Annotated in this window: 38 protein-coding genes (2 of these 38 cut by a window edge); 6 read left to right on the top strand and 32 right to left on the bottom strand. The window is 64.2% G+C overall.

The window, feature by feature from the left end; all coding sequences use genetic code 11:
* The 12 genes from KHZ24_02760 to KHZ24_02705 form a co-directional block, all read right to left on the bottom strand.
* Positions 1–871: the 5' portion of a branched-chain amino acid aminotransferase gene (locus tag KHZ24_02760; GenBank protein MBS5450125.1), read on the bottom strand. Its footprint begins 161 nt before the window's first position; 871 of the gene's 1,032 nt are visible here — the first part of the coding sequence; it begins with the start codon at positions 869–871; its stop codon lies beyond the left edge, outside the window.
* Positions 872–1,015: 144 nt separating this feature from the next.
* Positions 1,016–2,530, bottom strand: coding sequence for a peptidase S10 (locus tag KHZ24_02755; protein ID MBS5450124.1), 1,515 nt, complete (start codon positions 2,528–2,530; stop codon positions 1,016–1,018).
* Positions 2,531–2,820: 290 nt separating this feature from the next.
* Positions 2,821–5,841: a hypothetical protein gene (locus KHZ24_02750; GenBank protein MBS5450123.1), complete on the bottom strand. Its 3,021-nt coding sequence runs from the start codon at positions 5,839–5,841 to the stop codon at positions 2,821–2,823.
* 913 nt (positions 5,842–6,754) lie between these two features.
* Entirely contained in the window at positions 6,755–7,411 is a 657-nt protein-coding gene (locus KHZ24_02745) for an orotate phosphoribosyltransferase (GenBank protein ID MBS5450122.1), read from the bottom strand.
* A gap of 190 nt (positions 7,412–7,601) precedes the next feature.
* A complete protein-coding gene (locus tag KHZ24_02740; GenBank protein ID MBS5450121.1) occupies positions 7,602–9,950 on the bottom strand; it encodes a hypothetical protein in 2,349 nt (782 codons plus the stop codon).
* 149 nt (positions 9,951–10,099) lie between these two features.
* Complete coding sequence (locus KHZ24_02735) at positions 10,100–10,270, bottom strand: hypothetical protein (protein MBS5450120.1); 171 nt, start codon at positions 10,268–10,270, stop codon at positions 10,100–10,102.
* Between the two features lie 74 nt (positions 10,271–10,344).
* On the bottom strand, positions 10,345–13,242 hold the full coding sequence (locus tag KHZ24_02730) for a PglZ domain-containing protein (GenBank protein MBS5450119.1): 2,898 nt from the start codon (positions 13,240–13,242) through the stop codon (positions 10,345–10,347).
* Positions 13,243–13,256: 14 nt separating this feature from the next.
* Positions 13,257–14,231: a hypothetical protein gene (locus KHZ24_02725; protein MBS5450118.1), complete on the bottom strand. Its 975-nt coding sequence runs from the start codon at positions 14,229–14,231 to the stop codon at positions 13,257–13,259.
* Between the two features lie 29 nt (positions 14,232–14,260).
* Positions 14,261–17,251: a BREX-1 system adenine-specific DNA-methyltransferase PglX gene (gene pglX / locus KHZ24_02720; protein MBS5450117.1), complete on the bottom strand. Its 2,991-nt coding sequence runs from the start codon at positions 17,249–17,251 to the stop codon at positions 14,261–14,263.
* A gap of 32 nt (positions 17,252–17,283) precedes the next feature.
* Positions 17,284–21,069, bottom strand: a complete 3,786-nt coding sequence (brxC, locus tag KHZ24_02715) for a BREX system P-loop protein BrxC (GenBank protein MBS5450116.1) — start codon at positions 21,067–21,069, stop codon at positions 17,284–17,286.
* A gap of 32 nt (positions 21,070–21,101) precedes the next feature.
* Entirely contained in the window at positions 21,102–21,704 is a 603-nt protein-coding gene (locus tag KHZ24_02710; protein ID MBS5450115.1) for a DUF1788 domain-containing protein, read from the bottom strand.
* Between the two features lie 26 nt (positions 21,705–21,730).
* Complete coding sequence (locus KHZ24_02705) at positions 21,731–22,393, bottom strand: DUF1819 family protein (GenBank protein ID MBS5450114.1); 663 nt, start codon at positions 22,391–22,393, stop codon at positions 21,731–21,733.
* Positions 22,394–22,698: 305 nt separating this feature from the next.
* Here KHZ24_02705 and KHZ24_02700 point away from each other — a divergent pair, with 305 nt between their 5' ends.
* Genes KHZ24_02700 through KHZ24_02690 form a run of 3 tightly spaced genes read left to right on the top strand, consistent with a single transcriptional unit; the run spans position 22,699 to position 27,677 of the window.
* Positions 22,699–23,673, top strand: coding sequence for a MoxR family ATPase (locus KHZ24_02700; GenBank protein ID MBS5450113.1), 975 nt, complete (start codon positions 22,699–22,701; stop codon positions 23,671–23,673).
* Between the two features lie 6 nt (positions 23,674–23,679).
* Positions 23,680–24,942: a DUF58 domain-containing protein gene (locus KHZ24_02695; protein ID MBS5450112.1), complete on the top strand. Its 1,263-nt coding sequence runs from the start codon at positions 23,680–23,682 to the stop codon at positions 24,940–24,942.
* Positions 24,939–27,677 carry a hypothetical protein gene (locus KHZ24_02690; GenBank protein ID MBS5450111.1) on the top strand — a complete coding sequence of 913 codons (2,739 nt, stop codon included), beginning with the start codon at positions 24,939–24,941 and terminating at the stop codon, positions 27,675–27,677. Before KHZ24_02695 ends, KHZ24_02690 begins: the two co-directional genes overlap by 4 nt.
* An 86-nt stretch (positions 27,678–27,763) precedes the next feature.
* On the opposite strand, the gene KHZ24_02685 is transcribed toward KHZ24_02690, so the two are convergent.
* From KHZ24_02685 to queA, 13 genes are all read right to left on the bottom strand, one after another.
* Positions 27,764–28,924 carry a hypothetical protein gene (locus KHZ24_02685; GenBank protein MBS5450110.1) on the bottom strand — a complete coding sequence of 387 codons (1,161 nt, stop codon included), beginning with the start codon at positions 28,922–28,924 and terminating at the stop codon, positions 27,764–27,766.
* 650 nt (positions 28,925–29,574) lie between these two features.
* On the bottom strand, positions 29,575–32,607 hold the full coding sequence (locus tag KHZ24_02680) for a mechanosensitive ion channel (protein MBS5450109.1): 3,033 nt from the start codon (positions 32,605–32,607) through the stop codon (positions 29,575–29,577).
* Positions 32,608–32,814: 207 nt separating this feature from the next.
* Complete coding sequence (locus KHZ24_02675) at positions 32,815–34,161, bottom strand: dicarboxylate/amino acid:cation symporter (protein ID MBS5450108.1); 1,347 nt, start codon at positions 34,159–34,161, stop codon at positions 32,815–32,817.
* A 167-nt stretch (positions 34,162–34,328) separates the two neighbouring features.
* Positions 34,329–35,171, bottom strand: coding sequence for a sugar nucleotide-binding protein (locus KHZ24_02670; protein MBS5450107.1), 843 nt, complete (start codon positions 35,169–35,171; stop codon positions 34,329–34,331).
* A 111-nt stretch (positions 35,172–35,282) separates the two neighbouring features.
* Complete coding sequence (locus tag KHZ24_02665) at positions 35,283–35,720, bottom strand: 3-dehydroquinate dehydratase (protein ID MBS5450106.1); 438 nt, start codon at positions 35,718–35,720, stop codon at positions 35,283–35,285.
* A 65-nt stretch (positions 35,721–35,785) separates the two neighbouring features.
* Positions 35,786–37,105 carry a shikimate kinase gene (locus KHZ24_02660; GenBank protein ID MBS5450105.1) on the bottom strand — a complete coding sequence of 440 codons (1,320 nt, stop codon included), beginning with the start codon at positions 37,103–37,105 and terminating at the stop codon, positions 35,786–35,788.
* A gap of 37 nt (positions 37,106–37,142) precedes the next feature.
* On the bottom strand, positions 37,143–38,327 hold the full coding sequence (locus tag KHZ24_02655) for a chorismate mutase (protein ID MBS5450104.1): 1,185 nt from the start codon (positions 38,325–38,327) through the stop codon (positions 37,143–37,145).
* Between the two features lie 328 nt (positions 38,328–38,655).
* Positions 38,656–39,753, bottom strand: coding sequence for a chorismate synthase (gene aroC / locus KHZ24_02650; protein ID MBS5450103.1), 1,098 nt, complete (start codon positions 39,751–39,753; stop codon positions 38,656–38,658).
* 37 nt (positions 39,754–39,790) lie between these two features.
* Positions 39,791–41,197 carry a 3-phosphoshikimate 1-carboxyvinyltransferase gene (aroA, locus tag KHZ24_02645; GenBank protein MBS5450102.1) on the bottom strand — a complete coding sequence of 469 codons (1,407 nt, stop codon included), beginning with the start codon at positions 41,195–41,197 and terminating at the stop codon, positions 39,791–39,793.
* A gap of 88 nt (positions 41,198–41,285) precedes the next feature.
* Positions 41,286–42,488 carry a 3-dehydroquinate synthase gene (gene aroB / locus KHZ24_02640; GenBank protein MBS5450101.1) on the bottom strand — a complete coding sequence of 401 codons (1,203 nt, stop codon included), beginning with the start codon at positions 42,486–42,488 and terminating at the stop codon, positions 41,286–41,288.
* The gene (locus KHZ24_02635; GenBank protein ID MBS5450100.1) at positions 42,488–43,387 is read right to left on the bottom strand and encodes a prephenate dehydrogenase/arogenate dehydrogenase family protein; all 900 of its coding nucleotides are present in this window, start codon (positions 43,385–43,387) and stop codon (positions 42,488–42,490) included. The genes aroB and KHZ24_02635 overlap by 1 nt, the downstream gene beginning before the upstream one ends.
* Complete coding sequence (gene aroF, locus KHZ24_02630) at positions 43,387–44,391, bottom strand: 3-deoxy-7-phosphoheptulonate synthase (protein MBS5450099.1); 1,005 nt, start codon at positions 44,389–44,391, stop codon at positions 43,387–43,389. Before aroF ends, KHZ24_02635 begins: the two co-directional genes overlap by 1 nt.
* A 203-nt stretch (positions 44,392–44,594) precedes the next feature.
* Positions 44,595–45,776, bottom strand: a complete 1,182-nt coding sequence (gene queA / locus KHZ24_02625) for a tRNA preQ1(34) S-adenosylmethionine ribosyltransferase-isomerase QueA (GenBank protein MBS5450098.1) — start codon at positions 45,774–45,776, stop codon at positions 44,595–44,597.
* A 292-nt stretch (positions 45,777–46,068) separates the two neighbouring features.
* On the opposite strand from queA, the gene KHZ24_02620 reads away from it, so the two are divergent.
* On the top strand, positions 46,069–47,274 hold the full coding sequence (locus KHZ24_02620) for a DUF2974 domain-containing protein (GenBank protein ID MBS5450097.1): 1,206 nt from the start codon (positions 46,069–46,071) through the stop codon (positions 47,272–47,274).
* A gap of 244 nt (positions 47,275–47,518) precedes the next feature.
* Here KHZ24_02620 and KHZ24_02615 read toward each other — a convergent pair whose 3' ends face one another.
* The 3 genes from KHZ24_02615 to KHZ24_02605 form a co-directional block, all read right to left on the bottom strand.
* The gene (locus tag KHZ24_02615; GenBank protein MBS5450096.1) at positions 47,519–48,136 is read right to left on the bottom strand and encodes an epoxyqueuosine reductase QueH; all 618 of its coding nucleotides are present in this window, start codon (positions 48,134–48,136) and stop codon (positions 47,519–47,521) included.
* A 3-nt stretch (positions 48,137–48,139) separates the two neighbouring features.
* Positions 48,140–49,711 carry a Na+/H+ antiporter NhaA gene (nhaA, locus tag KHZ24_02610; protein ID MBS5450095.1) on the bottom strand — a complete coding sequence of 524 codons (1,572 nt, stop codon included), beginning with the start codon at positions 49,709–49,711 and terminating at the stop codon, positions 48,140–48,142.
* Positions 49,712–49,912: 201 nt separating this feature from the next.
* Entirely contained in the window at positions 49,913–50,845 is a 933-nt protein-coding gene (locus KHZ24_02605; protein MBS5450094.1) for a manganese-dependent inorganic pyrophosphatase, read from the bottom strand.
* Positions 50,846–51,159: 314 nt separating this feature from the next.
* On the opposite strand from KHZ24_02605, the gene KHZ24_02600 reads away from it, so the two are divergent.
* On the top strand, positions 51,160–52,185 hold the full coding sequence (locus KHZ24_02600) for a C-terminal binding protein (protein MBS5450093.1): 1,026 nt from the start codon (positions 51,160–51,162) through the stop codon (positions 52,183–52,185).
* A 130-nt stretch (positions 52,186–52,315) separates the two neighbouring features.
* Here KHZ24_02600 and KHZ24_02595 read toward each other — a convergent pair whose 3' ends face one another.
* On the bottom strand, positions 52,316–54,832 hold the full coding sequence (locus tag KHZ24_02595) for a UvrD-helicase domain-containing protein (GenBank protein ID MBS5450092.1): 2,517 nt from the start codon (positions 54,830–54,832) through the stop codon (positions 52,316–52,318).
* 562 nt (positions 54,833–55,394) lie between these two features.
* Between KHZ24_02595 and KHZ24_02590 the strand changes: the two genes are divergently transcribed.
* Positions 55,395–55,715, top strand: a complete 321-nt coding sequence (locus tag KHZ24_02590; protein ID MBS5450091.1) for a toxin-antitoxin system HicB family antitoxin — start codon at positions 55,395–55,397, stop codon at positions 55,713–55,715.
* A gap of 11 nt (positions 55,716–55,726) precedes the next feature.
* On the opposite strand, the gene KHZ24_02585 is transcribed toward KHZ24_02590, so the two are convergent.
* The 3 genes from KHZ24_02585 to KHZ24_02575 form a co-directional block, all read right to left on the bottom strand.
* Complete coding sequence (locus KHZ24_02585; GenBank protein MBS5450090.1) at positions 55,727–56,440, bottom strand: ABC-2 transporter permease; 714 nt, start codon at positions 56,438–56,440, stop codon at positions 55,727–55,729.
* Positions 56,437–57,423, bottom strand: a complete 987-nt coding sequence (locus KHZ24_02580) for an ABC transporter ATP-binding protein (protein ID MBS5450089.1) — start codon at positions 57,421–57,423, stop codon at positions 56,437–56,439. Before KHZ24_02580 ends, KHZ24_02585 begins: the two co-directional genes overlap by 4 nt.
* A gap of 74 nt (positions 57,424–57,497) precedes the next feature.
* Positions 57,498–57,671, bottom strand: partial view of a GntR family transcriptional regulator gene (locus tag KHZ24_02575; GenBank protein ID MBS5450088.1) — the end only. The gene runs 198 nt beyond the window's last position; only the last 174 of its 372 coding nucleotides appear in the window; its start codon lies off the right edge, out of view; it ends in the stop codon at positions 57,498–57,500.

Raw genomic sequence — 57,671 nt, 5'->3', positions numbered from 1 at the left:
TGACAGCAGCCGTGCCGCACAGGCCGCACTCGACGAACTCGGGCACCTCCTCGAACTTCACCGGGCGGTTCTCAACCTTCATGCCGAGCATGTTCTCGGCGACGTAGATGAGCGAGCGACGGGTGATGGAGGGCAGGATGGAGTCCGTGTGGCTCTGGGGAACGACGAGCGTGCCATCCTCCTTGGCGAACAGGATGTTGGCGCCGCCCGTCTCCTCGACGTACGTGCGCGACTGCGAGTCGAGGTACATGTTCTCGTCGTAGCCGTTCTGGTGGGCCAGCATGTAGGGATACAAGCTCATGGCGTAGTTCAGGCCGGCCTTGATGTTGCCCGTGCCGTGAGGCGCCGCACGGTCGTAGTCGGAGACGCAGATCTTAGCGGTGCCGCCACCGAAGTAGGGGCCGACGGGCGTAACGAGGATGCGGAACTGGTACTCGGAGGCCGGCTTGACGCCGATGACCTCACCGGTCGCGAACATCATGGGGCGGACGTAGAGCGTGGCGCCCGAGCCGAACGGCGGCACCCACGCGGCGTTGGCCTTGACGACCTGCTTGACGGCCTCGACGAACTTGTCCTGGGGGAACGGCGGCATGACGAGGCGCTCGGCCGAGTGGTACATGCGCTCGGCGTTCATGTCGGGACGGAAGCAGACGATGTCGCCGTCCTTCGTCGTGTAGGCCTTGAGGCCCTCAAAAACCTCCTGGCAGTAGTGCAGGATGCCGGCGCACTCGGACAGCGTGACCGTGTGGTCGGTCGTGAGGCCGCCCTCCTCCCACGCGCCGTTCTTGTAGTTGCAGACGTAGCTGTAGTCCGTCGGCTGATAGTCAAACGTCAGGTGGGCCCAGTCCAGGTCCTTCTTCTCGGTCGCCATGAGCGCTCCTTCGTCGCGTCCCCGCCCCATTGCGGATTAGATACGAAAGGATAGTAAGTCGCCGGCAACGCCCGCGGCTTACTATCCCGGTTTCACCATAACCTTGCAAAGAGTAGCAGCATAAAGCCCACTACAGCCACCGCGCTACGCCTGGTAGAACTCCTTGATGTCGGCCGCCAGCTTCTTGAAGGCGTCCGTGTTGACGTAGATCATGTGGCCGGCGTCGTACAGCTTGAACGACAGGTTCTTCTTGACGTCCTCGGAGAGGTACATGCGCGCGAGATCCTCGATGGGCCCGAGGAACGGGGTCGCCAGGTCGTAGCGTCCGCCGAGCACGATGACCTTCATAAGCGGGTTGTGGCGCATCGTGTACGCCAGGTCATACGTGACGTTGGCCGTGTTGGCGCTCCACTGCGCGCCGGCCGACGTGTGCTTGTGGTTCCACTTCGGGCCGATGTTCTCGTAGTTGCTCGAGAGGTACGGCTTGTCGTAGTGGTAGCCGATCTCGCTGCCCACGATGTAGTGCCAGCCTGCATCCCACGCCGCGCTCATGGCCGAGCTCGCCGGATCGTCCTCGTCGACGCCCTCGCGGCTCGTCTGCAGGAAGTTGCCGGCATCGTTGGAAAAGCGACCGTCGAGGCGGCCGACGACCTTGCCCTCGTCGGAGAGCAGCTCGTAGCGGAAGTCGGTAAGCTCGACGCGCAGGTGCTTGCGGCGCAGGTACCTCTTCGACAGGCCGAGGAAGTCGCTCATCTGCTCGGCCAGCTCGGCCTCGACGTCCTGGTCGAGGCGGTCGCCCTTGAGCAGCGCCGGGGCGAGCTTGTCCTCGGCAAAGGCGCAGGCGGCCTCGAACAGCTCGTCGTCGGTCTTGCCCTTGGCGGCGTCGCACTTGCCGTGGTAGTTGGCGATGGCCGCAAACGTCGGGAACAGCTGCACGTAGTTGCTGTCGTTGCCCGGGATCGTCGGCGTCCAGTCGAAGATGGACGACAGCATGACAACGCCGTTGCACGCGATGCCCTTGTCCTCGAGCACCTTGCACAGCACGGCGTTGCGCGTCGTGCCGTAGCTCTCGCCATAGAGGTAGATGGGCGAGTTCCAGCGGCCCGTACGCTCGAGCCACGCGTAGATGAAGCGGGCGAAGCACTCGGCGTCCTTGTCGACGCCCCAGGCGCGCTCGGGCTTAACGCCCTTCGCCAGGTCGGACCAGCCGGTGCCCAGCGCGTCGACAAACACGACGTCGGACTCGGGCAGCAGCGTGTAGGGGTTGTCCTCGATCTGGAACGGCGCGGGGCCGATGCGACGGTCGCCGTTGGGGACGACGCGGCGCGGGCCGATGCCGCCGACGTTGATCGGCACGCTGGCCGAGCCAGGGCCACCGTTGTACGCGAACGTGACGGGACGGGCCTGCGCGCCACCCTGCGGGTCATCGGCGACGTAGGACAGGCAGAAGAACGAGCCGATGGGCTCGCCGCAATCCTCGCGGATGTCGACGTGGCCGGCAGTGGCGGTGTAGGCGATGGCCTGCTCGCCGGACTGCCACGTGAACTGCGCACTCACGGGCGCGGGGTGCTCGCGGAACTCCTTCTTCGGCTTGTCGGCGCAGCAGCCAGCCTTCTGCTCGGGGCAGCCCTCGCAGCAGGCGGTGGACTCTTCGGACATGCATGCCTCCTCACTAGAGCGGATAGACAGGCCTGATTATGCACGCATGGCGATATGACGGGGTGGGAAGTTGGCCCATAGGCAGCAAAACGGCATCCAGGGGCGGCTCGGTGGCCAGAAAGCGAGGATGTGCATCGCGCCCTGGCAGCCCCGGCGTGGCGGCGTCTTGCCGACCTGCGGGTTTGCACCAAACGGGAGAGGCCCCTTCGGCATACACACGCCAAAGGGGCCGCCCTGGGAATACACGCCGCGCGATTCTGGCCAGAAAGCGCCTTCGCGGCGACGGGAGGCTACGAACGACCCGAGCGACGACGTGCACCACGGGCCACGAGAGCCACGCCAGCAGCCGCGCACGTCGCTCCGCCGAGCGCGAGGCCCAGCCACGCGGCGGCAGGAACGCTCGCGTCGCCCGTCTTGGGGATCTGCGACGCCGGCTTCCTGTCAACTGTCGGCTTCTTGCCGTCATCAGGCCGTGCGGGCTCGTCGGGATCCGGATCTACGGGCGCCCCCGCGTAGGCGTTCTTGAAAACGATGCCGCCCACAGGGTAGTCGATGGACGGGACCAGCGTCCCGTCGCCGTTGTCGACGAAAGATATCGTGAAGTCAACGGCATCAACCTCGGCCGTCACGCCCTCGGGCACTTCGGCCGCCTGGTACGCCGTAAATCCGACGCGCCATCCGCGCAGGCCCTCCGCCGTCGTGAACTCATTGACCGGGCCGCCGATCGCTGCCATGAAGGAGAGCCACGCGGAGTCGAGCGCGGGATCGAGCGGCGTGAACGTCACGGTGCCGTCAGCCGCGTTCGTCGCACTCGCCCACGGCTCCACAGAACCGGGCGTCTCGTCAGACGTCGTGATGCCGTAGCTGAACTCCCCCGTAGCCTGGTCGCGCCCCGTCAGCACGTTTTTCGCCACGACGATCGGGGCCGTCACGTCGGTGAACGCAGCGACATAACGGTTCTCGAACGTGAGGACGGGCTCCTCCGGTGCGCCGTCTGCCGTCGAGAACGACCGCTCCTCACGGGCGACGCCCCACGTACCGTCGGCGTCGGGAGCGTAGCCGTACGTCGTAACGAGAACGGAGAGCTGCGTGGGATCGTCCTCGCCCACGTTGACGACCACGGAGCTCCTGCGCGTGTCGTAGGTGACGCCATTCGCGCGCCACCCGTCCATGGCGAGCGCGTTTGTGGCGTCCATGCGCTCCTGGACGTCGCCGCCAGAGGCAATAATCTCGCTTAGCTCGCCGTAGGTCAGCCCGGAGAACTGCGGGAAGCGCTGAGACATGGCGGGGTTCGTCGCGTCCCCGGGAACGTCCTGAACCAGCGTGTACACATACGACCCGCCGACGTCTTGCGGACCTGCTGCGAAGCCCGCAAGTAGCGGCATCGTCGCAAGGCCGTCGGAGACGCCGCTCACGGGGTGTGCGTCGGCCTCCGTCAGCTTGGCCGCGGCGTCTGCGCCCTCATCGCCGGGCAGGGACTCGCGTGGCACGAGCGTGAAGCCGAACTGGCCCTGCTGGATTGCGGAGCCCTTAAGGGACACGCCGACCGTCAGGGGCAGAACGTCGCCCAGTACCGTATCGGCAGCAGGAGCCTCGCCCACGTATGCATTGCGGAACACCAGAGCATTCTCTGGCGCGTGGGAACCCTCCCTGCTCGAGAACAACAGCATGGAAACGTCCTCGACAACCTCGCCGCTCTGTGCGTCGATGCGGTTCACGAAGCCCAGAGCCATGTAGTCGACCTCGACCGCACCGTTGGCGCCCTGGAGTACAAACGCGTAGAGCTCGTAGCGCGTCGCGTCGTAGGAGATGCCGTCCAACTGCCAGCCCGCGTGGAGCTTCGCACGGTCGGCATGCGAAAACTCGCCGTCGAGATCGCCCCACATAGGATCGGCCTGCCAACTGAACGCCCCGAGCTCGCCATACGTCTTGCCGGCCACGTCGGCGAAGTCCGGGTCCTCGGCAAGCAGGGGGTTCGTCGCCTCGGCAGGAATGTCCTGCATCAGGAAGAACCGGTAGATGAGGTTGACCTCTTCGGGCTCGAACGAGGCGTTGGCGAGTAGGGCCTGGTAGTCAATCGCGCCTGCCTCCTGCGCAGCACCGCTCGTGAAATGCGTAGTCAAGCCGGAGAGCTTGGCGGCGGCCTGCTCATACGACGCGCCAGATGTGTCCTCGTTGCCAAGATCGCCCACCGGAACGAGCGTGAACGAGAACTCGCCCGCGGCCATCGGACGCCCGTCAAGGGCGATGCCCATGCGCGCGGCACCTTCCTCGCCGTAGTCGAGCGCGGGATCGGGATCCGGCTCGGTGGAGGGGTCAACGTAGACGCTCGGGAACTTCACGTCGGCGTTGCCGCCATCGAGGACGGGCGACGGGCGCGCGGAGACGCTCGGGACGGCCCCATCGTCCGGGCTCACCGAGACGCGCGTGATCCACGTCTGGGTAGCGAGCGCTCCGTCATCGCCCGCCAGGACATCTATCGCGTAGGAGACTGCAAAGGAAGGATATGACACGCCGTCGAGCTGCCAGCCGTCCATGAGCAGGGCAAGCTCCGCGTCGGAAGGCTGGCCTGCGATGACGCTCTCCAGGGAGCCTACGCTGCCCACCTGGGCGGCGATCTGGCCGTACGTCATACCCGCGAACTGGGGAAGCGCCGCGTCCACGGAGGGATTCGTCGCGTCGGCGGGGATGTCCTGGCGCAGGTCGAACACGAACGTCTTGCCGGCGTCAGCGGAGGTGAACGAGAGGTCTTCGAGCAGGCCGAAGAGGCGTTCTCCGCCCGCGCTCGTGTTGGCGAAGTGGGCGTCGGACGCGGAGAGCTTCGACGTCGCGTCGCCCGATGCGGGGTCGCCCGTGGAGGGGCGGCCCGTCATCGTGAACGAGAGCTCGCCGGGTTCCATGTCGCGACCGCTGAGCGTGGCAAGAAGGTAGAGCGAGACGTGATCGGCGTAGGCGTAGGGGGCGACGGGAGCGGGAGCCTCGGGGACCTCCTGGGTGGGGCCGGGCGACGCGGCAACGGAGGCGTTGGTGGAACCGAATGACGCCGAGGTGTCGGGGGCGTCGGGAGCTTCCTGGGTGGGGCCGGGCACTGCGGCGACAGGGGCGTCGGCGGAACCGGACGATGCTGAGACATCGAAGCCGTCGGGATCCTCCTGGGTTGAGCCGGCCGAGGTGCCAGGGAGAGCTGCGGCATCGAGAGCATCGGAAGCTTCGTCGAAGGCGGCGGAGGCGAGAGCGTCCTGAGAGGAGCCAGCAAGAACGCCCGGGGCTGCTACGGCATCGAGAGAATCCTGGGCAGCGTCGGTGGCCACGACATCAAGATCATCAGGGACCTCGGGGGCTACGAGAGGCGCAGTAACGGGGAGCTCAACAGCGACGTCCTCGTGGTTGGGCTGGGCAAAATCAACCGCAGAAGTCAGGTCTGGAGAATTCGAAACAGTGGGGCCAACGGGAGGCGTCCCACCGGCCGTCGTCCCTCCCCCGGGCTCATACTCCGCCGCCCAGGCAGGGCTAAGCGCACATGCCAGGCCGAAAATCACCGCGAGAAGTGCCGGGGCGAGCCACGGAACGACGTCCCGCCTGCCCCGGCGCATCGAAGGCGTATTCGTCGTCTCGGGCACACGGAAGCTGCGTAGGACCATGGCAACCGCCTTTCGTCCGTTCTGCAGCGTGCAGGCAATCCGCCGCACGCGGTATCGCAGTGGAAGAACCGCTATATGTGGGATTATACGGACAGAAGGCGCCCCACAGATTGAGTTTACCTTTGTGGAAGGCTTTTTTACTGGCGAGCGGAACGAATGGATCCGCACGCGCATCGAACGCGGCCCGGGAATACCATTCCGGCGAGCGGTCGAAGGAGCCCGTGGCGTCGGGGGCAGAAAGCTCACGGTTTGCTGCCGACGGGGATGCATCTTGCCGTTGGCCCGCCGATTCATGGACAAGAACGCAAGCCGTGTATGGCGCATCTGGCGAAAGCCGATCCGCCTGAAAGCTCTTCTCAAGAAAACCGCAGGTCAGCGGCCTGTGCCCACCGAACGCCCATCCCAGCCGGCAACCGAGCCATGCACACCTCGGCTTTCTGCCCGCGAGGCACCGCCCGCGCGACAAAGAGGCGGCGCCCAGCATCGCGAGACCCCTCAAAAAGCGAAGGGCGCCCATCCCAAAGGACGGGCGCCCTTCTAGCAGCGGTCTACGCGTCAGCCGCCGCAATACATGTGCGATCCGCTATGCCTCGCTGTGCGAGATCCAGGACTCGTCGGAGGGGTTGTCGCGGAACTTGCGCAGGCGTGCGACATCGGCCGGCTGCACATAGCCCTCAGCAGCCGCGACCTCAACGAGCGTGTCGAAGTCGCACAGGCTGTCGTGCGCAAAGCCCGCCGCCTCGAAGTTCGCCGCGGCTTTGGCCATGCCGTACGTGAAGATACTCACGACAGAGAGTACCTCGGCACCGGCATCGCGCAGCACCTGGGCGCATTCGATGGAGGAGCCACCCGTCGAGATAAGGTCTTCGATGACGACGACCTTGGCGCCAGGCTCGAGCCGGCCCTCGATTTGGTTCTTGCGGCCGTGGTCCTTGGCCGAGCCGCGCACATATCCCATCGGCTTGCCGAGCTTGTAGCCAACGATGGCCGCGTGAGCAATACCGGCCGTCGACGTGCCCATGATGCTGTCGGCCTGCGGGAAGCGCTCGGCAATGAGCTCGGCCAGGCCGGACTCAACCGTCTCGCGCACCTCGGGGTAGGACAGGATGAGACGGTTGTCGCAGTAGATGGGGCTCTTGATACCCGAGGCCCACGTGAACGGCTCGTCGGGGCGCAGGAACACCGCCTTGATGGAGAGCAGGCCCTTCGCGACGTCTTCCTTGGTGACCTTCGATGCCATGAGCGGGACTCCTTCAATCGAGATGTATTACATCGAGACAATGCCAGCGTTCCTCTGATGGAAAGATGTCAGGTCCTAACAGGATAAGCTTATCTTCGATACCGTCACCATAGCATCCCCTTGCACTTTAGAGTCCCCGATGCTTCAGAAAAATCTAGAGTCCCGCATTCGACGCCGTATCATTTTAACTTTAACGATCGGAATTCCATCCGTTCTTCACGCATGTTTCATACGCATAATTCCGAAGCAGAGGGGGAATTTCATCAAGCTTAAGATGGACACTTTCAAGAGCAGATGTTTTGAAAGAATCCCAGTCCGTACCGCAGCCAGCACGGAACAGGGCAGCATCAACAGCTGCACGGACCAATCCCCAAGTAAGACCAAGAGGCTCCTCAGGCGTAGTGACATCGCTAATCCGAAGCGCGTACTCTTTTACACGATTGGTTAGGGTCGGCCAAGTTATACCAAAAAATCGAAACCCTTCCTCATACTTCGATGGGTCGCAGCGATAGCCTGCCCGACGAGCCACTTCATCGACGAGCAGCATCATCCCCTCGTCATCTAAGGCTTCCACACCCTCCTCTAGAAGCCCTTCAAGCCGATCCACACGCGCCTTTTCCTGCTGCATGGCGGCAAGACCCGAGGGATCCGGAATAGTCTCCATATCTTCGGGGAGCAACACCCGTACAAAATCCGCCATTTGGCTATTCCCAAATGGGCCCATGAGACAATGATTCAGAAAAGACTCAGTGCATCCGCATCCGCATTGAAACAGCACAGCGTCCCTGAACAACAGCAGCATCTCAGCAAAATAACCCTCTATATGGAGATGGGATTCTTCGCCCTGCGGAGCGATCTGTGCGGCGATGCTATTCATGCCTTCACTAAAGCCATTGAACAGCGAGCCGAAATCTCCCTTCACAAAGACCTTACCCGTCTCATAGCACAGTCGGTGATACGCCTCTGAAAATGTATCAGCTAACAGGTAATCGCAGCCTTCGCTATCGGCCTCGCCACCGTCTCCGAAAGCAGAGGCGATTGGACGCTCAACGTGAGGTTCGATATCCAAAGATCCTGAAGGAGATATTTTGTATTCATAAGCTCGATTACCTGAAGATGCCATGGTATTCTCCTTTGAGTCGCTCTCTGCCGTCTGGCTGGCCAAGGACCTGCTTATCTCATCAACATACCTTCTCCTTTCATTAATATATAACTTTCTTTCATCAAATAGATATTTGATTTTTTCATCATCTAAAGCCGTTATATCTTGAATGTACGTTATAAAGAAGTCGGGTATCTCATCGATCGGCAAGTACACACTCTCAAGTGAGGATGCCAATTTATCAATGCCGAGCTCCTCCGAAGCGTATGGCTTGGAAGCGAAATAGCGATAGAGAGCCGCATCAATAGCAAGTCTTATAAAACTCATGATCATCTGAGAGGGATTTTGGATGATATCCACACCATAGCAAACCTGACTACCAACCAGGCGCCTCAGACTCAATGAGATTCTCCCATAATCTCCGGTGGGATCATCAGAGAATAGGCATTCATCGATCCCAGCGTCTACAAGACCTTTTTGGAAAGCCTGAAAAGACCCGAGTGCCCCCTTGAAGTTCGATACAAATCTCACTCGCTCGCGTACGATTTGACGAACCTTGGGATTTAAGGAAGAACAATCAAGGAGGTGATAACTCCAATCACAGCCAGCCCCTGTCGGTTGGTCTCCTTCATAAAATGGCCGAGCACGAGATGCATCTCCTTGAAGATATTTATCAACCTCGTCCTCAATAATCCCCCTGAACGATTCCCATAGCCAGGGATCATAGAAGGATTTATTTCTTAATATTCGAAGTTCGATCCCCACGGCTACAATTTGTTTTTGATTAAAATCAAATTTAATATCGGCCCCATATTTCTTTTCCCAAAATGCGCGTTCGGTCATCCAGGAAGGCTTGGACAGCATCCGGTCCATGCTCATGCCAGACCGAAATAAAACAGCGTCATTGATAATTGACAAAAGCTCGTCAAGCGCCTCCGGTGCATATGGCTCTCTAAGCGAGCATGACCGATAGCCATAGCGCAAGATTTTGTACTTCTCATCAACACCTGCTTTCTTTATCCTTTCTCTTATATCATTTTCGACTGTTGTTAAAGTATTTATACCTTCATTTATAAATCTATATTCATTATATTTTTTAATTGACTCGTTTAGAAAGGTTAGAAATACCTCAGATTTACGCATCTTCATATTATAGATATGTGATGTGCAGAATTTCTCGTAGTTTAATCCAAGAGAGCATGCATGCCAGTCACCGGATGTACTGACATCGTTCAATTCCCGGTCAATTGCTTGTTTGTATACATCCGCAGGCTGCTCAAGCACTCGAAGCATACCGCTGAGATCGAAATAGCGTGGCCCTAGGATTTCAGCCGCTTCTTCATCTTGCTTATTTTTCGCTGCAGTAATGAATGGCGACGATATTAAAGCAACAATACATAAAAGCCCAATTACTAAAATAGTAATGCCAGCTAACACGAGAGCAGTTTTGACAGCAACGTATAGCGTGAACCCAAGAAGGATCAGAAGACCTCCGGCGGATCCGCAGCATGTTCCACATATTACATACACGTATGTGCGACGCGGGCGTTCCATCAGGCACACACATCCTTTCCAGGCGAATTGCCCTACAGCCCCAGCGCTTTCTTGGCAGCGGCTACACAGTCGCCAGTTGCGTAGAACTCGGGCGACACCGCACCAAGCAGGCTAGCGTCGATGTGCTGGAGGCCTTCGATAACCTCCAACGGAAGCAGGCAAGGCACGTCCGGGATGAGCGCCGAGGAAGACCTCTTCGGCACGCACACAACGACGGGCTCGCACTCTTCTAGATCCGTTGTCCTTGCGTCCCTGCAAAGGGCATCTGAAAAGCCCTCTACCATCCGGAGTCCTTCGAAGCAAAGATGTTAATTCTGAAGCTGGCAACGCGACGGCTCACACCACTCTCGCGATCTCGCAATGTCAGGAAGTACCGATCAGAGGGGAAAGTCTTCGCGCCTGGGATCAGAGAGAGCCCCACGTGCATCGTGCGCTGCGGCGGCTCGGGTGAAGTCCTGTCTGCAAAAACGACCTGCACCGTGGTGATGGGCGTCCCCGCCTCATCTGCCACAAACAAATCGTATGCCGCGGCAGCCACTTTGCCACCTACGGGCTCCGTTTGCAGCAGGTCAATGTTGAACGGAGAACTTCCGATGACAGGCCGCGTATTTACGGCTTCGAGTTGCGCGGGACGCGCGGCAACGCTTGCCTTACCTCTACCGACGAACCGGATGACCGGCACGCACATCTCCTGAAGCGACAAGCCCCCGTGTACGAAGCGGTCCCCTTCGCCGGGCGCCATAACGAGAGAGGCGTCGCGCGGCGTAAAACCCACAAGGTCCGCTCCGCCAACACGATCCAGATTCACCTCGAGCAGCCTATCCGAATGCGCGCCTTTTCGAGCGACAATGAAGCGTTGCCCGTCCTCAATGTGAACGCCCTCGACATCCGCACAGTTCGCCGTATCAATTGGCAGAGGCTCGGCAGTGTGGAAGAAACCATGACCCGACGTAATGACAACACGCGAGCCGCCGATGCCGACGATCATCTTCACAAGTGCCACGAGCTCATCAATGGAGCGGTCGCACGCCTCGAAAACTGGCGTCTCGGCGTCTGGTTTGCCATCGGTAGCGGCCATAACGCTATGGTAGAGATACACCACGCGCGCGTCTATCACCAGAGCGCGCCGCGCGTCCGTTCCCATTCCAGCAAAATCCGCGTAGCGGACCGCAACGGCATTTTCGTCCCACCGGCGTAGGACAGCCTGGCACTGCCTCGCCCCTTGCACGGGCAGGCCGTCTACTCTAATCGAGAAGCGCTCAGTTCCTGCCTGAGCAGGCTCCTCCATTGGCGCATCTTCATACGGAGCGGTCATCTCCAGCGCTCCATGCGGAAGCAGAGCAGCCGTGCCACACCGCGTAGCGCTGGGGAGCACGGACTGAACAGCGGATAGTGTGCAAGTCCCCTTTAGGTCCCTCTCCAGACGATCAACAAGTTCGAGCGCCATCTCGTAACGCAATGCGTCGGAGACAACCACATAGGTGCGCGTCTTGTCAGAGGACGGAACCTCGTTCATGAATAGATGCTCCTGGCGAGGAATGCTATCGACGTAGCCCTGGGCAGCAACATCGCGCTCGATAGCCGAGCTCCACATGTCGCACAGAGGGCGTAGGCAGCCGCGCGCATATACGCCCTCTGCCGCATCCAGCAACGTCTTAACAGCATCGCCCACGGCTGGTGAGGGCAGATCGAGCAGGGCACGGCGCGCCGTGACATGCAGGTGACGATAGGCCGTATCCGCAGCACTCAGGCGCGTTCCAGCCGAGACCGCGAAAGAGGTCTCCCGACCCATGCCGCTCGTTGTTCCGCGGACATCACCGTCGGATGAAATCCCCTGGCCCGTATACGCAGTCCACAGCTTCTCAGCATCCGGATGATCGGCAAGGGCCAGCGCAATATCTCGCTGCGCCTCAAGCAGCTCTGAGTAACGCGCGAGAGAGTCCCAGCATGGTGCAAAGAGCCGATACCAAAGACCATCCCGAGCCGCCTCGCGCGTCTCTTCAATCACGGAAGCGTCGAGCGTCGCCGCCCGCGCACGGTCACATAGCAAGCGGATGGAGCACTCTTGGGCTGCGGGAAACACGGCAACGCGAGCCAGTCGAGAGGCATCCATATGCGCAAACATTGCCGAGAGGTCGCACGCCTGCTCAGCATCCCGGCACATCTCGAGCAGGTCGGCCCTATCGGCGCCCGGCGTGCGATCCCACGCGCGGAGAAGCCACTGACACCACTCGCGATGCCTCACCGAGATAAGCGCCGCATAAGGTCCTAGCTTATCGGCAGGCAGCGACAAGGAGGCAGCCGTGAGCAAAATGTGACGAACAGCCCTGCTTATTTCGGCAGGGAGAGACTCCCCATCCCCAAAGCCGAGCCTCCTGAACAGAAGTTCCGCAAGATCCGCGTCACTTCCGGCCTCTTCCAAGTCGGCACGCATGCGCTTGAGACCTTCGGCACCCTCTCGCCACGCACGCGTTATGTAGGTGACGATCACATCTTCGGCACACGGGGCATTCTCTTTCGAAAGCGCAAGCGCCATGACAGCCAGATCCAACTCGCGCGGATCCTGAAACAGCAGATCATCGTTGTCCACACGCGAGAGGTCTCGATCTTGGATAGGCCGGGAGATGGCACTTCCCGCCGTGCCCCGAGCCGCATCTCGCGAAGAGGAAGACGCAGCCCTTATTATCGCCCTTATGTTCAATCGCTTGCGGAGAAACCGCTTGTGACGAGCAAGGCCAGCACGCATTTCGATGGTATCCGACGCTCGAAGCTCAGAAAGCACGAGCGAAGTCCAATCGGCTTGGAAGCTTTCGGCGTAGCGCTCGACATCCGCAAGCCAGTCAAGCTCGCTGCTCGAGGTTCGGGCGGGCCGGCGTCGATATATGAGGATGCCCGCCGGGTCGCCAGGCGCCGAACGACTCAAGCCATCCGTATCATGCCCATCCGTAAACGCGTTAATCGCACATTTGAGCTCAAAAAGGTGATTGGGCTCCTCAATTAGAAGCCGGACGCCTTCGGGCAGTTCGAGGGATGCAAGATCGGCCTCGAACTGTCCGTCGGGATCATGCCAGATCACGACACGGTGGCCTTCGGATCCGTGCTCTTCTTCCCCATCCGCAGCGGTGGGTGCAAAGAGCGCAGCGATACGCGCTTGGATGTCAGTTTTCTTCGACATGGCGAGTAACCTCGTTACTTAATCTTAGCCAGCACGTCTTGGAACTTCGCGTAGTTCACTTTTACGCCGTCGTCGAGGTCGATCTCGATCATCTGATCTGCCAGGTGATGCAACTTTTCCTCGAAAGGTTGCGTCTCGGCCAGCTGGGCCTGAAGCTTGGCGATGCGCTTGTTGAGACGCACCTGCTGGGCGCCACCAAGCTGGTCCGCCTCGGCCTCGAGCTGCTCGATGCGAGTGCGATAACGCTGCTGTAGCTCATGCACGTAGTCGGTTCGCACGCGAGCGAGTAGGTCGGGCTGGTAGCGGTGCAGGTAGGTCAGCGCCCGGAAGCCGCCTTTCTTGCCAGAGTCAAACAGCCAGTAGATGGGGCGCTTCTTGTACGTCTGACAGTGGTCAGCGAAGAACTCCTTGCAGAAGTAGGAGCGAACAGTGTCGCGCGGAGTTCCCTTGGCGGCGGGGTCAAGCGCATCCGCGACGAAGGCAAGGTTCTCCTCAAGTGTCTCTTCGCCATAGGCCGCCACGAGGAAGTCAGCAAAGCGCGCGACGATGTCGTCCTCGAAGTACAACTCATCGGTGATAGGGATAATGGCGTCGGCGTCAGGCATGAACCGCACGTTGTCGGGGTCGGGCATCTTGGCGAGGTAGTTCTGGAGCGTGTCGCCCTGGTTGGCGAGGACAAGTCCATCGACGTCGAGCGAATAGCGCCCGAACATACAGCCGACGGCATAGCTGATGAGCGAGACGATGACGTCACGCTTCGTCTGAACGTAGCGGTTGCCCTTGAACGAGTCGGGAATCTCTTCCTCGGTGTCGAAGATGCGCGTGACAGAGACGTACTTGTCCTCGACCTCGATGGGCACCTCCCCCACCATGTCATAGATCTCCGCAAAGATGCGGTTCAGCTCCTCCTCGTTGCGCTTGAGCTGGTCGAAGCGGGCATTGACTTCCGCCTTGTGGGCGGCGTACTTGTCAGAAAGTGTTCTTAACATAAAACCTCTTTAACTACATAATAAAAGTTCTATTTTGTATTAGTTCTTATTGTTTTCCATATTAGGTCTCCATAAATATTTTTATGTTGGATAAGGAATTTTGTGACATATAATTCACTAGCGCAGCTTGTCTTTATGGAGAGACATGAGTGTTCTAATAAAAGCGAAGCATCGTCTTCAATTCTATCTAAATAGAATTGAACTTCAATTGTTTGGTTAATAGATAGGTAATCTTTACATATATTCTTATTTAAGATATTCCATGATATATCATTAGAATCAATAAATGATATATCTTCAATAGAAAAGGAGTGCGAAATATTATCTATAACAGAAGGTGCTATATCTAATATGAATATTAGAATTGGGTCATCCTGATGTTGCTCAAAACGTTTATCCCAAGGTTCGTAAGATACCTTCCTCAAATACACATACATAGCTTCCTCCTTGTTTTCTTCAATAAGTTTATTTTTCGAAAAAAATCTTGATAGTTCATTACTATTAAAATCAATACATGAATTTACTATATTTGATTTTGCTTTATCTTCAATTATATTTTTCGAGTGATTCATGTCTAAAAAGGGAAGTAGAGAAATAGATCCAACTTGAAAATTCAAGGTAGGAGATATAAAATATAGAAAATCTTTAATAATATTAGAGTTTAGAAATGCTAGTATTATAAATGTATCCTGCATATGCTGTTTCAATATGATAGCCGGGCTTGCATCATCAAAATAAATAGTATTTTGATTATATCTAAAGCTTATTAAGCTTGATGATATTTTACTCCATGTAATTGTATAATTATTAAAATACTTTGCAGCACCGGTTCCACTTCCGGAGAACTCTCGAAGTTCTTTACCGTTGTCTGCCCACCAAACAACATGCGCCTGATTGCCAAACCATCGACGAAAAGCGCCACCTTTGGTATATTCGCTCCATTTATTACCAATATATTTATTTGAAATTTCAAACCATCTTCGCAAATATTTATCATTATTCCCTGTAAATATCCCTTTTATAATTGCATCAGATAGATCACTGAGTGGCATGCCTTCATGAAACGCTTTGCGCATGGAGTCGCTGGCCCAGTAGGCGATGGGGGTGCCAGGGATATCCTTGAAGGTGCTGGCGTCGGCCCGGTAGAAGTAGCCGCAGGTGGGGTCGGCGATGGCGGTGCGAGTCTTGGGTGCCTGAACGGCCGCACCAACAAACTCGGACAGGCGCACGTATCCGCCCTTGTAACTTGCGATGTGAGAGTTGTGGAACGTGAACGTGCAGATCGGCACAGTGGCGCCTGCAAAGCCCGAGTATTCGAGCTGGACAAGCGACGTAATAGTCTTCTCGTCGATCATCATCGCACGCAACTTCTCATAGCTTCCGATGAACATCCAGACAAACGGTGTCATCATGCCGACGTCACCGTCAGGGCCAGCCATTTCGCAGATACGCACAATAAATGAGGAGAACAGGTCGCTCTTTACTGTCGGATAGTTTGTCTTAATCCACTTTGAAAGCCAGGGACCAAAATTGCTTGATCCCATGTAAGGCGGATTCGCCACGCAGAGGTCGAACGTGCGGCTGACCGCCTCGCATGCGTAGAGCATGGCGTCGAGCTTCTTCTCTATGGCGCTATCTAGCAGACTATGCACCGCGGCGTTGCGGGCCTCGCGCAGCGATGCGATCTGCACGGGCGTCACGCGCAGGAGGCTGCCAACCTCACCGAGATGGGCCACGGCGTCGAACAGGTCGCTCTCCTCATCCGCCAGACGGCCCAGTTCCGCCCGCTCCTCTTCATCGAACTCAACCGGAGTAAGCACGCGAATGTCGGGCCGCACGCCACGCGAGAAGAACCGGCGATCGCGACGTCGTGCAGCAAGCGACAGAACGAGTACGGCAATCTGGGCCGCACGCTCGTCAATCTCCATACCATGTAGGTTCTTCGTCAGGATGAGGCTCGGAATCTCGGACGCGCTATAACCGACTTCCTCATACATCGTATAGAGCAGCTCAAACGCATAGTCCAGGATGTGCGCCGACCCACATGCCGGATCGCACAGCGTTATCTCCTCAGGGCTGCTCACACGCTTGACGTTCTCAGCGCCCTCCCCCGGCTCGATGTAGTAGGCCATCCGCTCGCGCAGCGTGGAATCGGGATGGCTGAGCATCCACAGGCGTCCCAACGTGTTCTCCACCATGTAGCGCACAATCCAGTCGGGCGTAAACAGCTGCGTGGCGGGGCCCATCTTCCGGGCGTCCGCCTTCTTGCCCTTCTTAAACCCGGCGAATGCCTCGTCTTTGAGCTCCGTGTTGTAGAACTGATACATCCAGCCCAGGATCTTCTCGTCAGACCACAGCGGGGTGTTGTCCTCGTCCTCGGAAACGTCGGCGGAGCCCTCTTCGTCAGCGAGCGCCCTGGCGGGAAGATCGGTCACGAGCTTTCCGACCACGCTGTCGGCACGCAGCAGGCCATCGGGCAGCATCAGCGCATCGCCGGCACCCACCCGGGCGAACACCTCGGGCAGGCACTCCGCCAGCTGATTGCACTGGGCGATCAGCAGCGCCCGGAACAGCGCCTCGTCGTCACCTGCCGTCTTGAGCACGAGCACGTCCTGACGCGACAGACCCGGCAGATCGAGGCTCGTCGCCTCGCGCAGCACCTGCGGCTCAAACGCGTCGGAGGCGTCAGAGAATATGCGCGTGTGCGCGGGCAGGAAGTCGTTGACCTCCATGAAGCGAATGGCCACGAAACGGTTGAACCACGAGAACGCCTGGCGTTCCACGAACGACTCATAGCGCTCCTCTTCTGACGTGCCCGGCTCTTCGTCTAGGCGGCGCAGCAGCTCGCAGCGCTGAGCAATCTCTTCGTTGGAGAGAACAGCGCCCGCAACTGTCGTGTACGCATCGACCCCCGAGCGGTTCTCAGGAGTCAGGCGATACGTCCAAGCGCGGCGCTTCACGCCCTCAATAAGCGCACGACGGGCCCAGATGGAGTATTTCTCAATGGCGGCAGTGTCCATAGCGGCGTCCTTCCGTGGTCTTGTGTGATTTGCTAGCCCACAAAGCGGATGCTGTCATGGCCGGCTAGCTCGCTCACAAGCCGGTCGGCAACCTTACGCATGTACGCCCGGATTTCTTCCTCGGATCGCAGCGTGCACGGCGGCAGCACATCGCTGCGTCGCACCAGACGAATGTCATCGGGTCGCGCAACGGGCATGGCAGCTGATCTGACAGGTCGAGATGGGATGGGACTGTGATCAGGCGAGCCAGCGCGGCTCCCAGCACTCGTCGCAATACGCGTCGTCACGACGGGGTGCCCACCCCCCGAAGACCCCACGCTCTCGCACTGCCGAGCGATGCGCTCTCTCTCGATCTGCTTGACATCACGCTGGAACGCATCCTCAACTGCACCGACCCCGTTGTCGGTCAGCACAACGACCTTCTGCTCCATAGCAGCAAGTTGCGTCATGGAAGTCGCGCTATGAATCCCGGATTCGAGGCTCTTTTTGCGCTGCTCAACATCGGACAGCGCCCTCTGAACGTTTGAAGAGAGCGGCTTCTTCGAAGCGTCTCGCCCACTCGTCTCAGATGACCTGCCCCCGCACGCAACCTCCTTGTGGGCTGCATCCTGGATCACACGCCACGCGTCCTCGCACCGGTTCAGCAAATCGCGACGCCGGGCATCAAGCTGGCTGTCGTAAGCCCGTGACACGCTGTCTGTCAGATCAGAAAGATCACTGATCGAGCGGTAAGGCCGATCCTGAGCGATGATCGCGCTCATACGAGTAAGTGCGTCCTTTACCTCATCGCTTCGTACGAGAAGCAATTGCTCGCTTGCCCATCGCTCGCGAGCATCAATTGCCTTGCGGAAAATCTCGACCTGCACAGACTCGTAAAACCTGCGAACCTCGTCCAGGGCCTCGATGGACTCCCCCAGCGCATCGCCCTGGTCCACGAAAGCACTCAACGTCGAGGCGCTCTCGCCAGACTCAGCAGCAGCAAGAACAGCCGACATGGCCTCGCGAGTCAAGCTAATAGCCTGTTCGCCGGGATAAACGGCACCGCCCTCCCGCATTCGCTTGGCATCGATCGTTTTGAGAATTCCCTTTAGCTCGGTAAGCTGCTGTCCAATCTGACCTGCAAGCTCATCCGGATCCTCGGACGCATCGGCCCTGTCAAACACCTCGTTATACCGAATGCGCGCATCACGCAGCAGCGCGGGGTCAACCTGCCTGCGATACTCAACAATCGCGCGCTCTGCCTCTCGAGCGTTCAAGAGGCAATCCCGAGTCTTTCGATCACCCGACAGTCGAACAACGCCATCGCTGCTGCGCAGATTTATCTTTCTATCCGCGAGCAAGCCCGCCAGTACGCCCGCAACATCAAGCTCGCGCCAGCCGTAGGGACGCGACATAAAACGAGTGCGTATGTTCCCCACGCTAACAGGCTGTCTGAGCTCATATTGCATGCTGACAAATTCGCAGACCTCACGCAGGGCACGCTCGTTTTCGCCATCCACGCCATCGAGCCTGCCCTGCTTGCCAAGCAAGGCATCGACCACAGCCGCTTCGTTGTCAAAAGGATGGCCAATATACCCAAGCTTCGGATAAACAGACGAAACCAGCTGGCCAAGCGCCGCCTCAATACGCTGCCGAGTGCTCGCCGCACGCAGCTGAAACTCCTCACCCGCCACGAAGATGCGCGCGGAGCGCACGGCGTCAGCCAGCAGCTCTCCTGCCCGCCTGAGCAGATTGGTCTTCTCCCCCTGCCGGTCTCTAATGATGCGCTGAGTCGTTTCAGGAAGCGTGGCAATCTTTTTTGTGAGCACATACTGGTCTATCTGCAGGGCAGCATAGATGGCACGATAGTACTCTTGGGTCGTCTCTCCTTCGTCCGCCAATGGCACGACGAGGCACTCTCCACCGTTGCGCGTCGAGCTCAAGGCAAGTCCCTCATCACCCTGCCGACAAACGTCCCACAAGGGGCTTGCAAAACGCAAAATCAGACCGCCCTGGGGCACTGCGGCCGACGTGTCGTCAACATAGAGGTCAACCGGGAAGTCATGGCCGTCGATACGCAGCTTGCGTGTGGGCACAACGCCATCCGACAGCAGCTCGATAAGCTTCTTAGTGACCAGGCTGCCTTCGGGACGCATCTGCGCGATCTCTCGCGCAACGTCTTGCTCTTCGTCGGTCAGAAACGTATAGACCTCGCCGGCGCGCCCAACGTAGCCCTGTCCAACGAGACGATCGAGCGACTCTTTGACCTTTCCCCTTAGCGTAACAAGGTCGGGGTCGACCGTATCTGCCATCAAGATGGTCACGTTGTCAATCGTCGCCTTGAGGTCGTCGATATAGCGCACCAGAAACAGGAGTTTGAGAATGTTTACGTCATTGGGCTCCAGGCCTTGATCGCCCGCACCAGCTGCCTGAGCAGCCCTGACCACAACGCGCATAACATGGCTCTCGATCTGGTCATGCAACGTATCAAAGAAGCGCCAGAACGGCACAAGCGCATCCTCGCCGCATTCCTGAACCGCCTGAGCCGCCTCTCGGAAACCAGACAGCATAGAGCGCTCGCCTTCAGAGAGGTGCTTGCCCGAATAGCCATGCAGACGGATCGCCTTCATAACGCTCTGCAAAACAGGAAATTGGTAGCCCACGAACGGGAATGTCTCGACGAAGTCCTGCTCGCTCGTATAGCCCGTCAAGTCACCACGCGCGTCCTTGAACGAAAACAGGTTGCGCAGCTTTGCCGACTGCGCGCCCCATTGAGCCTGTAGCACTCCCGTTGCTTGCGGAGTCTTGTCGAGGATGCGGCGCTTGATCACCTCATCGACCGAAGAGCTCGACAGAGACAGACGTGTCGCAAAACGCCCCTGAATCTTCGAGAAGTCATTGCCGGGCAAACCCGTTGTGATTTCATCGATGGCTTCTTGGCTCGTCACCATGACCCAGACGTCGCCAGCGCATTTCGAGCCGAGCTCCTCAACGATCGTCTGCAAGTTAAGCATCAGGTTGACATCGGAGCCTATATATTGGCCAACTTCGTCGGCCAGGAAAACGAGACGGAAACGGCCACCGTTCTCCGCCTTGCGACGCGTCACGTAGTCGCGAATCTCGTTGGTAAGGCCGTCGACAGAGAGCTCGGCCTCCTCCGATCCGTCGATCCACCGACGTGCCTCGTCCTCGCTCATAACATCCGTCTCGACAAGCGCCGCCACGACGTCGTCGGAGTTGAAGTCATAGCAGGAGCGCGTCTCCACCCAGGACTCGCCATTTATGCGTTCATACGCCAAACGAAAGGCGTCCGTCTCGCCCTTTCGCTCGATATAGCTCTCGAGACGCGCCAGCTTGAGGCTCTCGCCATAGAAGCCCTGATTTTCGTAGAACACACGTGCAAAGACGCGCAAGATGGCCGTCTTGTCCTTATTGACCGGGCCCTTGTTGTCGATGTTGAACAAGATGGATTCCGTGGGGACCTCGGCGCAGCGGCGCACGCTTGCCCACACCGAAGCGTCATCAAACTTGCCGTCGAAGTAGCTGACAGCGCTGCGGCCCCCAACTTCTGGGTTCGCGAGCAAATACGAAAGCATCTTAAGAAAGTGTGACTTACCCGAGCCGAAAAAGCCGCTGATCCACACACCCATTTTGCTGGTAGGAACATCGAGAGAGCGAGCATAGGCCTCGAAAAGACGCGAGAAGTGCCCGGAAAGCTCGCGCGTAACGACATATTCGGACAGTTCCTGGATCACGCACGATTGGTCAATTTGCGCGACCTTCACGACTCCCTCGATGTCGCGATTGATATCCTTGGCAAACATGTCCCTGATCAGCATGGAAGTAGGCCCTTCTAGACTGGACGCAGGTGCTAGATAATGTTGAAAGCGCGGTAATAGTTGCTATCTCCTAGATGGCCAAACAGGCGCAGCGTGTGCCCATCCCACGAGCCCGGATAGCACATGACGAACGGTACGGGAGGCAACTGATCTCGAGGACTTCCGAAGACGTGTTGGGCGTTCTCGAGAAGTGAATGGGCACGCATAAACGGGTAAACTCGGCCAATGCCGCTAACCAGCACGACATCTCCGTAACGGTGATCCTCGTAGTCGAGAGATTCCAGAAACGCATCGGGCGTCGCGATCTTCTGAATACTCGCAAGCAGGGCGTCGGAGCCGCGTCGCAACTCCTGACTCGGCGCCTTGTCTAGAATGCGCCTGGACCGCAGAATGCTCAGAAGGATGTCCCACGCATCGCGGTGAACGACGCGGACCGGCGTCGCAGCATCGTCATGTGCGATGAGGCGACCATCGGCCGAATCGCGAGTAAGGTCGTGCACGTACGCGCGCAGAGACAGCTCATCGGAAGCGTCGTACGGGTAGAGGAAGACAGGAACCTCATTACCCAGCCCACGACATGCCAGGAAGTTAGGGTCGCAGAAACGTTCGCGGATGTGCGCGAAATCAGATTCCATGTGCTGTGAACAGGCGAATGTCGGAATCATCGCGCCACCCCCGCAGTTGCAAAGGCAAAAGCGACGAGGGCAGCCCCATCGCCGTTGCGTAGGATCCCTTGCTCGACTTCCCCGTCGACCAGCACGGGCCTTAGCTCCCCGCCGCGCGGGCCATCAAGATACCCGCAGGTCATCAGCGCGTTCAAAAGGGTGCTGCCAATACGACGGCGCGTGGACTCCGCCCACCGCGAGGCTTTCTCATCGCTTGCGCACCACTGGCCGATGAAGCGGGTGATATCGGCGCGCGTCAGACGGAGATCGAGCGTTCTATAGTGCTCCCCCACCATACCAACCATGAAATCCCACATGAGGCGGTAGGAACGCATCATTGCGTAGAGGTTTGCCTGCCGCATCTGGTCAGGCGTCCCGTGCGCAACAAGCCACACAAGGGCGTCATCAGCAAGCGCGTTAAGACGCCTCAGGCAGACCCTGGCACGGTCAGCCAGCGCCTTAGGTGTGGGATATTGGAAAAGATTCTCAGCGCAAACGCGGGAGATGATCTCCCCGTCGCCCAGGGAGTCATCGAGACGAAGGCAAGCGACGATGCGCGTCTCGGAAAGGAGGAACTGCTCACTCGTAAGCGCTCCTCCAGAAGAAACTAGGCGACGGCCAAAAGGGCCCTCATTGAGACCCCCCCTGCCTATCGTCAGTCATACAGTGCACCTCCGGCAAAACGGCTCGATCCCATGCAATCTCAGTAAACGATAGGGTACTACAACATAAGCAGGATGACCCGTCTGGCCCCGTCTTGTCATCGCCGTCGTGACACGAAATGGGGCGTTCGTGTCGCGCAACCCTCAGCCTGCACAAAGTGGCCGGCGACTTTCAGTAAAGGAAAGTCAATCCCGATAGGCAGGTAGGGCCCCTTGCACACCTCCGGGCACCTATACTTTCGCAAGAAGAGAGTCGTCAGCACCGCTCTGGCAAAGCACACACCGTTTCCGGGAGGATGCCTATGCCCACCACCGTCAGCCCCTCCCTTCTCGACCTCGCGCACGCAGTCCTGTCGCGCGCGAACGAGGTCGTCATCGGCAAGGAAGACGTCGTCGCGGAGGTGTTCGCGACGCTGCTCGCCGGCGGGCACGTGCTGCTCGAGGACATGCCCGGCGTCGGCAAGACGACGCTCGCGCTCACGTTCTCGCGGCTCATCGGCCTGGACTGCACGCGCCTCCAGCTCACGCCCGACGTCATGCCCTCCGACATCACCGGCTTCTCCGTCTACCAGCGCGACGACGACGGCCGCGGCTCGTTCGTCTACCAGCGCGGCGCCGCGTTCTGCAACCTGTTGCTTGCCGACGAGATAAACCGCACGTCACCCAAGACGCAGTCGGCCCTGCTCGAGGCCATGGAGGAGCGCAGCGTCACCGTCGACGGCGTGACGCGGCCGCTCCCCTCGCCGTTCTTCGTCATCGCCACGCAGAACCCGCTGGGCTCGGCCGGCACGCAGCCCCTGCCCCTCTCCCAGCTCGACCGCTTCATGATATCGACGAGCCTCGGCTACCCCGACCTTGCCTCCGAGGTCGCCATGGCGCGCGAGGCGTCCGGAGAGCGCCGGACCGCGGGGCTCGCCCAGCTCATCGACAGCGCCCAGCTCGCCGAGATGCAGCGCGCCGCCGAGCTGACGTACCTGCACGACGACGTGCTCGAATACGCTGTGCGCCTCGTCGCGGCCACGCGCACGCACCCCGCGCTCTCCGTCGGGGCCAGCCCGCGCGCGTCGCTCGCCCTCGTGCGCATGGCCCGCGCCGCGAGTTGGCTCGCCGGAGAGGACTTCGTAACGCCTGCAACCGTCGAGCGGCAGTTCCTCCCCGTCGTGCGCCACCGCGTCGCGCTGCACGCCGAGGCCCGCTTCGACGGGACGTGCGCCGACGACGTGCTCGAGGAGATCGCCGCCCACGTGGCGCGCCCGCGCCTCGGTCGCACGAGGTAGCGCGGCATGCGCCTGGCGGTCTACATAGGCGCGACGCTCGCGCTGTGGTTTGTCGCCGGCGCCTACCGCGTCATGCCCCTCATGGCGCTCGCCCTCGCCATGGCGCTGTTGCTCGGCGTCCTGTTGGCGCTCTCCCAGCTCGAGGCGGCGCTGCTCGGCGTGGTCATCGAAGCCCGACAGCGCCAGGTCGAGCGTGGCAGCCAGGCCTCGTTCACACTGCGCGCGACGAACAGGTGCCTCCTGCCCGTCAGCTCGTTCGACATCCACCTGGAGCTGTGCTACCGGGATGGCCAGATCCCCGCGACGCCCCTCGTCATCGGCGGCGTCGTGAGCGGTCGCTCGCAGGTGGACGTGCCTGTGCTCGTCGAGGCACCTCACTGCGGCGTCCTGCTCGTGCGGGTCACCCGCATCGTCGCGCGCGACCCGCTCGGACTCTTCGGGGCCCGGCGCTCCCCACGCACAGCACAGGCAAGCGTGCCCGTCGTCCCCGCAGGGACGCGCTCGGCCACCGTACGCCCCGGTAGCGGCACGAGCGCGAGCGGCGTGCAAGAGGCCCTGGCCGCCGTCGCGCGCGTCGGGTCACTGCCGCCCGACGTCGAGCACGTGCGCGCCTACCGACCGGGCGACGCGCTGCACGCCATCCACTGGAAGCTCTCGGCCCGCTCGCTGGACACATTCGTAAAGGAGTACCCCGCCGAAAACGGGATCGACGCCCTCGTGCTGTGCGACCTGGGCGTACGCGCGGGCGCCACCGCGACGCCCGACGACTTCGACGCGCTCGCCGACGCGCTCAGGCAGCTGATGCACGGCCTTGCCCAGGCTGGCCTCTCCCACGCGCTGCTGTGGATGGGCGCTTCCGGCACCGCCCCGCAGACGGTGCTCGTGCGCGACGCGGGCGACGTCGGCGAAGCGCTGCGGTCGCTCGTGATCGGTGCGATGCCATACGAGGTCGGTGCAGGCGACGAGCATGCCGCGCAGGGCGCGCTGTCTGTGGAGACGGACGACGGCCCCGCCGGACAAGCGTCTCCCGCAAGCAACGGCATAGCGGCGAACGCGACGGGCAGGCAAGACCTCGCGGCGCTGTGGGCCCGCGCGGCAACCCTTCTGCAGACGCCCGCCGACGCCATCTCGCAGGCAGGACTCGAGCCTCCCGCAGGCGAAACGGAGGAGACGTTCGGCACGTCGCTGCGCCTGCGCCTCGACCTCGATCTCAATCTCTTTCTGGGGACGCGCCTCATCGCCAGCTTCGGCCCGGGAGGCATCCGATGAGGAGGGCGCACCGAAGGGAGGCCCGCGCGTTCTTGCGCCTGCGCACGCAGGTCGGTACCTGCAGCGTCAGCGGTATACCGGGCGCCCGCACCTGGGCGCCGCCTCGCTGGGCAGCGGTTGTGCCGCAGGTCCTTGCCGAGTTCTCTTTGCTCGCCTGCCTCGTCGCGGGCGGCTGGAGCGTCGTGCTGCTGCTCGCCGGCATCGTTCCCGTGTCGTTCTCCCCCGTCCCCGCCCTGCTCACCTGCGCCCTGCCGTGCGTCCTCGTCACGAGCGCCCACGCCGTGGCCACTCGCACGCGCGCGACATCGTGGATCGTCCGGCACCTCACAGGCATTGCCGTGCTCGCCTGCGTCCTGGGTATCGCCGCCTTGTGCCTGTGGGAGCGCGCCTTACTCGCCACGCAGCTTCCCGTGCTCGTCGACGTAATCACACATGCCAGCGTCGGCGAGGCGCCATCGGACACGCACGACGTCACGGCGCTCGCCTGCGTCATCAGCGCGCTAGTCTCGACGCTCGCCTGCCTGTTCTCGCTTGTGCTCGGCGCTGGATGGCTCGTGGGGCTCGTGTCGCTTCCGCTGCTCGGCGCCTATCCCGAGCTCGGGCTCACCCCCACCGTTAGCCTCGTCGCACTCACGGCGCTGCCCCTCGCCGGGCTCGTCTCGCACGACGGGGCGCAGCGCCGCCACGGGCACGCCAGCGTCACACTGCCTATTGTGCTCGCGTGCGCGGCATTGTGTCTCGCGATCGCCGTGCCCGTCGCCGAGCGCGCGTTCGATCGCCTCGCCGCCGCCCCGCAGGCTGTCAACAACTGGGCGACGGACCTGTACGACGACATTCGCACGAACGGGCTACCACTCGGGCGCGCCCGTTCCACGGCTTCCGACGCGCCCGCGGACACGGCAAGCGCCGTCACGCCGGGGACAACCAGCGCAGAGCAGCCTGAGACAAGCGACGCGGCGGACGGGTCGGCGGCGCCCGCGCCCATCGACATCCCCTCCGCGGGTGGCGGCACCGTCAACAGGGGCGACCTGCAGCTCACGGGTGAGCAGCTGTTCTCGGTGACGCTCGACGCGCAGCCTACGGCGACGCTCTACCTGCGGCAGTTCGTGGGAGCGTCCTACGCCGACGGCCTGTGGACGGCAGCCGACGAGAGCTCGTTCGTGAAGGCCGAGGCGGCCGCGCTGGGCGCCGATCTCCCGAGCGTCGAGCAAACACTCGCGCAGCTGCCGTACGAGCAGGCGCTCTCTCTCGCAGGGGCGAGCGCAGCCGGCATCGAGCCGCTCCGCGTCGCGCTACAGGCGCTATCCCCCACGTTCGACGTCAGCAGCCTCGCCCCTTACGCCTCCGTCGCCGACGGCAGCGGCCCCCAGGCGTACGACGCGCTCTCTTACGGCACGTATGCCGACCTCTCAGCCATCGGGGCGCTCGCGCTCGCCGCCCTCTCCCCCGCCGACTCGCTTGGCGCCGCCGTTCTCGCAGACTACGAGGCGTGGGTGCCCACTGCGTACGCCGGCGTCGACGCGGGGGCGCTGCCACGCCTCGCTCAGCTCGTCGCCGACAACCCCCAGCCCGACGTCGTATCAATCACGGACTTCGTTCTCCGCACGCTCTCCGACAACGCCACGTACACACTGACGCCCGGCGCATATCCCACCGACGTCGACGTCGCCGAGTACCTTCTGTTCGACGGCCACCAGGGCTACTGCCAGCACTTCGCCACCGCGGCAGCGCTCATGTACCGGCTCTACGGCGTGCCGGCACGCTACGTCAGCGGATACGCTGTGCCCACCTCGGCGTTCTCGCAGGCGCAGGATGGCACCTGGCAGGCTGCGGCAAGCGACGTGCGCGCCCACGCCTGGGTCGAGCTGTACACGCCCCAGCTCGGGTGGGTGCCGCTCGACGTCACGCCTGCCGGCAGCGCGGAGGCGGCACCCTATGCGCAGGAGCCCGCGAGCGAGGCAGGCTACACGGGTGCCGTCCCGCAGGTCGAGCCTGCAACGGGCAACGATGGCGAGCAGGACGGAAGCGACGCCGCCGGGGAGACGCAGAGCACGAGCGAGATGCCCGAAGCTGGCACACTGGGACAGGAAGGCGCTGCAGAGGGCGCGGGAGGCGACTCCATGGCGAGCGGGATTTCGGCATCCTCCAACATGCCAGTCGCCCCCGGGGCCGCGGCATCGGGCGACGGAGGTCCGACAGGCACGGGTGCCGACACATCCCAGCCGGACATGCAGGACACTGTCAGCCGAGAGGGCAGCGCTCCCCAGACATCGTCCGACCATGACAGCCCCAACTCCGCCGGCGAGTCGCACGGGTCGCTGGGCGCCGTCCTCGCGATCTCGCTGGGCGTCGCTGGGCTCGCAGCCGGCACCGCCCTCGCCACGCGAGCGATGCGATCCCGTCGCCGACGTATTCTCACCGCGCGCGCCCAAGCGCCGGCAGACGCTCTGTTCGTCGACCTGCTCGCCGCCCTGCGCTACGCCGACCTCATCGGATCGCTCGCTGGCACCGAGCCCGACAGCGCTAAGCGCCTCGCCGCAGCCGTACCCGCCCTGCGCCTGGCAGACGCGGAACACCTCGCACACGAGGCTCTGCGCGCGTCATACGGGCCCGCACCGGCGCAGGCCGCCGACGACCGGTGCAGAGGCGCGTACGCATGCGCCATCGATCACGCATACGGCACGCTACCTCGCCGACGCCAGCTCGCCTTCACCTACGTCCACTGCTGGCGCTAGGCGGGGTGCTCCGGGCCATACTCGCGCATCGATTGCCCCAGCACGGCTCGTTCCAGCCCGTCGGTGTCCACCGCATAGCCGAGGAACTACGCCAAGGCGCGCCCGGGCCCGTCAAGCGCGCCCGGGGAGGGCGCACCGGCGCCTGCCCACGCCGCGTTCCGCAGGCGCAAACGCCCCGCTGGCACGCAGCAGTCCAACGCTGGCGGCGGCTCACCTGACCTGTCGCCAGCCAACGCTTGCCCGCCCCGCCACCACAGGTGCCCGAACAACCGCGCGAGTAGATCGTGTCGGCGTCGTTCGACGTCACGTGCTCGCGACCGCACGCGCACACCCGCCCGACGCGCAACCGAGCACATGAGCGTGTCGACCCCTCGCTCACTGCGCAGCTGGTCAGCCGTCACCGTCAGCACCGTGATGCCCATCGAGAGCAGCGCGTTTGCTCGGCGGGCGTCGCGCTCCATGTCCCGCTGCCCTCCATGGAACTGCAGGCCGTTGTACTCGACGTCCAGATTGCCCTGGGGCAGAAAAAGGTCGCAGCGGAAGAACGACCGGCCTGCCATGGCACGTGCCTCGGCAGACGCCTCGACCACGTGGTTCGGTAGGGGCGTCCCCAACCCGTAGCCGCCCAAACGACCCGGCAGTGCCATGGGGAGCAGGATCCGCGTCTCCATAGGCGACCCGGAGCCCTCGGCGACATAGGGCAGCGCAGCACGTGCCCGCTTTACTCCGCGCGCACCGCCCAGCTCGTCGATACAGCGCCTTAGCCGCCCAACATCCGTCAGCGCAAGCAGGTCATAGGACGTGGGGAGCGTCCCGCCCAGCCCCATGCCGCACGTATAGGTGCCGCACAGCTCGCAGCCCAGCTCCACGAGGTCGACCACGTCAAGCCGCGAGGCCATCTGCACGAAGGCAAACTCGGGCGTGCTTACGAAGACGTCGTTGCCCACCTCAAGAAACGCCCGACACGGCAGCCTCGTGCCCCACGCACTCGCATTGACCTCTGCCATGCCGCCGCGCAGCGAGGCGCGGGGCACGATTGTCTGCAGCGGCAAGCTGAGATGAGAGAGCGGGCCTTCGATCAGGCGGCGGACCGACGTGCAAGAGACGGGAGACTCATCCATGGAGCGGCGGCGCGAGATGCCGTCGAGCTGTTGGACGCGCAGCGACCTTCCCGGTCGAGAGCGCTCCCGAAAAGAATCCCCGAGCACGTGTTCCAAAGCAGATGAATACCCAAGGTACAGCGCCATGCGTCATGCTCCTTTCGCGAGACGGTTTCCCACCCCGCGATTCGCCGTACGCAGGAGCCACGTCAGATGACGCACGCCGCCCGGGCAAAAGGGGGCGGAAATGCTATCACGGTCCAAGGGGATCGGCAAGGCGCACAAGGACGTCTGGCCCCAAATTGCGCTTCTGCTAGGTTTTGCAAAAAGATGGCCCGGATTTGGGCGCGAATTACGGATATGCGAGGTTTGCGCAGACATCGCAAGGCGCGAGTACCGGAAGGCGCAGCAAAACCGCAGGTCACGTACAAGCCCGAGTCGCGTGCGCCCGAAACCTCCCCGCGCAAACCTAGCACGCCCGCAATTCGCGCCCAATTTCACGCGCCCGTTTTGCAAAACCTCGCACATCCGTCGTTTGCGGCCAGGAAAGAAAGGATCCCGGGGAGCGAGGGGGCGCCTCAGAAAAGCAGGAATCTCAGGAGAAAGCAGGACAGCTCAGGAGCAGGGAAGCGTCCAAGAGACGAGGGCCCTCGGAAGCAAGGGAAGCACCCCGGGAAAGGAGGCCCCTCGCGAACAAAGAGACGCCCCAGGGGACGAGCGCCCACGCCTCGCGCGCCACAAAAGAGGGCGCCCCGGTCTCCCGAGGCGCCCCCAAGCGCGTGCTTATGCGAGGTCGCTTACTTCGCGTCCTGGCTCGTGTCCACGCCGTCCACGAGCTCGCCCTGCTCCTTGACGAACTGGGCAGCAGCCTTGCGCTCCTCCGGCGTCGCAACGACTTCCTCGGCGAAGTACTCGCCGGCGCCCTTGTACGGCGCCACGTCGTTGTGGTCGCAGATGAGCAGCAGCTGACGGGTCAGGTCGCGCTGCAGCTGGCCGCGGTCGGACTCGGCGCACTGCGCGATGACGCGCACGACGAGGTCCGAGCCGCCGACGCTGACGACGCCCTTGTAGTACGGGCCCGCCACGATCTTCGGCAGGCGATGCGCCACCTGCGGCAGCTCCTGCGCAAACAGGGCCTCGAGCTTCTCGAGCGGCGTCTCGTAGGAGACGGTGAGGTCCACGGTTGCGTAGGAGTACTTCTTCGTCATGTTGATGACATCGGCAATCGCAGAGTTGTTCAGGATCTTGATGTTCTGCGAGCCGTCCTCGATCTTCGTCGTGCGGATGCCAATCTCGAGCACCGTGCCCGTCCAGCCGCCGACCGTCACGATGTCGCCGACGCGGAACTCGCCCTCGAACACGAGGAAGATGCCGGCGATGACGTCCTTGATGAGCGACTGGGCGCCGAGGCCGACGATAAGGGTGACGATACCGGCAGAGGCCCACAGCGACGCGGAGTCAACGCCGATAAGCGACAGCGAGAAGAACAGCACCGCAATCCACACGCCGTACTTCACAAAGTTCGAGAACAGGCGGCCGACCGTCTCGAGACGGGCGTTGGCGCTGCGGAACATCATGGAGATAACGACACGGATGACCCACACGAACATCGCGGCCGTCAGCACCAGCACGCCGATGTACGTCAGCGAGAAGATGTTCGGCACCTTCTCCCACTGCATGGAGACGATGAACGACAGGGCCGACTCGCTGTTCGTGCTCTGGAACGCGTAGACGTACACGAGGATGAACGCGTTCACGACGAGCAGCAGGCCGCGGATGATCGTCGCGAGCTTAGCACCAGGGGCTTTCTCCTCCCACGTGGAGAACGACCCGGACCAGCGTCCGGACACGGACTGCGTCATCTTGCGGCCGCTGGCCGTCTGAACCTCGATGGAACCCTTGGGCTGCGGCAGCGGCTCGGAGTCGGACGCGGCGCGGGCCGCGGTCTTGCCCGAAGGAGCACGCTGCACGATGAGCTGGAAGATGCACGGCAGCAGCAGCACGAAGCTCAGGATGGCCGTGATGATGGCGTTGGGCAGATCGCCCGTGCCGATGTTAGCGGAGGGCACGCACACCATGATGTAGTGGCCCTGCGCATAGACGGTCGAGACGAGGCAGCTCTGGCCATTGATTGTCTGGTAACCCAGGTAGCCGTCGGTCAGCGCGGACGCGGTGAGGCCCTGCGTCGCGAAGTCCTTGCCGAGGAACTTGGAGTCCGGCATGTAGCTAATCGTGTTGTCCTCGCCGTTGACGGCCATGAGGAAGCCACCGTTGCCGACGGGCACGAGGTCGAGCTGCGACGTGAACGACGTGCGGTTCATGAGGTCGCTGATGAGCGTCGAGCTCAGGCCGATCTCGACCATGCCCTGCTCGTCGAGGCGCGGCACGCCGATGAAGAACGTCATGCCCGTGCCGTCGCTCCACTTGACGTCCTGCACGTACGACGTCTCGTAGCCCTTGACGACGTCCCAGAAGCCGTAGGACTGGTCCGTCTCGTCCGTCGGCAGCGCAAAGTCATGACGCGTCGTGCTCGTGGCGATGGTCTGGCCCTCCGCGTTGAACACGTAGATGGACTCGAGGCCGTCCGCCTCGGCAAACTCAACGAGGTGATCGTGGTCGATGAGGCGCGGGTCAGCCGCCAGCATGCGCGCGATGGCGTTGGCCTGGTTGATGTACTCGCCGGTGTACTGGGCGCGGATGGCGTCGGCGTCGCCCTCCGTCGCGGCGAGGCGCTCCTCGGCCGACGCAGCGTTGTGGTCGTTGAACACGATCTGCTGCGACAGCGAGATGAGGTTCTGCGCATACCACGAGATGAGGAACACGCCGATCGTGCCCACGACGAGGATGGGCATGGACTTCTTCAGCAGCGCCGTGTTGAGCACGTGGCCCTTGCCGAGCTTCACGAACGAGCCGTTGGACCTGCGACCCTCACGGGCGCGCTTGCGCTCGTCGCTGTAGAGGAACTGGCTGTAGCACGCAATGAGGATGGACACGACGGCAAACGCCACGACCACGATGACGGTCTTGGACATCGCGTTGTTCGTGAACTCGCTCTTGGGCACCATCGTAACGATCGTGTAGTCGCCCTCGACGCCGGCCTTCGCGTAGTACTCCGTGCCCTCGTACGTCACGTAGCCGTCGAAGCCGTTCGTCGGCACCGTCGAGAACGCGGAGGACGCGGCCGAACCCTCAAGCTCAGTCTGAGGGTCATAGACGATCGTGCCGTCGGCGTCCAGCGCCATGAGGTAGCCGTTCTCGCCGACGTGCAGGCCGTTGAGGTACGTGGACGGGTCGCGCTCGGCCGCGATCTCGGCAAGCTTGTCCGTCGCGTCGTCAACGCCGACGACGAAGCGGCCGTTCTCCATGGAGCCCGCGTAGTAATGCAGCGTGCCGTCGACGTAGACCGTGCCGTCGGCCAGCATGGCCTTCCAGCCGTCCGACGAGGTGTCGGGCGTAGGCGCGTCGTCGGTGGACGTCTCGATGGTACCCTGCTCGTCGACGATGTACATGCCCATGAGGCCCCAGGCCTGTGCCATGCCGGTGAAGCGGGCGGGCACGACGTCGTTACGGCGGTAGAAGTACGCCGTCGTGTCCACGGACGTCTGGTTGTTCTCGTCGTACTGGCGCATCATCTCCTCGCCCGTGGCCTGGGCGGCGTCGATGCGCTCATGAGCCGTCTGGAGCTTCGACTCAGCGTTTGCGCGCTGCGTCGACTCCAGGGAGCTCATCGAGGTGTTCCACAGCACCGCGGCGAGCACCGCGAGCATGACCACCTCGAGCACCACATTTATCAGAATGCGGCGCAGCTGTCCTCTGTCCTGACTGTCCATTTGAGCGGGGGCCTCCTTCTTCGCCGGTGTGCTCCCCTTTCAGCAAGGGCCCTCCCGCCTCGCATAAAACTCAGCGAATGGCGGGAGGGCCCAACCTGAAAGGTCTATGAATGTATGAATTATGGCGGCGAAATGGAAAGCCCGATATGCTCAACCTGAAGTTGTATCTAACCAACCCAGGCCGAAATGCGCCGGACAGTCCGACCCCTAAGCTGCACGTTCAACCTCTGCCTCAAGTCCAGCCTGAGGGTCACGGTACCGCTCGAGGTCGAGCGCGCCCGCCTGCTTGGCGACGATCGTCGTGCACACGGCGTCGCCCGTGACGTTGACGGCTGTGCGCAGCATGTCGAGCACGCGGTCGATGCCCATGATGAGCGCGATGCCCTCGAGCGGCAGCCCCACGGCGTTGAACACCATGGACAGCGTAACGAGGCCCACGGAAGGGACGCCCGCCGTGCCGATGGAAGCAAGCGTTGCGGTGGCGATCACCGTGAGATAGGCCGCCGGGTCGAGCTGGATGCCGAACACCTGCGCCGTGAACACGACGGCAACGCCCTGCATGATGGACGTGCCGTCCATGTTGATCGTGGCGCCAAGCGGAATGGTGAACGAGCTGATGCGCCTATTCACGCCGACGCGGCGCTCGAGCGTGTCGATGTTGAGCGGGATCGTGGCGTTCGACGTAGCCGTCGAGAACGCAAACGCCATGACCGGGAAGAACTTGCGCAGGAAGCGCAGCGGGTTCACGCGCGCGATGACGAGCAAGAGCAGCAGGTAGACGCCGAAGCACTGCACGGCGAGAGCCAGCGTGACCGAGCCCATGTACTTGAGCATGGGCAGGAAGGCGTCAAAGCCGATGCCGGCAAACGTCCGGGCCAGGATGCAGAACACGCCGAACGGAGCGACGTACATGACGATGGACGTCATCTTCATCATGATCTCGTTGAACTGCTGGAACAGGCGATGAACCGTCTCGACGCGCTTGCCCAGGATGGCGATGACGACGCCGACGAACAGCGCGAAGAAGATGATGGGCAGCATGTCACCATCGGCCAGCGAGCCCAGTGGGTTCTTGGGGATGACGCTCAGGATCGTGTCGGCGACCGACGGGCTCTCGCCTGCCGCCGCGGCGGTGCCGCCCGTGGCGATGGCGCTCATGTCGACGCCGATGCCGGGGTTGATGAGCGAGGCGACGCCCAGGGCGACGCAGACGGCGCACGCGGTGGTGACGAGGTAGAACGCGATCGTCTTGACGCCGATCGTGCCGAGCGTCTTCGTGTCACCGACCGAGGCTGCGCCACAGACGATGGAGCAGAACACGAGCGGCACGACAAGCATCTGCATCAGACGCAGGAATCCCTGGCCGATGACGTAGAACACGCCGTTGACGAGTACGTCGTCGCGCACGAAACCCACAGGCACGAAGTAGTGCAGGATGACACCACACACCAGGCCGAGGCCGAGCGCGATGAATATCCAGGTTGTGAGGCCGAGCCTCTTACGATGCGGCGCTGCGGGCACGTCGGCCTTTGGCTCGTGGTCGTCGTCCTGCATATTGGTGGCTGCGGGCGTGCCGGAGCCGTGACGCACGCGGCGCACACGATGCGTGGAGAGTGTCTCGCTAGCCGGGGCCGCCCCGTCGAGGCGCTCCCCCGTCGCGTCGCTGGGACGCACTTCGATGAGGTCCTCCTGCGTGAGGTATTTCGCCATATCAGCTCCCCCTAACCCGCAAGCCCGGTCGCGACCATGTAGGCCCGCAGGTCGTCGCGCCAGTGAGGCAGTGGCTCGAAGCCGACGAGGCGCAGCATCAGGTTGTCGAGCTGAATGTTGTAGGCGTGCTTCATGTCTCGCTCGCCATAGACGAGCTCGGGCGAGAGGCCAGCGAGCTCGAGCACAGCGCGCGCGAACTCGACGCGGCTGCACGCGCCGGAGCAGCTGACGTGGAACGTGCCGTACTCCCCCGCCTCCATGAGCGCTATGACGTAGTCGGCATACGTCGCCACGGACGTCGGCGAGCCGATCTGGTCGGCGAGCTGGGTGAAGCGCTCACCCGCGCGGGCCCGACCGATGAGCGCTCGCAGCGAGGCGCCCGGGGCGCCGGCGTATATCCAAGACGAGCGCACGATGATGTGTTCGCGGTTAAGCTGAGCTACGAGGCTCTCGCCTGCCAGCTTCGACTTGCCGTACACGGAGTCGGGCTGGGGCGCGTCGAACTCGCTGACGGGCGTGCGCAGCGTCTGCTCGTAGACGTCGTCCGTCGAGAGGTGCACGAGCTTGGCGCCGAGCTCTCCCGAGGCGATGGCCACGTTACGCGCGCCGACTGCGTTGACGCGGTAGGCCTCGTCTGGCATCTCGCTCGCGCGGTCTCGACCGGCCAGCCCCGCGCAGTTGATGACGGCGGCGGGGCGGTTTTTCTCGGCGAACGTGTTGACGGCCTCGAGGTCGCAGACGTCGACCTCGAGGCCCGTGGGAAGAACTTGATAGCCGCGACGCTCAAGCTCGCGGGTCAGATAGGATCCGATGCGCCCCTTGGCGCCAGTGATCCAGACGGCGTTGGTGAGCATGGGGCCTCCCTGCGTCATGGGCGGATATGTCCTGAGAGCGCACGCCGTAGCGAGCGCGACGGAACAGTATCGCACACGAGCGGGGAGGCTGTCGATGCGACAGGTGCTTGTCTACCCGCGCAGGCGCTCGGCGAGCAGGCGCAGAGCGGAGCGGTAGCCCTCGAGGCCCTCGCCCATGACCGTGGCAAAGCAGGCAAGGCGGGCGTAAGACACCTGGCGGAAGTCCTCGCGCGTCGAGACGTCGGAGATGTGGATCTCGACGGCGGGCAGGCCGACGGCCTTGAGCGCGTCGAGGATGGCGACGCTCGTGTGCGTGTAGGCGGCGGGGTTGATGACGATGCCGTCGTAGGTGCCCAGCGCGCGCTGGATGTAGTCGACGATCTCGCCCTCGTGGTTGGACTGCACGCACGTCACGCGCTCGAAGCCCAGCTCGCGGCCGGCCTCGAGGCACAAGCTCACGAGCGCCGCATAGCTCTGCGAGCCGTAGATGGCCGGCTCGCGCACGCCGAGCATGTTGAGGTTGGGGCCGTTAATGACAAGCGCTTTCACGGTAACGCACCTCCAAGTCGCAACGCCCGTAGCCATCCACTGGCGCCGCTCATACTGTCGTTTGTCTACGCCCGGCGCAGGGTGTGCCAGGTGGGCAGGGCTGCGCGTATCCTCGCCACGACGTCGGCGGGATCGGGCTCGGAACCGACCTCCAAGTCGGCCCAGGCGCGGTAGAGGGGCTCACGCTCAACACGCAGCGCCTCAACACCGCGGGCCTGGCTGAGCGGGCGCCCTTCGACAGCAAGCCCCTGAGCCTCCTCGGCGCCCAGCCCACGCGTCAGCAGCACGATCGGTCCGTTGGCCCGCAGCAGCGGCAGGTTCTCCGGCCGCGTCACAACGCCGCCGCCGCATGCGACGATGCGTCCCCCGTGCCCGCAGGCCTGCGCTGTGCACGCCGTCTCTCGCGCGCGAAAGCCGTCGATGCCCTCTTCGGCCATGATCTGCGGGATGGGCATGCCCGCCTGCTCGACAATAAGGTCGTCGACGTCGAGCACCTCCCTGCCGCACGTGTGCGCCAGGCCGCGACCGAGCGTCGTCTTGCCGCTGCCAGGCATGCCGATGAGGCTCACGGTCGCCAGGTCGAAGAGCACGCGCGCAAACACCTCGTCCTCGAGGGCGTCGGGGCGCGGTGTCCCCAAGAACTCGTCGGAGGCGCGCTTGGCCTGCGCCACGAGCATGAGCAGGCCACCCGAGCACGGAATGCCCAGCTCGCGGGCCCGCTGCACGAGACGCGTGCGCAGCGGGTTGTACACCATGTCGACGACACACCGCAGCTGCGGGAAGTCCGCCGGATCCACGAGTGGCACATCGGCGGCGTGCGGATACATGCCGACAGGCGTCGCGTTGGCGACAAGGCCCACCCGCGCGCGCAACTGGGGATCGGTCGCAAGGGCCTCGAACGTCAGCGGCCCCTTGCGGCATACGGTCAGCACCTCTGCGGCGCCGGCGTCCTCCAGGGCAGCACGCGCCGTGGACGCCGCCCCCCCGTCACCCAGCACGAGGCACGTGAGGCCCTTCGGTGAGATGCCCGTCGAGGCGACCATGCGCAGAAAGCCGTGGTAGTCCGTGTTGTCGCCACGCAGCTCGCCGTTGGGTCGCACGACGATCGTGTTGACGTTGCCCAGCCTGCGGGCCGCGTCGGAAAGCTCGTCGCAGCAGGCGTGCGCCGTCTTCTTGTAGGGAATCGTCACGTTGAGGCCGCGGTAGGCACCTGGACTCGCCAGAAAGCGCCGCACCGCGTCCTCGTCAGGCAGCTCGATCAAGTCGTAAGGTGCCGAACCCAGCAGCTTGTGGATGGTCGGCGAGTGGCTGTGGCCGAGCACCCGGCCCAGCAGGCCGTAGCGCACGCCGTCGCAGGCCGTTCCCCCATCGAGCACGTCGTCCATCGCTCCCCCTTCGCCCACGCGTTGCATCGGGTACCGTCTACGCCAGCTCGGAGTAGCTGCCGAGGTACTTGAACTCCTCGGAGAACTCCTCGAGCTCACCGAGCAGCTCGTCAAACTGCGGCGATACAGCCGGCAGTTCGAGGTCGAAGTAGAACATGAACTCGAAGTCGCGCCCGGGGATGGGTCGGCTCTCGAGCTTTGTCAGGTTGACGTCGGCCGCATAGAAGCGCGCGAGCGTCTTGTAGAGCGAGCCGGGACGGTGTGGCAGCACCATCATGAGCGAGGCGCGGTCAGCCCCGGGATAGATCTGCAGGTCCTTCGTGATGCAGGCGAAGCGCGTGTAGTTATTGCCGACGTCCTGCACGCTGCGCTGCAGCACGCTGAGGTCGTACAGCTCGGCGCAGCGGCTCGACGCCAGCACGGCGACGTCGGTGCGGTCGGAACTCGCGACGGCCTGAGCCGCGGCAGCCGTATTGGCCTCCGGCACGACGCGTACGCCCTTGAGCCCGGCGAGGAATGTCGAGCACTGCGAGATGGCCTGCTCGTGGCTGTGGATCTCGCGAACGTCCTCGAGGCGCACGCCCGGCTTGGCGAGCAGGCAGTGATCGACCTTGAGGCGAACGGTGCGGGCGATGTGGAACTCGTGCTCCATCATCAGGTCGTAGACGCGGTTGACCGTGCCGGCCGTCGAGTTCTCGATCGGCAGGATGCCAAAGGCGCACAGGCCCTCGTCCACGGCCTTGAACACGCCCTCGAAGCTGGAGAAGTACATGATGGAGGGATGCTTGAACAGCTTGTCACACGCCATCTGCGAGTAGGCGCCCTCGACGCCCTGGCAGGCAACGACGGCCTTGGGAGGGAACATGGCCGGCGTACGCGCGATGGCGTCGGCGATGCGGGTGCGCAGCGAGCTCTGCGGGTGGAGGCGCCGCTCCTGATAGCCGCGGCTCATCTCCATGAGCAGCGAGAACAGCACCGTCGCGTAGCCGTCCATGCCGGGACGCGCCTTGTCGGCCACCTCCGCGAGGATCTGGCGCTCGCGCGTGAAGTCGGCGACGGGGCGGCCCGAGGCGCGCTTGGCGTCGGCGATGGCAGCGGCGACGTCCATGCGGCGCTCGAACAGCTCGAGCATGTCGGTGTTGATGGCGTCCATCTGGGCGCGCAGCCCCGCCAGCTCCTCCGGCGTCACCGGCGTAATGTTGTCAGACGCGGAATCAGTCATACCCACCCCTTACGGAAAAAGCGACCTCGACCAACGGAGCGGCGAGCACAGCGATGCCGCCCCAGCACAAACCGAGAACGGAGCGGCGTCTGTGGTGCGTCGCCCGCAAGGCGCCCAGGAGTGAAGCGTATTGGACATACGTGAGCTCCTGGGGAACGCAGCGGGCGGCGTGCCACAGCCGGCGCCCTGCCAGTAGAGCAACCTACAACGAAGCGGCGTCTGTGGTGCCCCAGATGCAAGGCGCCCGGTGGCGATGCGTATTGGACATACGTGAGCCCACCGGGGAACGCAGCAGATGGGGTGCCACAGCCGGCGCCCTGCCAGCACGTTAATTAGCGGCGCCGGGCGCATCCAACATGGCATCCATCAGCGCCAGCGCCACAGCCGCCTCAACGACGGGAACAGCGCGCGGCACGACGCAGGGGTCGTGGCGGCCCTTCACGACGATCTTCGTGGGCTGCATCGTCGCCAGGTCAACGGTGTCCTGCTCGCGCGCGATGGAAGACGCCGGCTTGAACGCCGCGCGCACGATGAGCGGCATGCCCGTCGAGATGCCACCGAGGATGCCGCCGGCGTTGTTCGTACGACAGCGCACCTGCCCGTCCTCGACGACATAGGGGTCGTTGTCCTGCGAGCCCCGCAGGTCGGACGCCCCGAAGCCCGCACCGAACTCGACGCCCTTCACCGCCGGCACGCCGAACAGCGCGTAGGAGATGCTGCCCTCCAGGCCGCCGAACAGCGGGCCGCCCAGGCCGACGGGCAGGCCGATCGCCGCGCACTCCACGACGCCGCCCACCGAGTCGTCCTCGTCACGCGCAGCGGCGATGGCTGCCTTCATGCGATCACCCGCCGCGTCGTCGATAACAGGGAACAGCTTGTCACCGGGAGCCGCTAGCTCCTCGGCACCCACGTGCAGCGGGTCGAAGCGGGCGTCGTCGATGCCACCCACACGGGCGAGGTGCGCGCCGATGTGCACACCGCAGCGCTCGAGCACCTGCAGGCAAACGCCACCTGCCATCGCGATACAGGCCGTGAGGCGCCCGGAGAAGTGCCCGCCACCCGTAGGGTCCTGCTCGCCGTCGTACTTGACGGCGCTCGGGTAGTCGGCGTGGCCGGGGCGCGGGCACGTGCGCAGGTTGGCGTAGTCGCCCGGCCTCGTGTTCGTGTTCTCGATCATCATGGCGAGCGGCGCCCCGCACGTGTTGCCCTCGGCGTTGAGGCCCGAGAGCACGATGGGGGCGTCGGCCTCCTTGCGCGGCGTGCTCCAGTCGTTGCCGCCGGGAGCGCGCCGGGTCATGAACTTTGCGAGGCGGTCAAGGTCGACGTGCTCGCCGGCGGGCAGGCCGTCGACGACGACGCCGATGGCGCGCGAGTGTGACTGGCCGAATATGGAGACGTGCACGTTACGACCGTATATCGAGGCCATGGGGCCGCTCCTTTCTTAAAAGAGGTGCGATCGGACGCTACCGCGTCACAGAGAACTCGTGCTCGTCGAGCTCAACGCAACCGCCCAGCAGGCGATAGTCGTCAAAGAACCCGGGGTAGGACTTGCCAACCGCCTGGGCGTCCGTGATGGTGACCGGGCCGTCGGCGCGGATGGCCGCCACGGCGCCCGCCATGGCGAGGCGGTGGTCGTTGTGCGACGAGAGCACCGAGTTGCCGCTCAGGCAGGCCGGAAGCGAGCCGTCCTCGCCAACGACGAGCGGCGCTTGCCCGCCGCACCCGTGGATGATGAGGCCGTCGTCCAGCTCCTCGACACCCACGCCAAGCGCTGCGAGCATCGCGTGCGTCGTCGCAAGGCGGTCGGACTCCTTGATGCGCAGACGACCCGCGTTGATGACGCGCGTGTCGCCCTCGGCGCACGCCGCCACGACGGACAGCACAGGCACGAGGTCGGGAATGTCCGCCGCGTCGATCGTCGTGCCGCGCAGCTGGCAGGGCTCGCCCGTCTGCGGGTCGACGCCGCACGCCGTCGCCCAGCCCTCGCCGGGATGCACGCGCACATGCGCGCCGAACTGGCCGAGCACGTCAAGCACGGCAAGGTCGCCCTGCTCCGTACCCAGGTCGACGTTGCGCACCGTGATGGACCGGCTCCCCAGGGCGCCGGCGCACAGCCAGAAGGCGGCGTTGGACCAATCACCCTCGACGTTGACGATGTCCGGCGTGCGGTAGGGCGTCGACGACGTGACCTCGTAGATGGAGCCGTCCACGGAGTTGGACACGCGCACGCCGAACTTCGCGAGCACCTCCGTCGTCATGACGACGTAGGGGCGCGACTCGACGGGCGGCTGGATGACGATGGTGCTCGCGCTGCCAACGAGCGGCAGGGCGAGCAGCAGGCCGGTCGTGAACTGCGACGATACGTTGCCCGGCAGCGTGAACGTCCCCGGCTCGAGGCGCCCCTCCGTCGCCAGGGGCCACGCCCCCTTCGGCGACATCTTGCAGCCGTGCGCCTCAAGCTGCTCGCGCAGAGGGGACAGCGGCCGCTCCGGCAGCCGTCCAGACCCCATGAATATGGCGTCAGCCCCCAGCGCAAAGCTCACGGGCAGCATGAAGCGCAGCGTCGAGCCGCTCTCGTCGCAGTCGAGCACGCGGTAGCGGTGCTCCTCGAGCACGCATCCGTCGTCGGTGCGCGGGATGGGCTGGACGTGAAAGCCGCCCGGCACGCGCTCGATAACGGCGCCGAGCGCCCCGAGGCAGCGGCACGTCGCCTCGATGTCGCGCGACGTCGTGGCGCAGCGCACCTCCGTGGGCGCGTCGGCCAGAGCGGCAGCGACGAGCATGCGATGGGCGGCGGACTTCGACGCGATGGCGGGAACCTCGCCCGAGAGCGGGCGGGGACAGATCGTTGCGGTGACGACGTGGGCCATGGAGCGCAGAACTCCCTTCGATGCGGCGGGCGCGATACGGCGAGCCTCCGAGGAGAACACCGTCCGCCCGCCTGTCGACAGCGGTTTCCTACAGATCGGCTGTCATTGTACGACCGGGCTCCCCAGACGAGCCGGAGACGCCAGCGGCAACAAGCGCTTCGAACGCGGGCAGGTCGAGCCTGCGCACCTCGGTGTGGCCGACGTCGCGCACGGTGATAACGTCCATCGTGGAGCCGACGCGCTTCTTGTCGGACAGCGCCGCCTCGTACAGGTCATGCGGCGCGTAGTCGCAGCCCGTCGGCAAGCCGTGCACGCGCAACTGGGCCTCGACGCGCGCGGCGACGTCCGCCGAGCACAGGCCCTTCGCCGCGCACGCCCGCGCCATGATGGCGCAGCCGGCGGCGACGGCGCGCCCGTGCGACACGCCAAAGCCGCTCAGCCGCTCTATGGCGTGGCCGACCGTGTGCCCAAGGTTCAGCAGCTTGCGCAGGCCGCCCTCGCGCTCGTCGGCCTCGACGACGTCGCGCTTGATGGCGACGCAGCGGGCCACGACGCGCTCGACCTGCGGCGCAAGCGGAGCGTTGAGCCACTCGAACAGCTCGGGGTCGCACATGATGCCGTACTTGACGATCTCGCCCGTGCCGTCCGCCCAGAACTCGGGAGGCAGCGTGGCAAGCACGTCCAGGTCGCACAGCACGAGAGACGGCTGGTAGAACGCGCCGGCGAGGTTCTTGCCCTGCGGCAGGTCGATGGCCGTCTTGCCGCCCACCGACGAGTCCACCATCGCGAGCAGCGACGTCGCGACCTGCACGAGGTGGCAGCCGCGCATGTACGTCGCCGCCGCGAAGCCCGCGAGGTCTCCGATGACGCCGCCGCCGAGCGCGACGATCGTCGATTGGCGCGTGAGCCCCGCCTCAGCCGCCGCTTCCAGCACGCGACCCAGGTTCGCCAGGCACTTCGTGGGCTCGCCCGCCGGCAGCACAAGCGTCGTGGGCGCAAAGCCCGCCGACCGCAGGCTCGTCTCGACGCGCGCGGCGTAGTGCGGCGCTACGTGCTCGTCGCTCACGACGAGCACGGCGGCGTCGGCGGCCGGCAACGCGGCCCTGACGCGCGCGCCAACCTCGTCGAGCAGGCCGCGCCCCACGGCGACGTCATACGACCCCGACGCCTCGACGCGGATGAGCCGTTCGCCGCGCTCCCCGACCCGGTCGCGCTCGTCAGGCGATCCGAGGGCCCGCGAGCCCGCGGCGCTGTCTATGAGCACCGCACCGAGCTCCTCCACCGCGTCCATCAGCGCTCACCTGCGATCCGGCGCTCGGCATTCTCCTTGGCGATGCGGCCGTCGCGCAGCAGCTCGCGCAGGCGGTCGGCGTCACGGCTCGCCAGCGCCTCGCGGTACTCCCCCAGCGAGGCGATGACGAGGTCGAGCTCCGTCAGCAGGTTGTCGGCGTCGTCGAGGAACAGCTCCGTCCACATGTTCTCGTTGAGCCAGGCCACGCGCGTCATGTCGCGATAGCTGCCCGCCGAGAAGCCCTTGTGGCCCTGGGCGGTCGGGCTCTTGATGTAGGCGTTGCTCACGACGTGGGCGAGCTGCGACGTGTAGGCGATGCGGCGGTCGTGCTCCTCGGCGGTCGTGACGCAGATGCTCCCGAAGCCCGCCGGCTCCAGGGCGCACTTGATGCGGTCGAGCAGCGCCATGTCGTCCGTGCGCGGCGGGACGATGACCATCGGCGCGCCGTGGTAGAGGTTGGCGCGCGCGTACTTGAAGCCGGAGTACTGAGCACCGGCCATGGGGTGGCCGCCCACGAACGTGAAGCCCCGGCCCTGCGCCAGCGGCAGGCAGGCGTCGCATACCTCGCGCTTGACACCGCAGCAGTCAATGACAAGCGTGTCGCCCGCAAGGTCGTCGGCGTGCTCGCACAGCCAGCCGATGGCCGCCCCGGGATAGACGGCCAGCAGCACGAGGTCGCACTGGGGGATCGTCGCGTCATCGAGCGCGCCATCGATCGTCTCGACGCGCGCCGCACCCATGACGTCTGCGTCGAGGTCGAACGCGTACACGCGCCAGCCGGCCTTGCGATACGCCTTGGCGAACGAGCCGCCGATGAGGCCGAGTCCGACGATGCCGACCGTGGGCCGCTCTCCGCGCTGGCCTGCGATGCGCGCCGTCTGCCCCTCCTCGCCCGCCATTACGCCACGACCTCTCGGATGGCGCGCACCTGGGGCATGAGTGCGGCGAACTGGTCGGGCAGCAGGGCCTGCGGGCCGTCGGACCAGGCGCACGACGGGCAGTTGTGCACCTCGATCTCCAGGCCGTCCGCCCCGCACGCAGTCGCCGCAAGCGCCATAGGGCTCACGTAGCGGTTGTAACCCGTCGAGTGGCTCGGGTCGGCGATGACGGGCAGGTGCGTCAGGTAGTGCAGCACGGGCACGGCGTTGAGGTCGAACGTGTTGCGCGTGCGCTGCTCGAACGTGCGGATGCCGCGCTCGCACAGCATAACGTTGTGGTTGCCCTCGCTCATGATGTACTCGGCGCTCATGAGCAGCTCGTCGATCGTGCCGGCCATGCCGCGCTTGAGTAGCACGGGGCGGCCCGTCTTGCCCACCTCGCGAAGCAGGTTGAAGTTCTGCGAGTTGCGGGCGCCCACCTGCAGGACGTCGATGTCCATGTCGACGAACAGCTGCACGTCGCGCACGTCCATGATCTCGGTGACGATGGGCATGCCCGTCTGGCGGCGCGCCTCGACGAGCAGCTCGAGGCCGGCTTTGCCCATGCCCTGGTTGGCATAGGGGCTCGTGCGCGGCTTGAACGCGCCGCCGCGCAGCATCGTGGCGCCGGCGGCCTTCACGGCGCGGGCGATCTCGAACAGGTTCTCGCCCTCGACGGAGCACGGGCCGGCGATGACCTGGAAGTGGCCGCCGCCCACGAGCACGCCGTGGCCGCAGTCGACGACGGTGTCCTCGGGGTGGAACTTGCGGTTCGCCTGCTTGAACGGCTCGGAGACGCGCGTGACCGACTCGATGATGTCCATGGACTCGAGCAGGTCCTTGTCGACGCGGCTCGTGTCGCCAATGAGGCCGACGACCGTGGACTCGCTGCCCGAGATGTTGACGTCGAGGCCCTTGCTCTTGAGCCACGTGACGAGGTTGTCGAGCTGCTCGGACGTCGTGCCGGGCTTGATGACAGCAATCATGGATGACGCTCCTTTATGTAGAGGCGGCGCGGCCTCAGCCTATGCGTGTCGAACCGCGCGCGGATATGTGCGACAAGGGCCTCCCGACCGCACGACGCGGCGGAAGGAGAGGTGCGGGCCCGCAAGACGCACGCGAGCCCGCGAAAATTGGCGTCGCCCTCGCTCGGTCGGACGTCGTGTTCGGCGCGCAGGGAGCGGTTGCCCTACTCGATGAACATGGCGTCGCCAAACGAGAGCATGCGGTATCGCTCGTGGATGGCGAGGCCGTAGGCGTCCATGATCTGCTCGCGCGTCGCAAACGCCGAGACGAGCATCATGAGCGTGGAGCGCGGCACGTGGAAGTTCGTGATGAGGGCGTCGACAACGTGGAACGTCGAGCCGGGCATCAGGTAAAGGTTCGTCGTGGCGTCGCGGCGCTCCACGATGTCGCCGCGCCCGCAGACGGCCGCCGAGTCGGCGGCGCTACTAAATCGCCGGGCCGTCACAGGCGGCGTGGCGACGGGAGCCTGCGGGTCCCATGCGCTCTCGAGCGAGCGCACGGCCGTCGTGCCCACGGCGACGACGCGATGGCCCGCCGCCTTCGTGGCGCGCACGGCCTCGACGACCTCGGGACCCACGTGGTAGCGCTCTGTGTGCATGACGTGCTGCGTCGGGTCGTCCTCCTCGACAAGGCGGAACGTGTCGATGCCGACCTCGAGCTCAACCGTCGCCCAGCCAATGCCCTTCTCGTGGCAGCGCTGCAGCAGCTCGGGCGTAAAGTGCAGGCCCGCCGTCGGAGCGGCGGCAGAGTGCTCCTCGCTCATGGCGTAGACGGTCTGGTACTTCTCCGGATCGCCAGCGTAATCGGTGATGTAGGGAGGCAGCGGGACGTGGCCGGCCTCGTGGATGGCCTCGTCCAGCTCTCGGGCGCTACCGTCGGGCAGTGTGCCCTGCGGCTCGAAGCGCACGAGGCGCGCGCCCTTGGAGTCCTCCACGAAGTCCACGATCGTGCCCGTGAGCACGACCGAGGCGTCCATCGGCGCATGCAGGCCGCCGGCGCGGTACTCGACGACGGCACCAGGCTTGAGGCGCCGGCCGGGGTTGACGAGGCACTCCCACACGCGGCCGAGCGCGTCGACGTCCTCGCGGCGCTTGAGCAGCAACGTCTCGGCGACGCCACCCGTGTCGCGCTTGTGGCCGATGAGGCGCGCCGGCATGACGCGCGTACGGTTAGCGACGAGCAGGTCGCCCGGCTCGAGGTAGTCGATGATGTCGCGGAACGTGCGGTGCTCGACGGAGCCGTCCTCGCGGTGCAGCACGAGCAGCCGGCAGGAGTCGCGCGGCTCGGCAGGGGCCTGGGCGATGAGCTCCTTGGGCAGGTCATAGTCGAAGTCGTCGGTTCTCAGCTGCATCGTTGCGCAACTTTCCACGTCGAGGGGCCACAGGCGGTCACGGCGGCGCCCCATGCGAGGCGCGCGTCCGACCCATGGGGAGCAGTCTAGCCATTCAGTGGGCTTCTCGGGTGCACAAACCGGGACAATCGACAGAAATATGGCGGACGCCGCAGTATCAGCACGACGATCGGTTTTCCCGCCGGCCGCCTCGCGTCCCCCGGCACCGAAGGAAAGCGACCTACCAGGGTATAATCCCTCAACGCGCCACAGCGCTTCCGACCGCAAAGGGGGCCGCACGATCGCCATGAACATCCTCGACTATCTCGGCACCGCGTTCGACACGTTTGCGACGCGGCCGCTCGGCAACGTCGATGCGCTCATCCTGACGCAGCTCTCCATGGTACGCGCCGAGGAGCTCGTCCCCGAGCGGCCCAGCAGCCTGCGAGCCCTCCCCCGCGCGCTGTTCGACGCCAGCGTGCGCGCCTACGTGCGCCCCGCCGACCTCATGCGCGCTGAGTTGTACGACCGCCTCTTCACCGGTCTCGCCTCGGACCGTCTTGAGGCACTGCTCTGCGCACTCGCTGCAAGCCCACGCTTTCGCGAGCTGCGCATCTCCCACCCGGTCAGCCTGTTCGACCCCGAGCGTCACACGCAGTTTGCCGCTGCCACCTATGCGTGGGGACGCGGGAGCGGCGCGTGGTCGTTCGTCGCGTTTCGCGGGACGGACACGTCGTTCACGGGCTGGCGCGAGGACTTCAACATGGCCATCGAGCCCCGCGTCCCCGCCCAGGAGCAGGCCGCACGCTACCTGGAGCGCGTCGCCCAGCGCACGCGCGGCCCGCTCTACGTCGGCGGGCATTCCAAAGGCGGCAACCTCGCCACGTACGCCGTCGCCATGGCCTCGCAGCGCGTGCGCGACCGCGTGGCGCGCGTGTGGTCGTTCGACGGCCCCGGCTTTCTTCCGCAGACGCTCTCGGCCGACGAGTACGCCCTCGCGCGTCCTCTCCTCACGAAGATCGTGCCGAACGAGTCGTACATCGGCATGCTGCTCGAGCGCGACGATGAGCTGCTCGTAGCGCGCAACACCGCCCACGGCATCGCACAGCACAGCGCCTTCACCTGGGAGATCGACCCGGACACGCTCGACTTCGCCTGGGCGGACAAGCTTTCCGACAGCTCGTCGTTCTTCCGACAGGTCATGAGCGACTGGGTCGGCCGCTACTCGCGCGAAGAGCTCGAGCAGTTCACCGAGGAGCTGTTCGCGGCACTCCAGTCCACAGATGCCCACGACATCGACGACCTGCTCGCTGGAGGACCCAAGACCGCCGCCATCCTCGGCCAGGCCGTGCAGAACGCTGGCGACGACGGGCGGCGTGTCGTGTTTGGCATGCTGGGGCAGCTCGGGCAGACCGCCGCGCGGCGGGCGGGTGACGGCATCACAGGGGCCGTGCGCTCGGGGGCCGCAACGCTCGCGAGAGCGCTGCGCCGCGGGAGAACCACGCGGTCTTAGAGGGCGTTTTCGGAAACGGACGCTCGCCTCTTCGGGCATACCCTGTCGCGAGGCGCCCAATTTCTGGCCAATAAGCCGCATCGTGTACTGGCGCCCGCGGGCAGGGAAACGCCGCGAAGATGCCGACCTGCGCAAATGCGGCGCCCGATCCCCTCGATCGAGCACCGCACCCAGAAGCGGCATGCACGACTCGCGTTTCTGCCCGCGCGCGGCTGCCTTCCGTGCGAATGCCTCGCGAGAAACGCTACCTCGCGCCCGCCGCGGCCGCGCGCACCACGTCCCGGTCACGCGTGCGAGCCTCGCGGGCCTCGCAGCGCTCCCACGCCGACTCCGCCGCCGAGAACCGGCAGCCGCAGTAGTTCTGGCGATACATGCCGAGCTCGCGCGAGCGCGTCGTCGCCTGCGGGTACCACGCCGTGAAGTCGCGGGGCAGCGGCTCGAGCCCCACGCGCCGCGCCTCGCGTTCGAGCTCGCGGTTGCAGGCATCGAGCAGCTGGTACGGAGAGACGGCCAGCGTCGTGGCCAGCGCGTCGAAGCCGCCCGCCGCCCCCATGTCTGCCGCGACGCGAAGGCGCATGCGGTAGCACGCCGTACAGCGGGCAGCTCGGTTCGTCCCGAAGCGCGCGACGTCCCGCTCCCAGGCCGCGGCGTCATAGGGCCCCTCAAGCACGGAAATGCCCTCGCCGCCGGCCCAAAAGCGTAGCGTCTCGAGCCGATGGTCGTACTCAGAGCGCGGCGCGATGTTGGGATTCACGTAGCAGATCGTGATGTCCCAGCCCTCCTGCTGCAGCAGGCGCGTCGGCTCGAGCGAGCACGGACCGCAGCACGCGTGCAGCAGAAGGCGCCGTCCGCTTTCGGCCATGGCTTAAAGGTCGCCTTCATCGAGCGAGGACGCGTCGGAGAGGTCGTCCACGACGGTCTCGCGGGCAGGCGCCTGCGCAGCAGAAGGCGCATCCGCCGTCGGAGTTGTGGGCTTCTCGGCCGCGGCCACCTGCTCCGCACGCTCCCCTGCGGCGGAGGCAGTCTCGCTCTTCCCCGCCACGACGCGCGTCACCTTGACGTCGCCCGAACCGCTCAGCACGGCGTCGAGCGCAGCTGCCGCCTTGGCAGCCTCCTTCTTCTCGACGGCGCTGAGGTAGATCTGGTAGTAGAGCAGACCGAGCACCGCCGCCGTGACCGAGCCCATGATGATGCCGAGCTTTGCCTCCGTCACGCTCGTGCCGTCGGTGAACGCCAGGCCGGAGATGAGAATGGACATCGTGAAGCCGATACCGCCCAGGATGCCCACGCCCACCATGTGGCCCCAGCGCACGTTGTCCGGCAGCTTGAAGCGGAAGATGAGCACCATGATGGCCGTCGTCAGCAGGATGCCGATGGGCTTGCCCGCGAGCGCTCCGATGAAGACACCCAGCGTCACCGGGTCGCCGATGACGGCGAGCATGTCGGCGCCAGCAAAGCTGATCTGCGCGTTAACGAAGGCGAACAGCGGCAGCACGAGGAAGTTGACCGGCCACGAGATGGCGTGCTCGACGCGCTGCAGCGGCGGCGTCACGCGATGCGACACCGTCTCGAGCTGGCGTGCAAGCTCCGTGACCTTGTGCTGGCCGAGCACGCGAGAGGTCGCGTCGTAGGCGTCGTCGATGACGTTGGCGCGCGACACGAGCCAGCTCGTGAAGTTCGTCAGCTGGACGTCGGAGCGCGACGGCAGCGTGAACGCCAGCACGACGCCGGCGAGCGTGGCGTGCACGCCCGAGAAGAAGAAGCACAGCCACAGCGCGCCGCCCACGAGCATGTACGGCGTCACCATGTACACCTTGCCGCGGTTGAGCGCCAGCAGAACGAGCGTCGCGCCCGCCGCCCCGGCCAGCCAGGCAAAGTTGACCGACGAGCTGTAGAACAGCGCGATGACGACGATGGCGAACAGGTCGTCGGCAATGGCCAGCGTCGAGAAGAACACCTTGGCGCCGAGCGGCACGCGATCGCCGAGCAGCGACATGACGGCCAGGGCGAACGCGATGTCCGTCGCCGTGGGGATGGCCCAGCCGTGCGACGTCTCCGCCGGGTTGATGAGCAGGAAGATGATCGCCGGGCCTGCGACGCCGCCCAGAGCCGCCACCATGGGAAGGATGGCCTGTTTGGGCTGGGCAAGCGCGCCGACGGTCATCTGATACTTGAGGTCGCAGCCCACGAGCAGGAAGAAGAACGCCATGAGCACGTCGTTAACGATCACCTCGAACGACAGGCCGATGAACGTGCCGCCGATCGTGATGCCGATGGGCGTCATCATGGCGTGATGCAGCGTCTCGTACAGCGCTGTGTTCGACAGGACGATAGCGACGACGGCGGCGATGATCATGAGGGCCGCGGCAGCCGTGTCAGAGAAGATCTCCCTCATGCGGCGCTTCGCCTCGAAGCGCTTGCGGGATACGTCGATCATCACGCTTTCGAGTCCCATGGGACCTCCTCACGGCAACAGTTCGGTCGTTCCAAAGATTCTGGGCGGCGGTGGCCCCGGGCGCGGCGCATCCCCCACCACTCGGAGCCGCCCGCTATACAGCGCGGCCGTCCGTCCGACGACGAGCGTCAGGCGGGCGGCCGTCACACAGGATCGCGCGATCGTGCGAAAGAGGGCGCGCGCCTACTCGGCGGCCTCGATGAGCGGCGCGGCGACCTGCTTCTTGCGGGAGAGCACACCGGGCATCCAGACGCCCTCGGGGCTGGCCGTGATCTTGAGGCCCTTCTCGGCCACGGCGGGGTCGCCGCAGATGAACACCTGCGAGCCCTCCTCGATGATGTCGGTCACGAGCAGCACGAGCGTGTCGCCCTCGTGCTCGGTGCGGTACGCCTCCATGGCGGCGCGCAGCTCGGCAGCCTGCTCGAGCACCGGCCCCTTGTTGACGGTCTCGTACTGGCCGATGTACACGGCCTTGCCGCCGATCTCGAAGCGCTTGATGTCGCGGCTCACCATCTGGGCGGGCGTGAAGCCGTCAGCCCCGCGGCTGCGGAAGACCTCGGCGCCGAACTCGACCGGGTCGCGGCCGATCTGCTTGCCGAGCTTCTCGGCGATGACGCGGTCGACAGGCGTCGTCGTCGGGCTCTTGAGCATGACGGTGTCTGTCATCATGGCCGCGAGCAGGCATGTGGCCTGCTCGTCGCTCATCGGGGTGTTCGTAATCTCGAACAGCTTGGCGATGATGGAGCAGCTCGAGCCCCACGGGAAGTTGAGGAACCAGATGGGCTGGGCTGTGGAGACATCGGCGATGCGGTGATGGTCGATGACGGCCACGATCTCGGCGTTCTCGATGCCGTCGATCGCCTGGGACAGCTCGTTGTGGTCGGTCAGGATGACCTTCGTCTTAGGCTCGGCGGGCTCGATGCACGTCTTGAGCTCAGGCTCGGCAAAGCCGACCTTCTCGAGCAGGGCCTTCGTCTCGCCGGGCAGGCCACCCTGGCGGCACGCGACGTACTCGTTGTCCTTGTCCAGCGTGTTGGCCAGCTGGGCAAACATGACGGCCGACATGATGGCGTCGTTGTCGGGATTCTTGTGGCCGATCACATAGACCTTGCTCATGAACGAAGATCCTCCTCGAATAGGACGTACGGATTCATACGAATGTACCCACCGTCGGCGTATTTTAACGCGCTCCTTATACGCGAACGGACTCGCCGGCCCCGAACCGCAAATCTCCCGCAGCCGGTCTCGCCAGCCCCGCGAGCGGGGCATCTGCGTGGAGTTCGCAAGAACGGGCGCCCGAGCGCACCGGCCTTACCCCGCGACCCGGGCGACGGGCGTGAAGTTCGCAAACGGGCAACGATCGGAAACGAGCCGAAAACGAGCGCGTGGCAGGCTGTGCTCATCCGACTCGAGCGAAGAAGGAGCGCACCATGGCAAAGCATCGCATCGCGGCGTTCATCCGCGCCGACCAACCCGACCTCTTCACGCCGTGCCTGGCGGAGTGGGGCCTCGAGGACGAGATAGAGGTGCGCGTCGTCCGCAGCGACGCGCCGGCAGAGCCCGAGGACGTCGAGGGCTGCGAGGGGCTCATCATGGGGTGGAAGGACGTCGACTACGCGCGCCTGCCCGAGATGAAGGACCTGCGCATCGCCTGCCGGCAGTCCATCGGCATCGACGGCATCGACGTCGACGCCTTCACGCGGGCCGGCATCGGCGTCTCGAACACGCCGAACTGGTGCTCGTACGACGTTGGCCTGCACTCCGTCGCGCTCATGCTCGACCTGTACAAGAAGCTGACGTACCTCGATCGCCACTACCGCCTGGGCGAGAAGGCGACGCGCGGCCTGTACGAACCGAACCGTCCCTGCGGCCAGACGTTCGGCATGGTGTTCTTCGGGCACATCGCGCAGTGCGTGCTGCCCATGGTCAAGGCGCTCGACATGAACGTGCTCGTGTACGCCCCCACGAAGAGCGCCGAGTACCTCAGGAGCTTCGGCTGCGAGAAGGCGGCGACCGTTGAGGAGCTCTGCCGCCGCTCGGACGTCGTCTCTCTCTACTGCCCGCTACTGCCCGAGACACGCCACATCATCGGGGCGCCCGAACTCGCCGCCATGAAGCCGACAGCGTTTCTCATCAACGTCGCGCGCGGCGGGCTCGTCGACGACGAGGCGCTGGCGACGGCGCTGCGGGAAGGGCAGATTCGCGGCGCGGGGCTGGACTGCCTCGAACACGAGCACGAGCAGGGGTTCGACCCGCTGGCAAGCCCGCTGCTGAGCATGGAAAACGTCGTGGCGACGCCGCACGCGGCCTGGTACTCCGTCGAAGCTCGCGCCGAACAGCCGCGCATCGCGCTGCGCCAGCTCGTTGACTACCTGCTCGACGGCAAAGCGCCAAGCGGCCTGGCCAACCCCGAGGCCCTCGGATTCCCGCCCCACACGCACCAGACGATCAAGTAGGGGCGCCCGCCCCCAGGGCACCTCCAGCGAAGGCGATCCCCTGGGGGCGGTTCTCTACCCCCGGATCTTGACGATCGGCTTTGCGCCTGGCCGGCAAAGGGCGCCGGCGAGGGGCACGCGCCGTCAAAATCTAGCCCTTGATTTTGACAATCGGCGCGTAACCCTTGAGCAGCTTCTTCGTCTGGCCGCCCTTGTCGAACTTGATCTCGACGGCGTCGCCCTTTGCCGACAGCACCGTGCCGGGCCCGAACACCTTGTGGCTCACGCGGTCGCCGCGCTCGAAGCTCTCCGACGTCCCCTGTGACGCGAAGCTCGCGGCCGCCGCCGTCGGCGCCGGCATCTCCGCAGCGCGCGAGCTGTCGGCATAGCTCCCGCCCGAGCGCGCCGAAGACGGCCGCCCCGACCCCATGCCGCGCCCCGAGCTGCCAAGAGACGCAAACGACATGCCGCCCGAGCGCCCGGAGCTCGACCCGCCGCTCGAGCGCGTCGCGCTGCCGAACACGCGGCCGCCGTACATGTCGGAACCACGTCCGCTGCCGAACGTCCCGTGGCGATCGCCGCGCTTCTCCCAGCCCGTGCCGAGGAAGCCCGACGAGCCCACGCCGACCGTCTCGAGGTGCCCCGCCGGGATCTCGTCGATGAAGCGCGAGCGCGGGTTTGCGACGGCCTCGCCGTAGAGGTGACGCGTCGCCGCATACGTCAGGAACAGCCGTCGGCGGGCACGGGTGATGGCAACATAGGCGAGGCGGCGCTCCTCCTCGAGGTTATCGTCCTCACGCTTGAACGAGGTGTGAGGGAAGATCGTCTCCTCCATGCCGGCCACGAACACGGTGTTGAACTCGAGGCCCTTGGCCGAGTGCACCGTCATGAGCGTGACGGTGGAGCCGCCCTCGCCTGCCGCGTCCAGGTCGGTTCGCAGCGCGAGCCACTCCATGAAACCGGCCAGCGAAAGGTCGCCCGCCTGGGCCTGAGCCGGCTCGCCTGCGCCGTCCGAATCGTCGAACAGACCCGCCTGCGTCCCGTCCGCGCCCGACGCCTCCGCCTGTACCTCGGCGTTGGACAGCAGGTCGCTCTCCACGTCGTGCTGCTCCACATAGTCCTGCACGACGCCAAAGAACTCGCGGATGTTGCCGACGCGCTCCTCGGCCTCAGGCGTGCCCTCGGCCTTGAGCGCCGAGATGAGGCCCGCCTTGTCGGCGATCATCTCGACGACGTCGCGCAGATTGCCTTCGTAGGCCGCCGCGTCGTTGATGACCTGGATGAAGCGTACGAGACCGTTGCGCGTGCGGCTCGACAGCGTGGGTTCGTCGACAATGGCCCGCCCCGCCGCCTCGAAAAACGAGATGCCCTGCCGAGCCGCGAGCGCCGCGATGCGGTCCTGCGTCGTGGCGCCGATGGAGCGTGCCGGCTTGTTGATGACGCGGCGGGCCGACACGTCGTCGTTGGGGTTCACGACGAGCTTGAGGTAGGCCGTGAGGTCGCGAATCTCGGCGCGATCGAAGAAGCGCGTGCCGCCGACGATCGTGTACGGGATACCGGCGCGCAGCAGCATGTCTTCGAGCACGCGCGACTGGGCGTTCGTGCGGTAGAACAGCGCCATGTCCGAGTAGTCGACGCCGCGATCGCGCAGCTTCGCGATCTCAGAGCCGATCCAGCGGCCCTCGTCGCGCTCGTCGGACGCTTGGTAGAGCTTGATCTTCTCGCCGTCGCCCTCGTCGGTGAACAGGCGCTTGGCCTTGCGCTCCGTGTTGTGCGCAACCACGGCGTTTGCCGCGTCGAGAATGTGCCCCGTCGAGCGGTAGTTCTGCTCGAGCTTCACGGACTTGGCCTCGGGATAGTCCTGCTCGAAGTCGAGGATGTTGCGGATGTCGGCGCCGCGCCACGAGTAGATGGACTGGTCGTCGTCGCCCACGACCATGAGGTTGCGGTACTTGGCGGCGAGCAGCTTGCAGATCTGGTACTGGGCGCCGTTCGTGTCCTGATACTCGTCGACGGAGATGTAGCGGAAGCGCTCCTGGTAGCCGTTGAGCACGTCGGGGCAGGTCGAGAGCAGCGTGTAGGCGTTGACGAGCAGGTCGTCGAAGTCCATGGCGTTTGAGCGCTTCAGGCGCGTCTGCAGCTCGGCGTAGACCTTGGCCGCGATCTCCCCCGGAGGCGTGCGCGCACTGGCAAGCATCTCGTCGGGATCCATGAGCTCGTTTTTCGCCGAGGAGATGCGCGAGCGCACCATGTTGACCGGAAAGCGCTTGATGTCGACGTTCATGCCGTTGAGGATGTCTTTGACGAGGCGGTTCGAGTCGTCGTCGTCATAGATCGTGAAGTTGTCAGTGTAGCCGAGGCGCTGTCCGTCGATGCGCAGCATGCGCACGCACATGGCGTGGAACGTGCAGACCCACATGCCGCGCGTCGAGCGGCCGCCCAGAAGCTTATCGAGACGCTCGCGCATCTCCTTTGCCGCCTTGTTCGTGAACGTGATGGCGAGGATCTGCCAGGGCGCGACGCCGAGGTCCTCGATCATGTGTCCGATGCGGTACGTGAGCACGCGCGTCTTTCCCGAGCCAGCGCCCGCAAGCACCAGCAGCGGGCCCTCCGTCGTGACGACGGCCTGACGCTGGGCAGGATTGAGCGAGTCGATGTCGATGGCCATGGGCACGTCACCTTTCGAACAAGTCGCGAGCACGGGACACGAGACACAGCGCGGGGCCGTGACGCCAAGGCCACGACCCCGCTGCGATGAGCCCATTCTATCGCGCGCGTGCTCCCCCGTCGTGGACGCCCCGTGGGGATGCCGTCGTACGGCGCAACGCAATGACCGCTTCTCGCAAACCGTTGAAGAACACATGTTCGTATGTTACGATAGCGCCATCGTATACAACCTTAAGCAACAAACTCTCTGGTCGAGCCCCAACAAACAGCCTCGTCACACACATTATGGTATCATATACGCTACCATGCTAAGGAGCACAGCATGCCAGACATACAGGAGCTCGTGGCCGAGATGCGTCGTTGCCAGAAAGGAGTTCGGTATCGCGATGCCGAGCGCGTGCGTACGGCCTACTTTGGACAAGCGCGTATGCATGGGTCGCACCATGTGTACAGGATGCCCTGGAAAGACGACCCCCGGATCAACATTCAGAACAAAGACGGCTACGTAAGCCCCTATCAGGTTAAACAAATCCTTGCAGCATTGGACAGATGGGAGTCCGAGCATGTATCAGGCTGAGGAGTACACGTTCCGCGTGTTTTACTCTCAAGAAGACCACGCCTTCATCGCAACCGCAGCCGAGTTTCCCAGTCTTTCGAACGTGGGAGACTCGCAAGCTGACGCGCTAGCAGGACTCGTCACGCTCATCCAGGACGTCCTCTCCGATCTGCAGGAGGAGGGAGCGGCGGCGCCCGAACCTCTTGGCAGGCGCCGCTACTCTGGCAAGATCTCCCTACGCATAACGCCCCAGCAGCACCGCCGGCTTGCCATGGAGGCCGCCGAGCAAGGCGTCTCCATCAATCAGCTTCTCGTGTCACGCGTCTAGCCCGGCCCTCCCTATAGGTCCCGGGTGCGGTAAAGGCGGACGCTCACCAGAGCGCTGATGGCCGTGAGGACGACCGCAACGCCGAGCAGCGCGAGCATCAGCGCCACGAGACCGCCTGAGGTGGACAGCGTTGCCACGGCGTCATCGAGCCCAGCCATGATCTGGTCACCCGCAAGCTGCAAGACAAAAAGCGGCACGAGCACGATCAGAACGATGGCGATCGGGTACACCCTCATGACGCGCTGCGCCCCGAAGCGAAAAGAGAGCGGTACGAGCGTACCAACAAGCAGCGAGCCAATCGCGAGCGCCAGCGTCAAGCTACCCCCCATGGCCGCCCACAGCGACGGGTCCGCAAGCGCCCCGAACCCACGACCATCCAAGCACCCTTGGACGAGCAGCGTCACCGACGACGCCGCGAGGAACGTGGCGACGCCCGCCACGCCCAGCGCCCCGATGGCAACGAAGCGGCCGAGCACGACGTCGCGACGCGCGAGCGGCAGCGCCATGCGATACGCGCTCCACCCGTTTGCGTCATCCATCACGCAAAGGTTCATACCAAACACCATGAGCGAGTAGATAGTGACGAACGCGACGGCGGCGGCGAGCACCTCAGCGCCCTGCAGGCTCAGGCACACCGCCAGCACGGCAAACACGAAGATCTGCAGCACGAGGAGGTGGCGAAACGAAACGAGGTCAATGCGCGCCGATCGGATGATGCCGCTCATAGCAGCTCTCCCTTCAGGACGAAGCCCAGATAGTCGTCGATGCCCATGCGCTCACACTCGAGCTCGGGCCAGCGCGCCGCAAACGCCGCGCGGTCGGGCACGCATAGCGCGACGCCCATGTCCTGCCGCAGCACGCGGGCCCGGTCGTCCCGCGTCTCTCCCGGGATGGCGTCCGGCCCTGCGGCACGCAGCTCGTCGAGCTCGCGAGAGCGCAAGCGCACGAGGCCCATGCGGTCGCAGATGTCGTCCTTGGGGCGCGTGAACACAACGCGACCCTCGTCGATGCAGCACACGATATCGGCGACCTTCTCCAGGTCGCTCGTGATGTGGCTCGAGAGCAGCACGGCGTGGCCGTCATCGGCAACGAAGTCGCGCAGCACGTCGAGCGCCTCGTCGCGAGCCATCGGGTCGAGGCCGGCCGTCGCCTCGTCAAGGATGAGCAGGCGCGCGTCGTGAGACAGCGCGCACGCAAGTTGCAGCTTCATGCCCATGCCACGAGAGAGGTCCTTGACGCGTTTGCGTGCGCCCAGTCCGAATCGCCCGCACAGCTCCTCAAAGCGCCTCTGGTCCCACGTGCGATACGCCAGTTGCATGATGCGCGCCACGCCATCGAGCCGTAGAGACGCCGGAAGGGGAACCGTGTCAAACACGACGCCGACGTGCTCCTTGACGAGGGCGCCTTTCGGGGCCGCGATGTCACGCGGGCTCATCCCTAGCACGCGTGCCTCTCCCCCGTCGAGCGAGACGAGGCCAAGCAGGGCCTTGATTGTCGTGGACTTGCCGGCCCCGTTGCGCCCAACAAAGCCGACAATCGTGCCGGCATCGACGCGCAGTGAGACATCCTGGAGCATGAATCCCTCGTAGCGCTTCGTCATGCCGCGGGCCTCTATGAGCGCCCCAGCATCCCAGGCGCCTTCATGGGAAAGCTGAGTGGGGAACGTCGCGCTCGTCACTGCGCTCACCTGCCCCTTTGTTCTATTCATTTCAGCTCACCTTCAAGGTCTATGAAAACGTTATCGTTGAGATTGAGAGTTTGTTGAGCGTGAGTCCGACCCCCTCACGGCTCCATCTGCAGGTGCAGCATCTCGAGAAGCTCGTCGTCGGACAGACCGAGCTCGCGCCCCTTGCGCACCGCAGAGCCGAGCAAGGCCTCGACGTCACGCAGCCGCTCCTCGCGCAGCATCTCGCGATTCCCACCCGCAACGAAGCAGCCCTTGCCCTGGACGGTCGT

This window comes from Coriobacteriia bacterium (assembly GCA_018368455.1).
In the GTDB taxonomy this organism is placed as follows: domain Bacteria; phylum Actinomycetota; class Coriobacteriia; order Coriobacteriales; family UMGS124; genus JAGZEG01.
Note: the sequence above shows the minus strand (reverse complement) of the source record. Positions and strands in the feature narration are given on the sequence as shown.

What these genes read in the sequence shown, in the direction of transcription:
- pglX (MBS5450117.1), bottom strand. Translation starts at nt 17,251, where the DNA reads ATGGACACTGCCGCCATTGAGAAATACTCCATCTGGGCCCGTCGTGCG.
- KHZ24_02745 (MBS5450122.1), bottom strand. Translation starts at nt 7,411, where the DNA reads ATGGCATCGAAGGTCACCAAGGAAGACGTCGCGAAGGGCCTGCTCTCC.
- KHZ24_02620 (MBS5450097.1), top strand. Translation starts at nt 46,069, where the DNA reads ATGAACATCCTCGACTATCTCGGCACCGCGTTCGACACGTTTGCGACG.
- KHZ24_02690 (MBS5450111.1), top strand. Translation starts at nt 24,939, where the DNA reads ATGAGGAGGGCGCACCGAAGGGAGGCCCGCGCGTTCTTGCGCCTGCGC.
- KHZ24_02730 (MBS5450119.1), bottom strand. Translation starts at nt 13,242, where the DNA reads ATGTCGAAGAAAACTGACATCCAAGCGCGTATCGCTGCGCTCTTTGCA.
- aroA (MBS5450102.1), bottom strand. Translation starts at nt 41,197, where the DNA reads ATGGCCCACGTCGTCACCGCAACGATCTGTCCCCGCCCGCTCTCGGGC.
- KHZ24_02695 (MBS5450112.1), top strand. Translation starts at nt 23,680, where the DNA reads ATGCGCCTGGCGGTCTACATAGGCGCGACGCTCGCGCTGTGGTTTGTC.
- KHZ24_02615 (MBS5450096.1), bottom strand. Translation starts at nt 48,136, where the DNA reads ATGGCCGAAAGCGGACGGCGCCTTCTGCTGCACGCGTGCTGCGGTCCG.
- KHZ24_02595 (MBS5450092.1), bottom strand. Translation starts at nt 54,832, where the DNA reads ATGGCCATCGACATCGACTCGCTCAATCCTGCCCAGCGTCAGGCCGTC.
- KHZ24_02655 (MBS5450104.1), bottom strand. Translation starts at nt 38,327, where the DNA reads ATGACTGATTCCGCGTCTGACAACATTACGCCGGTGACGCCGGAGGAG.
- KHZ24_02670 (MBS5450107.1), bottom strand. Translation starts at nt 35,171, where the DNA reads ATGCTCACCAACGCCGTCTGGATCACTGGCGCCAAGGGGCGCATCGGA.
- brxC (MBS5450116.1), bottom strand. Translation starts at nt 21,069, where the DNA reads ATGCTGATCAGGGACATGTTTGCCAAGGATATCAATCGCGACATCGAG.
- KHZ24_02660 (MBS5450105.1), bottom strand. Translation starts at nt 37,105, where the DNA reads ATGGACGACGTGCTCGATGGGGGAACGGCCTGCGACGGCGTGCGCTAC.
- KHZ24_02590 (MBS5450091.1), top strand. Translation starts at nt 55,395, where the DNA reads ATGTATCAGGCTGAGGAGTACACGTTCCGCGTGTTTTACTCTCAAGAA.
- KHZ24_02675 (MBS5450108.1), bottom strand. Translation starts at nt 34,161, where the DNA reads ATGCAGGACGACGACCACGAGCCAAAGGCCGACGTGCCCGCAGCGCCG.
- aroF (MBS5450099.1), bottom strand. Translation starts at nt 44,391, where the DNA reads ATGATTGCTGTCATCAAGCCCGGCACGACGTCCGAGCAGCTCGACAAC.
- KHZ24_02755 (MBS5450124.1), bottom strand. Translation starts at nt 2,530, where the DNA reads ATGTCCGAAGAGTCCACCGCCTGCTGCGAGGGCTGCCCCGAGCAGAAG.
- nhaA (MBS5450095.1), bottom strand. Translation starts at nt 49,711, where the DNA reads ATGATCGACGTATCCCGCAAGCGCTTCGAGGCGAAGCGCCGCATGAGG.
- KHZ24_02710 (MBS5450115.1), bottom strand. Translation starts at nt 21,704, where the DNA reads ATGGAATCTGATTTCGCGCACATCCGCGAACGTTTCTGCGACCCTAAC.
- KHZ24_02700 (MBS5450113.1), top strand. Translation starts at nt 22,699, where the DNA reads ATGCCCACCACCGTCAGCCCCTCCCTTCTCGACCTCGCGCACGCAGTC.
- KHZ24_02725 (MBS5450118.1), bottom strand. Translation starts at nt 14,231, where the DNA reads ATGTTAAGAACACTTTCTGACAAGTACGCCGCCCACAAGGCGGAAGTC.
- KHZ24_02600 (MBS5450093.1), top strand. Translation starts at nt 51,160, where the DNA reads ATGGCAAAGCATCGCATCGCGGCGTTCATCCGCGCCGACCAACCCGAC.
- aroB (MBS5450101.1), bottom strand. Translation starts at nt 42,488, where the DNA reads ATGGACGCGGTGGAGGAGCTCGGTGCGGTGCTCATAGACAGCGCCGCG.
- KHZ24_02635 (MBS5450100.1), bottom strand. Translation starts at nt 43,387, where the DNA reads ATGGCGGGCGAGGAGGGGCAGACGGCGCGCATCGCAGGCCAGCGCGGA.
- KHZ24_02605 (MBS5450094.1), bottom strand. Translation starts at nt 50,845, where the DNA reads ATGAGCAAGGTCTATGTGATCGGCCACAAGAATCCCGACAACGACGCC.
- aroC (MBS5450103.1), bottom strand. Translation starts at nt 39,753, where the DNA reads ATGGCCTCGATATACGGTCGTAACGTGCACGTCTCCATATTCGGCCAG.
- KHZ24_02680 (MBS5450109.1), bottom strand. Translation starts at nt 32,607, where the DNA reads ATGGACAGTCAGGACAGAGGACAGCTGCGCCGCATTCTGATAAATGTG.
- KHZ24_02580 (MBS5450089.1), bottom strand. Translation starts at nt 57,423, where the DNA reads ATGAATAGAACAAAGGGGCAGGTGAGCGCAGTGACGAGCGCGACGTTC.
- KHZ24_02685 (MBS5450110.1), bottom strand. Translation starts at nt 28,924, where the DNA reads ATGGCGCTGTACCTTGGGTATTCATCTGCTTTGGAACACGTGCTCGGG.
- KHZ24_02585 (MBS5450090.1), bottom strand. Translation starts at nt 56,440, where the DNA reads ATGAGCGGCATCATCCGATCGGCGCGCATTGACCTCGTTTCGTTTCGC.